General features: G+C 72.1%; 37 protein-coding genes and 4 tRNA genes (2 of these 41 cut by a window edge). 16 read left to right on the plus strand and 25 right to left on the minus strand.

Translation table 11 applies throughout. From position 1 onward, the window contains the following. Positions 1-449, plus strand: the 3' portion of a protein-coding gene (locus JJJ15_RS02370) for a zinc transporter (RefSeq protein ID WP_200511328.1). It extends 145 nt beyond the left edge of the window; 449 of the gene's 594 nt are visible here — the last part of the coding sequence; its start codon lies off the left edge, out of view; the stop codon is at positions 447-449. Between the two features lie 214 nt (positions 450-663). Here JJJ15_RS02370 and JJJ15_RS02375 read toward each other — a convergent pair whose 3' ends face one another. Further along, complete coding sequence (locus tag JJJ15_RS02375) at positions 664-1,572, minus strand: restriction endonuclease (protein ID WP_106109322.1); 909 nt, start codon at positions 1,570-1,572, stop codon at positions 664-666. A 446-nt stretch (positions 1,573-2,018) separates the two neighbouring features. Here JJJ15_RS02375 and JJJ15_RS02380 point away from each other — a divergent pair, with 446 nt between their 5' ends. Then, the gene (locus JJJ15_RS02380; protein WP_200511329.1) at positions 2,019-3,158 is read left to right on the plus strand and encodes a glycosyltransferase family 4 protein; all 1,140 of its coding nucleotides are present in this window, start codon (positions 2,019-2,021) and stop codon (positions 3,156-3,158) included. Beyond that, the gene (locus tag JJJ15_RS02385) at positions 3,155-4,120 is read left to right on the plus strand and encodes a GNAT family N-acetyltransferase (RefSeq protein ID WP_200511330.1); all 966 of its coding nucleotides are present in this window, start codon (positions 3,155-3,157) and stop codon (positions 4,118-4,120) included. Before JJJ15_RS02380 ends, JJJ15_RS02385 begins: the two co-directional genes overlap by 4 nt. A 381-nt stretch (positions 4,121-4,501) precedes the next feature. On the opposite strand, the gene nrdR is transcribed toward JJJ15_RS02385, so the two are convergent. Both nrdR and JJJ15_RS12820 read right to left on the minus strand, forming a co-directional pair. Next, the gene (nrdR, locus tag JJJ15_RS02390; RefSeq protein WP_200511331.1) at positions 4,502-5,005 is read right to left on the minus strand and encodes a transcriptional regulator NrdR; all 504 of its coding nucleotides are present in this window, start codon (positions 5,003-5,005) and stop codon (positions 4,502-4,504) included. A 311-nt stretch (positions 5,006-5,316) separates the two neighbouring features. Then, positions 5,317-6,099: a LysM peptidoglycan-binding domain-containing protein gene (locus JJJ15_RS12820; protein ID WP_246742115.1), complete on the minus strand. Its 783-nt coding sequence runs from the start codon at positions 6,097-6,099 to the stop codon at positions 5,317-5,319. 205 nt (positions 6,100-6,304) lie between these two features. Between JJJ15_RS12820 and lexA the strand changes: the two genes are divergently transcribed. Beyond that, positions 6,305-7,045 (plus strand): transcriptional repressor LexA, encoded by a 741-nt coding sequence (gene lexA, locus JJJ15_RS02400; protein ID WP_246742116.1) that lies wholly within the window; start codon positions 6,305-6,307, stop codon positions 7,043-7,045. A 330-nt stretch (positions 7,046-7,375) separates the two neighbouring features. On the opposite strand, the gene JJJ15_RS02405 is transcribed toward lexA, so the two are convergent. Further along, positions 7,376-8,374, minus strand: a complete 999-nt coding sequence (locus JJJ15_RS02405) for an L-lactate dehydrogenase (RefSeq protein WP_200511333.1) — start codon at positions 8,372-8,374, stop codon at positions 7,376-7,378. 247 nt (positions 8,375-8,621) lie between these two features. Here JJJ15_RS02405 and JJJ15_RS02410 point away from each other — a divergent pair, with 247 nt between their 5' ends. Next, positions 8,622-10,904, plus strand: a complete 2,283-nt coding sequence (locus JJJ15_RS02410) for a glycoside hydrolase family 3 protein (RefSeq protein WP_200511334.1) — start codon at positions 8,622-8,624, stop codon at positions 10,902-10,904. Positions 10,905-11,078: 174 nt separating this feature from the next. On the opposite strand, the gene JJJ15_RS02415 is transcribed toward JJJ15_RS02410, so the two are convergent. Next, a complete protein-coding gene (locus tag JJJ15_RS02415) occupies positions 11,079-13,076 on the minus strand; it encodes an ATP-dependent DNA helicase (RefSeq protein WP_246742117.1) in 1,998 nt (665 codons plus the stop codon). 7 nt (positions 13,077-13,083) lie between these two features. Further along, entirely contained in the window at positions 13,084-14,859 is a 1,776-nt protein-coding gene (gene hflX, locus JJJ15_RS02420) for a GTPase HflX (protein WP_246742118.1), read from the minus strand. Between the two features lie 1,395 nt (positions 14,860-16,254). Here hflX and JJJ15_RS02425 point away from each other — a divergent pair. Further along, complete coding sequence (locus tag JJJ15_RS02425; protein ID WP_200511335.1) at positions 16,255-16,644, plus strand: hypothetical protein; 390 nt, start codon at positions 16,255-16,257, stop codon at positions 16,642-16,644. A gap of 498 nt (positions 16,645-17,142) precedes the next feature. On the opposite strand, the gene dapB is transcribed toward JJJ15_RS02425, so the two are convergent. Both dapB and JJJ15_RS02435 read right to left on the minus strand, forming a co-directional pair. Continuing rightward, positions 17,143-17,895 carry a 4-hydroxy-tetrahydrodipicolinate reductase gene (gene dapB, locus JJJ15_RS02430; protein WP_106109329.1) on the minus strand — a complete coding sequence of 251 codons (753 nt, stop codon included), beginning with the start codon at positions 17,893-17,895 and terminating at the stop codon, positions 17,143-17,145. 170 nt (positions 17,896-18,065) lie between these two features. Further along, on the minus strand, positions 18,066-19,421 hold the full coding sequence (locus JJJ15_RS02435) for a pitrilysin family protein (RefSeq protein WP_200511336.1): 1,356 nt from the start codon (positions 19,419-19,421) through the stop codon (positions 18,066-18,068). Between the two features lie 278 nt (positions 19,422-19,699). Here JJJ15_RS02435 and JJJ15_RS02440 point away from each other — a divergent pair, with 278 nt between their 5' ends. Then, positions 19,700-20,029, plus strand: coding sequence for a hypothetical protein (locus JJJ15_RS02440; protein WP_200511337.1), 330 nt, complete (start codon positions 19,700-19,702; stop codon positions 20,027-20,029). 1,438 nt (positions 20,030-21,467) lie between these two features. Here JJJ15_RS02440 and JJJ15_RS02445 read toward each other — a convergent pair. The 3 genes from JJJ15_RS02445 to JJJ15_RS02455 all read right to left on the minus strand — a co-directional run bounded on the left by JJJ15_RS02445 (position 21,468) and on the right by JJJ15_RS02455 (position 25,767). After that, positions 21,468-23,834 (minus strand): polyribonucleotide nucleotidyltransferase, encoded by a 2,367-nt coding sequence (locus JJJ15_RS02445; RefSeq protein ID WP_200511338.1) that lies wholly within the window; start codon positions 23,832-23,834, stop codon positions 21,468-21,470. A gap of 296 nt (positions 23,835-24,130) precedes the next feature. Beyond that, positions 24,131-24,400, minus strand: a complete 270-nt coding sequence (gene rpsO / locus JJJ15_RS02450) for a 30S ribosomal protein S15 (protein WP_106109332.1) — start codon at positions 24,398-24,400, stop codon at positions 24,131-24,133. A gap of 344 nt (positions 24,401-24,744) precedes the next feature. Next, positions 24,745-25,767, minus strand: coding sequence for a bifunctional riboflavin kinase/FAD synthetase (locus JJJ15_RS02455; RefSeq protein WP_200511339.1), 1,023 nt, complete (start codon positions 25,765-25,767; stop codon positions 24,745-24,747). Between the two features lie 331 nt (positions 25,768-26,098). Here JJJ15_RS02455 and JJJ15_RS02460 point away from each other — a divergent pair, with 331 nt between their 5' ends. After that, entirely contained in the window at positions 26,099-26,719 is a 621-nt protein-coding gene (locus tag JJJ15_RS02460; RefSeq protein WP_200511340.1) for a TetR/AcrR family transcriptional regulator, read from the plus strand. Then, positions 26,716-28,035 carry an MFS transporter gene (locus tag JJJ15_RS02465; RefSeq protein ID WP_200511341.1) on the plus strand — a complete coding sequence of 440 codons (1,320 nt, stop codon included), beginning with the start codon at positions 26,716-26,718 and terminating at the stop codon, positions 28,033-28,035. The genes JJJ15_RS02460 and JJJ15_RS02465 overlap by 4 nt, the downstream gene beginning before the upstream one ends. A gap of 134 nt (positions 28,036-28,169) precedes the next feature. On the opposite strand, the gene truB is transcribed toward JJJ15_RS02465, so the two are convergent. Both truB and rbfA read right to left on the minus strand, forming a co-directional pair. Next, a complete protein-coding gene (gene truB / locus JJJ15_RS02470; RefSeq protein WP_200511342.1) occupies positions 28,170-29,255 on the minus strand; it encodes a tRNA pseudouridine(55) synthase TruB in 1,086 nt (361 codons plus the stop codon). 20 nt (positions 29,256-29,275) lie between these two features. Further along, complete coding sequence (rbfA, locus tag JJJ15_RS02475; protein WP_200511343.1) at positions 29,276-29,815, minus strand: 30S ribosome-binding factor RbfA; 540 nt, start codon at positions 29,813-29,815, stop codon at positions 29,276-29,278. A 427-nt stretch (positions 29,816-30,242) separates the two neighbouring features. Here rbfA and JJJ15_RS02480 point away from each other — a divergent pair, with 427 nt between their 5' ends. Next, entirely contained in the window at positions 30,243-31,553 is a 1,311-nt protein-coding gene (locus JJJ15_RS02480) for a CapA family protein (RefSeq protein ID WP_200511344.1), read from the plus strand. 1,461 nt (positions 31,554-33,014) lie between these two features. Here the strand turns inward: JJJ15_RS02480 and JJJ15_RS02485 are convergent. The 4 genes from JJJ15_RS02485 to JJJ15_RS02500 all read right to left on the minus strand — a co-directional run bounded on the left by JJJ15_RS02485 (position 33,015) and on the right by JJJ15_RS02500 (position 42,308). Beyond that, positions 33,015-35,771, minus strand: coding sequence for a DNA translocase FtsK (locus JJJ15_RS02485; protein WP_106109338.1), 2,757 nt, complete (start codon positions 35,769-35,771; stop codon positions 33,015-33,017). A 276-nt stretch (positions 35,772-36,047) separates the two neighbouring features. After that, positions 36,048-36,983: a PfkB family carbohydrate kinase gene (locus JJJ15_RS02490; protein ID WP_106109339.1), complete on the minus strand. Its 936-nt coding sequence runs from the start codon at positions 36,981-36,983 to the stop codon at positions 36,048-36,050. Positions 36,984-37,189: 206 nt separating this feature from the next. Further along, positions 37,190-40,597 carry a bifunctional lysylphosphatidylglycerol synthetase/lysine--tRNA ligase LysX gene (gene lysX / locus JJJ15_RS02495; protein WP_200511345.1) on the minus strand — a complete coding sequence of 1,136 codons (3,408 nt, stop codon included), beginning with the start codon at positions 40,595-40,597 and terminating at the stop codon, positions 37,190-37,192. Between the two features lie 76 nt (positions 40,598-40,673). Next, positions 40,674-42,308, minus strand: a complete 1,635-nt coding sequence (locus JJJ15_RS02500) for a ribonuclease J (RefSeq protein WP_106110675.1) — start codon at positions 42,306-42,308, stop codon at positions 40,674-40,676. A gap of 259 nt (positions 42,309-42,567) precedes the next feature. On the opposite strand from JJJ15_RS02500, the gene JJJ15_RS02505 reads away from it, so the two are divergent. Next, positions 42,568-43,335, plus strand: coding sequence for a polysaccharide deacetylase family protein (locus JJJ15_RS02505; protein ID WP_200511346.1), 768 nt, complete (start codon positions 42,568-42,570; stop codon positions 43,333-43,335). A gap of 60 nt (positions 43,336-43,395) precedes the next feature. On the opposite strand, the gene JJJ15_RS02510 is transcribed toward JJJ15_RS02505, so the two are convergent. The 5 genes from JJJ15_RS02510 to gltX form a co-directional block, all read right to left on the minus strand. Then, positions 43,396-43,471: transfer RNA gene (locus tag JJJ15_RS02510), tRNA-Glu, on the minus strand. 45 nt (positions 43,472-43,516) lie between these two features. After that, positions 43,517-43,589 (minus strand) — tRNA-Glu (locus tag JJJ15_RS02515). A 34-nt stretch (positions 43,590-43,623) separates the two neighbouring features. Then, a tRNA-Glu gene (locus JJJ15_RS02520) sits at positions 43,624-43,696 on the minus strand. A 53-nt stretch (positions 43,697-43,749) separates the two neighbouring features. Next, positions 43,750-43,821 (minus strand) — tRNA-Gln (locus JJJ15_RS02525). A gap of 262 nt (positions 43,822-44,083) precedes the next feature. Beyond that, positions 44,084-45,685: a glutamate--tRNA ligase gene (gene gltX / locus JJJ15_RS02530; protein ID WP_200511347.1), complete on the minus strand. Its 1,602-nt coding sequence runs from the start codon at positions 45,683-45,685 to the stop codon at positions 44,084-44,086. A 195-nt stretch (positions 45,686-45,880) separates the two neighbouring features. On the opposite strand from gltX, the gene JJJ15_RS13360 reads away from it, so the two are divergent. Beyond that, positions 45,881-46,579, plus strand: a complete 699-nt coding sequence (locus JJJ15_RS13360) for a hypothetical protein (RefSeq protein WP_200511348.1) — start codon at positions 45,881-45,883, stop codon at positions 46,577-46,579. 26 nt (positions 46,580-46,605) lie between these two features. Next, on the plus strand, positions 46,606-47,823 hold the full coding sequence (locus tag JJJ15_RS02540; protein ID WP_348641486.1) for an aminotransferase class I/II-fold pyridoxal phosphate-dependent enzyme: 1,218 nt from the start codon (positions 46,606-46,608) through the stop codon (positions 47,821-47,823). A 223-nt stretch (positions 47,824-48,046) separates the two neighbouring features. Here the strand turns inward: JJJ15_RS02540 and JJJ15_RS02545 are convergent, their stop codons facing one another. From JJJ15_RS02545 to JJJ15_RS02555, 3 genes are all read right to left on the minus strand, one after another. Then, positions 48,047-48,880, minus strand: a complete 834-nt coding sequence (locus tag JJJ15_RS02545; RefSeq protein ID WP_200511349.1) for a fumarylacetoacetate hydrolase family protein — start codon at positions 48,878-48,880, stop codon at positions 48,047-48,049. Positions 48,881-49,215: 335 nt separating this feature from the next. Beyond that, complete coding sequence (locus tag JJJ15_RS02550) at positions 49,216-50,751, minus strand: alanine/glycine:cation symporter family protein (protein ID WP_165271656.1); 1,536 nt, start codon at positions 50,749-50,751, stop codon at positions 49,216-49,218. A 236-nt stretch (positions 50,752-50,987) separates the two neighbouring features. Beyond that, positions 50,988-52,490: an alanine/glycine:cation symporter family protein gene (locus JJJ15_RS02555; protein WP_200511350.1), complete on the minus strand. Its 1,503-nt coding sequence runs from the start codon at positions 52,488-52,490 to the stop codon at positions 50,988-50,990. Between the two features lie 1,235 nt (positions 52,491-53,725). Here JJJ15_RS02555 and JJJ15_RS02560 point away from each other — a divergent pair. The 3 genes from JJJ15_RS02560 to JJJ15_RS02570 form a co-directional block, all read left to right on the plus strand. Next, a complete protein-coding gene (locus JJJ15_RS02560; protein ID WP_200511351.1) occupies positions 53,726-56,449 on the plus strand; it encodes a DEAD/DEAH box helicase in 2,724 nt (907 codons plus the stop codon). Between the two features lie 11 nt (positions 56,450-56,460). Further along, positions 56,461-56,991, plus strand: coding sequence for a methylated-DNA--[protein]-cysteine S-methyltransferase (locus JJJ15_RS02565; RefSeq protein WP_200511352.1), 531 nt, complete (start codon positions 56,461-56,463; stop codon positions 56,989-56,991). 135 nt (positions 56,992-57,126) lie between these two features. Further along, positions 57,127-57,671, plus strand: partial view of a Sir2 family NAD-dependent protein deacetylase gene (locus tag JJJ15_RS02570; RefSeq protein ID WP_106110678.1) — the 5' portion only. The gene runs 295 nt beyond the window's last position; the window shows 545 of its 840 coding nt (coding positions 1-545); the start codon lies at positions 57,127-57,129; its stop codon lies beyond the right edge, outside the window.

Raw genomic sequence — 57,671 nt, forward strand, 5'->3', positions numbered from 1 at the left:
TCTCGGCCAGGGACGTGGCCTCCCTGATGGTGGACGGGTCGGGCATCACCCGCCAGCCCCCTGGTACCACGGCCCGGGTGGACATGGACCTCATCGCCTACACCGACCCCTCCACCCGCTCCCTGTCCACCACCGTGGCCGGCACCCCGGTGGAGGTGGAGGCCACGCCCGCCTCCTACCACTGGGACTGGGGGGACGCCACCACCACGACCACCACCAGCCCCGGCGCCCCCTGGCCCCACCAGACCCTGACCCACCGCTACCACCACCCCCAGACCGGCGTCCACCTCACCCTGACCACCACCTGGACCGCCCGCTACCGCCCCCAGGACGGAACCTGGCACGACGTCCAAGGCACCGTCACAACCACCCAACAGTCTGACACCTTCAACCTAGTAGACACCACAACACACCTCACCGACCACGCAGAACACACACAAGGACACTAGACAACCCCCGCACCCACGCCCCGTACAACGAGCACCGGCCCCACACGCAACAAATACCGTTCTCACGACGAACAAGTACCGTTCTCACGAGAGGGACGAGGCAGCACACCAGCAGCCAGCCCCACCGCACCACCCGCACTCACCGATGCGCCGCCCACCACGACCGCAGAGCCTGACGAGCCGCACGAACCTGGTCCCAGCATCCCCGTACCCCTTACTCAAAGAAGCCTTCGTCAACCTCGACAATTCGGATTGTGTCCCGGACCTGGACCCCCACGCCGTAACGGATCATAAGGGAGGCGAGCCGGGCGCCGTCGATCAGGACAATCCGGCTGGCGACCCGCTCGGCGTACTCCCGGGCGCGAGCGCTAAAAGAGGCTGTGGTGATAAAGACCCCCTGGCTGGCCTGTGCGCCCTGGAGGGCCCCTGCAAATCCCTGGACATCGGGTCGGCTGACTGTGCCCCGCGGGTCATAGCATTTGGCCTGGACGTATATGCGACTGAGGCCCAGCGCGTCCTGGTCAATGATCCCGTCAATGCCATCGTCGCCGGATAGACGGGTACGGGTTACGGCCCCCTGGGTACCGCCGTAGCCCATGGCCACGAGCAGGTCGAGCACCGCCTGCTCAAAGAAGACAGGACCCTGCGTATGAAGACGCTCCAGCAGATCCTGGGCCACGGAATCATTCAGACGCCTGACGCCGTCGTAGACCTGCTCGGTGGGATCGACCAGGGTGTCTCCCAGAGTCGCACGCTGCTGCGTCGAAGAGCCCTTCCTGCCCGGATCCGGCCAGCTGTATCCGGGCAGGGCCTCCAGGTCGGACGTGGTCAAGGCCTCGGGGTGGTGCCGGAGCAGTGCCTGCCCGGTCTGTGTCATGACGTATCTGCCCCGGGCAGGGTGCTCGACCGCACCGGCGTGGGACAGGTAGGACAGCGCCCACCCCAGGCGGTTGGTCCACATAGGCTCACCGGAGGGAATCCGCACGGCGCACTGGTCCTCGGTAAGCCCCATGTCCTGCCGGGCGCGCTGGCGTAGCTCACGAACCGGCCAGACTCCGCCGTCAGACAGGACCCGCAAGGCCGGGACCAGAAACCCCTCCCACGTGGGGACGACGTTGCTCATTGAGACTCCCAGGGATAACGGCTATCAGACCCCATGATTCTAGACGGCACCTAGACCTAGGCCCCACCTCGTCTGACACGCACGCGGGACAGCTCGTCCCAGCCAGTTGACCAGCGCGGCACCGAAGGCCTGCTGGGACCCAGCCGCGCCCGGGAGACAGCTGGGTCCGGGACCGGCGGCCGCCCCCGCAGGCAATAAGTACCGTTCTCACGACGAACAAGTACCGTTCTCACGACGAATAAGTACCGTTCTCGCGAGAGGAACGAGGCAGCACACCAGCGGCCAACCCCGCCACACCCGCACCCACCGACGCACCGCATCCGGGGTGCACCCGCTGCCCGCACTCAGGCGCGGGCTCGGGTACCGACCCACCGCACCCCACCGGGGTACAGGCGCTCGGGCACACCGGGCACTACCGCGGCCGCGCTCCTCCGTAGACTCGGACCATGCGCACCACCCTGCTCGTCACCAATGACTTCCCCCCGGTCGTGGGCGGCATCCAGTCCTACCTGGACGACTACACGCGCCGCCTCCCCGGCCAGGATCTCGTGGTCCTGGCCTCCACCCCGCCGCAGGGCCCCCAGGCCGCCGCGGAGCACGACGCCACCCTGCCCTTCGAGGTGGTGCGCATGCCCACGCACATGCTCCTGCCCACCCCGGACGTACGCGACAGGATGCGCCAGACCATCAGGGAGCGGGGCGTGGAGACGGTGTGGTTCGGGGCCGCCGCCCCCCTGGGCCTGCTGGGCGGCGCCGCCAGGAGGGCCGGGGCCACCCGCGTCATCGCCACGACCCACGGCCACGAGGTGGGCTGGGGGCTGTGGCCGGGCCCCCGCCAGGCGCTGCGCCGGATCTTCGCCGACGCCGACGTCGTGACCTACATCTCCCAGTACACCCTGGAGCGGCTGGCCCCCCACATCCCCCCGGGCACCACGACCCTGCGCCTGCCCAGCGGCATCGACACCGACCGCTTCCACCCCGACCCGCACGCCCGGGCCCGCCTGCGCCGTCGTTACCGCATCGGGGACGCCCCCACGGTGGTGTGCGTCTCACGCCTGGTGGCCCGCAAGGGGCAGGACGCTCTCATCGCGGCCTGGCCCCGGGTGGTCGAGGCGGTGCCCGGTGCCCGGCTCGTCATTGTCGGCTGGGGCCCCTACGCCCGGGAGCTGGCGCTCATGAGACGCCGCTGCCCCGTACGCGACTCCATCGTGCTGACGGGCGCGGTACCCGGCGAGGAGCTGCCGGGGCACGTGGCCCTGGGGGACGTGTTCGCCATGCCCTGCCGCACCCGCAACCTGGGCATGGACGTGGAGGGCCTGGGGATCGTCTTCCTGGAGGCCTCCGCCACCGGCCTGCCCGTGGTCGCCGGGGACAGCGGCGGCGCCCCGGAGACCGTCGTCGAGGGGCAGACGGGTACCGTGGTGGACGGGCGCGACCCGGACGCGCTCGTGGACGCCCTGGTCACCCAGCTGCGTGACGCCGACCTGCGCCAGCGCATGGGCCGGGCGGGACGTGACCTCATGCTCCGGCAGTGGACCTGGCCGAGCCTGGTGGACAGCCTCGTCGAGGCCATTGACGCCCGGTGAGCACCCCGACGCCTGACGGGTGGCTGCCCACTACCGTGCAGGCGCTGCTGGACCAGGCTGGTGACGACGTCGCCCGTCTGGAGGTGGCGCTACTGGCCGCATGGCGGCCTACCACCCTCCTGGCCCACGCCGACCTCCCCGGCTGCGTCCTGCGCTGGCACCACCAGATGACCAAGCGGGCCAACTCGCTGCTGGTCCTGGGCCCGACCCTGCCCCGCAGCACCGCCCTGGCCACCTCGTGGTACGCCCGGCGCGCCCCCGCCCAGGCCCCGTTGGCCATGACGCGCTGCCCCCTGCCGCAGGGCCCGGACAGAGGCGCCGTGCTCATTATGACCTGCGACCTGGCCCAGTTCCCGGCCGCGGGTCAGGCTACCGGGGCACAGCGCCCTGACCAGCCCCAGGAGACGCCGTCCCCTGCTCCCTCCCCCACCCGGGCCCCGGCCCTCTGGGAGACGAGCCCCAGCACGACGAGCTCACCCTGTTCGTCGCCCGTGAGCCCGGCCCCCTGGGAGGCAGGCCCCAGGGGGCCGGGCCGGCAGGGACCAAGGCTGCACCTGGGCTCCCGGCTCCCCCGGGTGCTTTTGGAGCGTACGGCTGCCCGCGGCATGGGGACGCCTGACGACGTCGCCCGCGCCCGGGCCCTGCTGCTGTGCGCCCCGGGGCAGGTCTTCGCCACAGTAAGCCAGGGCGGCGAGGTCGTGGGCGTGGCCAGGCTGGCCGTGACCGGTGTCAATGACGTCGCGGTCCTCGACGGGGTGTGGGTCGCCCCTCGCAGCCGACGTCGTGGCACCGCCTCACACATGATCCGGCACCTGGCCCACCAGGCGCGGCACCTGGGGGCCCGGCACCTGGCGCTGGAGGTGGAGGCCGACAACCTGGGCGCCATAGCGTGCTATGAGCGGCTCGGCATGGGGCTCCACCACGCACACCGCTACACGCCCCTGGCCCCCTGGGGCACCTGACCTCTGACTCCGCGGGCCGGGTGGCGCCTGCCGAGACCGCGAGCGCGTCCGCGGTCACGGTCTCTGAGCCCGCGGACTGGGCTGGCGCACCACGCCGCCACGGCCCGGGCCGTCACCACTGCCTCGAGCACTTCCTCTCGGTGTACCGCGCCACCAGGGCCTGGATCCCGCACCGGCCCCGGGCCCCGCAGGGGGCCAGCGCTCCCGGGCGGCCCCGGAGCTGCGGCGCACGTACTACCCCCGGGCCCCGCAGGGGGTCAGCCCCCTCCACCGACGCGCACCCGCACCCAGTACACCCCGCGGCCGGGGGCCAGCATAACCGGCGTAATAGTGATGGGGGTGATGGAGTAGCACCGCAGCCGGTGGCTGGCTCTTAGGCGTCTACCGTCCGCGGGAGGAGGTGGACCGGGGCCTGGGGGCGGGGGCGGCGTGCGGGGAGGTGTGGACGTCGCGCAGCTCGGCAATCGCCCGCTCAAAGTCCTCCAGGGTGTTGAAGTTGGAGTAGACGGAGGCGAACCGCAGGTAGGCGACCTCGTCCAGGTCCCGCAGGGGCCCCAGGATGGCCAGGCCGATGTCGTGGGAGTCGACCAGGGCCTGGCCGTTGGCGCGAACCGTCTCCTCCACCTTGTGGGCCAGGACCGCGAGCTGGTCGTCGGTGACCGGGCGGCCCTGGCAGGCCCGGCGCACCCCCACAATGACCTTGTCCCGGCTAAAGGGCTCGACCACGCCCGAGCGCTTGCGCACCGAGAGGCTGGCGGTCTCGGTGGTGGTGAACCGGCGCCCGCAGCGGGGGCACTCACGCCGACGCCGGATGGACAGGCCGTCCTCCGAGGTACGGGAGTCCACCACACGGGAGCCGTCATAGCGGCAGAAGGGGCAGTGCACGGGGTCCCTCCGAGTAGATCACATACCTGAGAGAGAAATGTGAGGCGAGCCTATGCGGGGAGCGCCCGAAGAGCAAGGGTGAAACGCCGGAAGACGTCGAGTAAGAGCTCTCAAGGTACCTGAATGCCGTCCCGGAGGCACGGACCCAGCTACCCGGGCACCCGGCCCCGGGCACCCAGGACCCGGCCCCGGTGGTCACCCGCGCTATGAGCCTGCTGGAGCGGCCTCTGACCTCCCGGCCCCGGTCACCCAGGACCCGGCACCAGCGGCAGGTCACCCGGCCCCGGTCACCCAGGACCCCGGCCCCGGGCTCAGCCCCGGGGGACGATAAGGCGCTGCCCGGGCCGCAGCGTGGTGCCGGAGAGGTGGTTGAGCTCCACAATGAGCGCTGCCGTCTCCATGACGTCGCCGCGTCCGGTGGCCGCCGCAATGTCCCACAGGGTCTGTCCTGCGGACACGGTCACGGTGGTGGTCGCCCCCGTCTCCTGCCCACCCCCGGACGGACCGGAGGCGAGTACGGCCCCCGCCACCAGCAGGGCCAGCACCACCCCGGCCACCACGAGCCCTCTGAGACGCCCCCTGAGGCGACGCAGGAGCCCGGCCGCCGCGCAGCGGGTACCGCCCGGGCCCGGTGCGCCCGCCCCGCCTGCCGCGGGGTGGGCCACAGGCTCCCCGCCGGGCAGGGGATGGCCGGGCCCGGGACTCTTCGCCAGGTCGGTGACGGGCCCCTCCCCGCCGGGCAGGGGGCGGCCCGCACCGTCCCCGCCAGCCCCCTGGTACCCGGCACCCGGTGCGTCCCCGCGCCGACGGGCCCGTACCGCGGGGTGGGTAGGTGACAGCTCAGCGAGCTCGGCCAGCCGGGTGGGCGTGGGGGTGAGGGGCCCTCGTCCGCCCCGGGAGCCCCGTCGCGGGGCGCCCGAGGTCCGGGGCGTCACAGGACGGCGCCCGGCCCCGGTCCCCCGTATGGCAGGCAGTTCCCAGGGCGGCGGCTCGGAGGTGACCGCGCGCAGGCAGGCCCGCCCCGGGCTCCGGCCGGCGTCGGGCGCGGGGACCAGCCGCAGCGTGGGGGCCGGGGGAAGGGCGAGGGCGCTCACGAGAACCTCCTAGAACACATGTTCGACGAACACTTGTTCGACACCATAGCGCCTGGCGGACGACACGTCCAGCAGCACTCGAACACGTGTTTGAAGGTCGCGGTGCGGAGCCGTAGGCTGGAGGGGTACAGGCCACCACGAACCACCGAGACGACCAGCAGCCCTCAGGGACCCACCCCGGGAGCGGAGCATGGAGGGCACGGCGATGACCAGCAGCACCCTGGACCCCACGGATCCCCGCGTGGCGCGGGTCGTGGACGACCTCGACGCCCGCGCCTGTGCCGTCTACGAGTGCGTGCGCGACGCCGTCGTCGCCCGCGGCTACCCGCCCTCGCTGCGTGAGATCGGCGCGGAGGTGGGGCTGACCAGCCCCTCCTCGGTCAAGCACCAGCTGGACAAGCTCGAGCGGCTGGGCCTGGTCCACCGTGACCCCAAGCGTCCTCGCGCCCTGGAGGTCGTGGTCCCTGAGCCGGACGCCCGCCAGCCCGCCCCGCCCACCACCCGGCGCCCGCTCGCCCCGGTCGTGCCCCTGCCCTCCCTGCCCGGCGTCGGGCAGGACGAGGCCGTGGCGGTCCCCCTGGTGGGGCGGATCGCCGCGGGCAGCCCCATCCTGGCCATGCAGGAGGTGGAGGACGTCGTGGCCCTCCCCCGCCGCCTGACGGGGGACGGGGAGCTGTTCATGCTCCAGGTGCACGGAGACTCCATGATCGAGGCCGCCATCTGCGACGGGGACTGGGTGGTGGTCCGCTCCCAGCCCGACGCCGCCAGCGGGGAGGTCGTGGCCGCCCTGCTCCAGGACGTGGACGGCCACAGCGCCACGGTCAAGGTCCTCTCCCGGCGTGACGGCCACCAGTGGCTCCTGCCCCGTAACCCCGACTACGCCCCCATCCCGGGCGACGAGGCCACGATCATGGGCAAGGTCGTCACGGTCCTGCGGGCCCTGTAGCCCCCGACCCAGCGGCCCGGTGCCCTGACGCCGGGCCGGGCGGCTGCCGTGGGCTCCTGACGAACCTGGCAGCCGGCCCGCGAGTGCACGGCACCGGACCGCTCCCGGCGGATCGTGCTCGGGGCCAGGAGCGGCGGGGCCCGGGACAAGCACGGCGGGGCCGAGAGCGGTGGGGCCGGTGGCGCGGGGACCGTCCCGGGCCGGGCGGCCCAGGAGACACGGGTGGGGCCGGGGCCCTCGCACTTAAGGACCCCGGCCCCACCCCGGTGCGTCGCGGTGCACCCGCGCGGCAGCGCCTGCGCACCCGGCAGGCGGCGTGCCGGCCTGGCCTCAGTAGCCCAGGCCGCGGGCGACCTCGCGCAGACGCTCGGCCGAGGCGATCAGGCGGGTGCGCTCGTCGTCGGTCAGCGGCAGCTCCAGGCGGCGGCCGGCGCCCTTACGGCCGATAATGGTCGGGACGGCCATGCACACGTCGGAGATGCCGTGCCAGTCATCCAGCAGCGGGGAGACGGTCAGGACCCGCTGCTCGTCGTTGAGGACGGCACCGATGATCCGCTGGACCGCCAGGCCGACGGCGTAGTTGGTCACGCCCTTGCCCTCGATAATGCGGTAGGCGGAGCGCACGACGTCGTGGGCGATGCGCTCGCGCTTGGCCTCGTCGAACTCACCGCCGTCGAGGGTCTTGCCCCACTGGGTGATCGGCACGCCGCCGATCTCGGTGGAGGACCACAGCGGGACCTCGGAGTCGCCGTGCTCACCGGTGATGTAGCCGTGGATGTTCTGCACGGCCGTACCGGTCTCCAGGGAGATGAGGTAGCGCATGCGGGCGGTGTCCAGGACGGTGCCGGAGCCGAAGATCTGGTTCTCGGGCAGGCCGGTGATCTTCTTGGCGCAGTAGGTCACCACGTCCACCGGGTTGGCCACCGGCACGAAGATCGCGTTGGGGGCGACCTCGACCAGCTTGGGCAGGATCTTCTCCATAATGCCCACGGTGGCCCCGGCCAGCTCCAGACGGGACTGGCCCGGCTTCTGCTTGGCGCCGGCGGTAATGGCGATGACGTCGGCGTCGCGGCAGATCTCGGGGTCGGTGGAGCCGGACACGGAGCCGGCGGAGGTGAACTGGATACCCTGGGCGATGTCGAGGGCCTCGGCCTCGACCTTCTCCTTGGCGATGTCCTGGAGGACGACCTCGCGGGCGACACCCTTGGTGACGCAGGCGTAGGCCAGGGTGGAACCCACCGCTCCGGCGCCGATAATGGCGACCTTGGAGGGGCGGCCGGAGGCCTTGGCGGTGGGGTAGGAGCCTTGGGCGGTGTTGGTGTTGGACACGGGTTCTCCTTCACATACGGGTGGGGATGAGCGGACGCTGGCCGGTCCGCCTCCCAGACTAGTCGCTGAGGTACCCCTATATGGGGGACTTTCCGGCTACCGGGCGCGTCGTACTAGCCTTCTACCAGGTAGTTGCCCTGACCATCGGCTGTTTGAACGACTACCCTGGTACCTGTCAGCTCCTGGCGGCCACCCGGCCCCCGCGCCGAGAGGCCGCCACCAACCACCCCATGACACAGGAGTCACCATGCGCCGTCTCCCCCCTGTCCTGGCGCGACTGAGTATTATCGCCCTCCTGCTGGGCGTGCTCACCGGCGCGCCGGTTACCGCCGCCCCGGCACCGGGGGTCGAGACCGACCCAGCGGCCCGGGCCCAGGCCCTGCTGGCCACCATGAGCCAGGACGAGAAGATCGGCCAGGTCCTGTGGACCCACGTCTACGGCTCCTCGGCGCAGGACGAGACCTACGCCGACAAGAACGAGGACGTGTTCGGACCCGGCGTGCGCACCCCCGCCCAGGCCGTGAGCACCTTCCACCTCGGCGGGGTCCTGTACTTCAACTGGGCGCACAACGTCACCACCCCCACCGACCCCGGGCAGGTGGCCGCCCTGTCCGACGGCCTCCAGGAGGCGGCACGTACCAGCGGGCCCAAGATCCCCCTGGCCATCACCATCGACCAGGAGGGCGGGCTGGTGGCCCGGGTACGGACCTCGGGCACCGACGTGCCCGGGAACATGGCCCTGGGGGCCACCGGGTCCACCGAGCTCGCCCGCGCCCAGGGCCAGGCCCTGGGGTCCGAGCTCGCCGCCATGGGGATCAACGTCGACTTCGCCCCGGTCCTGGACGTCAACACCAACGCCGCCAACCCGGTCATCGGGGTCCGCTCACTGGGGGACGACCCCGAGGCGGTCGCCTCCCTGGGCGCCGCCCAGATCGAGGGGCTCCAGTCCGAGGGGGTCTCCGCCACCGCCAAGTACTTCCCTGGGCACGGTGACACCCAGACCGACTCCCACCTGGGCCTGCCCACGGTCAGCTACGACCGGGCCACCCTGGACACCCACCTGGCCCCCTTCCGGGCCGCGGTCAAGGGCGGGGTGGACATGATCATGACCGCCCACATCGTGGTGGAGGCCATTGACCCCGCCCACCCGGCCACCACGTCCAAGGCGGTCCTCACCGACCTGCTGCGCGAGGAGATGGGCTTCACCGGCCTGATCACCACCGACGCCATGGACATGGAGGGTGTCCAGCTCTCGGTCATGTCGGACCAGGAGAAGGAGGAGTACGCCAGGCTCAAGGCCGACCAGGACGCTAAGAAGGACGCTGCCGCCAAGGACCCCACCGCCGCCGACCAGTACACGGCCGCCTCGGCCGCCCTCAAGGCCTTCCTCGCCCCGGTGCGCGGTCGGGTGGCCGTGCAGTCCTTCCTTGCGGGCAGCGACGTGCTGCTCAACACCTACGACGTGCCCGCCGTGACCTCGGCCATGAAGGCGGCCCTGGCCGACGGGACGATCACCGCCGAGCGGCTGGACGCCTCCGTGACGCGCATCCTGGAGTGGAAGGCGCGGCGCGGGGTCCTGGACGCCTCCCCCACCTCCGCCCAGACCATCGCCTCCGTGGTGGGCTCGGCCGCGCACCAGGAGACGGCTGCCAGGATCGCCCAGCAGTCGGTGACCATGGTCCGCAACGACGCCGACTCCGTGCTGCCCCTGTCCCCCACGCGCACCCCCCGACTCCTGCTCACCGGCTCCTCCTGGGGGAACCCGGAGCTGCTGACGCAGCCGCTGACCGACCTGGGGTTCACCGTCAACCGGGTGGAGACCTCGGGCGACTCCCCCGACCCCACGGCCGCCGAGGTGGACGAGGCCCTGGCCCAGGCCGAGAACGCCGACGCCATCGTCCTGACGACCTACTCCATGGCCGCAGGCTCCACCCAGGCCGACCTGGTGGCGCGCATGGTCGCCACCGGCAAGCCGGTGACCATCCTGTCCACCCGCAACCCCTACGACGTCGCGGTGGCGGGCACGGTGGCCCCGGCCTCGGGCAGCACCGGCCAGTGCCTGCTGCCCGCGGGCTGCTCGGTCACCACCACCCCCTCCCCCACCAACGGCGTGGCGGTCCTCAACCTCTACTCCAACCGGCAGGTCTCCCTGACCGCCGCCGCGAAGGTCATCGCCGGCCAGGCCCCGGTAGGGGTCCTGCCGGTGAACGTGCCGACGGCGCAGGGCGGCGGCACCCTCCAGGCCCGGGGCTTCGGACTGACCTACCCCAGCCAGGGGCAGAACCCGGGCGGGGGCCAGCTGGTGCCCGGCGTCCAGCCGGGTATCCCCACCGTGCCCGACCCCGGCTCACCCGGGACGGGGACGCTGCCCACGGGGAGCACCGCCCCGGTGGTCTCCGAGCCGCAGGGCACCGGCTCCCGGCACGGCCTGTCGCGCACCGGGGCCGTGGTGTGGCCAGGCCTGGCCGCCGCGGTCCTGCTGGTGGGCGGGATCATGCTGGTCCGCGCACGACGACGTCGGCGCGCCTGACGGCTGAGGCAGCCACCCGCCCGGCCAGTACCACCGCACTGCCAGTGCCCCGGGGCCTACCAGCTGGCGCCCCGGGGCCTGGTGGTTAGTGCCCCGGGGCCTACCAGCTGGCGCCCCGGGGCCTACCAGCTGGCGCCCCGGTTCCTGGCAGCCAGTGGTCCCGGGGCCTGGCGGCTATGGGTTCCTGCGGCTGGCGGCCAGGCGCTCCAGGGCCCCCAGGACGGTGGCGCGGTCCCTGGTGGGCCACAGGGGCGGCATGGACCGGGCCAGGAAGGCCCCGTAGCGGGCGGTCCTCAGGCGCGGGTCGAGGACGGCCACGACGCCGCGGTCACCGGCCCGGCGTACGAGGCGGCCGGCCCCCTGGGCCAGGAGGAGGGCGGCGTGGGTGGCGGCCACGCTCATAAAGCCGTTGCCGCCCGCGGCGGTGACCGCCTCAATGCGTGCCTGGGCCACCGGGTCGTCGGGTCGGGGGAAGGGGATACGGTCGATAATGACCAGCCTGCAGGTGTGCCCGGGCACGTCCACCCCCTGCCACAGGCTCAGGCTGCCCACCAGGCAGGAGTCCTCCTCACGGGTGAAGGCCTCCACCAGGGTGGGCAGCTGGTCCTCCCCCTGGGCGTAGACGGTCAGGTCGGTGGCGCCACGCAGGACCTCAGCGGCCTCCTGGGCGGCGCGACGTGAGGAGAACAGGCCGAGCACGCCCCCGCCCGAGGCCTCGGTCAGGGCCAGGATCTCGTCCAGGGCGGCCTCGGAGATACCCGCCGCGGGCCGGGGCAGGTGGGTGGGCGTGTAGAGGATGCCCTGGCGTGAGTAGTCAAAGGGGGTGCCCACGTCCAGGCCCTCCCAGGGATCCTCGGACAGGGTCAGGCCCAGGGTGCGGGCCATGGGGTCGAAGCTGCCACCCAGGGCCAGGGTGGCGGAGGTCAGGACCGCGGCGGTGCCGCTCAGGAGGGTGTCGGCCACCGGGGCGGCCACGTCAATGGGCGCCAGGACCAGGCGGGGCGGGTCGGAGCCCATCCGGGGCCGCTCGACCCAGGCCACGTCACGGTGCCGGGCCACGGAGTCGCCGGTCATGCGCCCGAGGGCCTCAACCAGGTCGGCTACCGCGGTGCGGGCCAGGGCCAGCCCCCCGGCGTCCTCGCTCCCCCTGCCCGCCCCCCTGGCCTGCTCGCGCACGTCGGCGGCCAGGCGGCGGGCGGCGGCCTCCAGGAGGGTCAGGGCCTCACCCAGGGCCGGTGGCAGGCTGGCGGGCAGGCGGGCGTCGGGCAGGTCCGCGAGCGCCAGGGCGAGCCCCTGCCCGGCGGTCTCCAGCTCGGTGACCACGGCGTGGGCGTGCCTGCGCACCGTGGCAGCCACACGGGCCACGGCGGCGGCGGACAGGCTGACGGTGTCCTGGGAGCGGACCCGGTCGGCGAGCTCGTGGGCCTCGTCCACCACCAGGACCTGGTGGTCGGGCAGGAGGCCGCTGTTGCCGGCCACGGCCACGCCGAGCATGGCGTGGTTGGTCACCACGACGTCGGCCTGGGCCGCGGCGGCGCGGGCGGCCTGCGGGAAGCACTCGTCCCGCAGGGGGCAGGAGGGGCCCAGGCACTCGTCCCGTGAGACGCTGACCTGGTCCCAGGCCCGGTCGGACACGCCGGGGACCAGGTCGTCGCGGTCCCCGGTGGTGGTGGTCGCCGCCCACTGGCGCAGGCGGACCACCTGCTCGCCCAGGGTGGTGCTACCGGCCCCGCCCACGTGGGAGCGGGCGGCGTGGGCGGGGCCGAAGAGCGCGTCCTCGTCCTCCGGGGGGTAGCCGCCGGCCAGGCGGTGGCGGCAGACGTAGTTCCGCCAGCCCTTGAGCAGGGCCACGCTGGGCCGGGTCCCGGTGACCGCCTCGACGGCGTCGGCCGCCAGGGGCGCGTCCTTGGTCATGACCTGACGCTGGAGGGCGAGGGTGGCGGTGGAGACGAGCGTGCGTTCCCCGCCCTGTACGGCGTGGACCATGGCCGGCAGGAGGTAGCCCAGGGACTTGCCGGTCCCGGTGCCGGCCTGGACCAGGAGGTGCCCGCCGTCCTCGATGGTGGCGGCCACGCGCTCGACCATGGTGGCCTGGCCCTGGCGTGGTGAGCCGGACAGGCGTGAGACGGCCTCGGTCAGGGCCTGGCCGGCCAGGTCGGCGGTGGAGGCCATGGGGCCCTCAGGCCTGTCCGGGGGCGCCGGTACCACCGTCCTGGGTGGGCGTCGGGTCCGCCGGGTCAGCCGGGGCCGCCTGGTCCGCCGGGGCTGCCAGATCCATCGGGGGCGCCTGGTCGGCGACGCTGGCGGCCCGCAGCTCGGCGGCCAGGGCCGGGTCCACGCGGGCCACCAGGCGGGTGCCGTGGGGCACGTAGCTGACCGAGTCGACCTCCCCGTCGGCGTGGACCCGGGAGACCAGGTCCCCGCGGGAGTAGGGCACCACGAGGTCCACGGCCACGCCCGGACGCGGCAGGAGGTCCTCCACGCGCTGCCGGAGGGCGTCCAGGCCCTGCCCGGTGCGGGCGGAGACCGTCAGGGCCCCGGGCAGGCGGGTGCGCAGGGTCGCCAGGGTGACGGCGTCGGCCAGGTCGGCCTTGTTGAGCACCACGAGCTCGGGGACGTCCAGGGCGCCGGGGATACCGGCCAGGACGGTGTGGACGGCGGCGACCTGGCCCAGGGGGTCGGGGTGGGCGGCGTCCACGACGTGGAGGAGCAGGTCGGCGCCGGCGACCTCCTCCAGGGTGGAGCGGAAGGCCTCAATGAGCTCGTGGGGCAGGTTGCGTACGAATCCGACGGTGTCGGTCAGGGTGTAGACGCGCCCGTCGGCGGTCTGGGTACGCCTGACCGTGGGGTCCAGGGTGGCGAACAGGGCGTCCTGGACCATGGTCTGCGCCCCGGTGAGGCGGTTCATGAGGGAGGACTTGCCGGCGTTGGTGTAGCCGGCAATGGCCACCGAGGGGATGGCCCCGCGCCGCCGTGAGCCGCGCCTGGTCTCCCGGGAGGGGGCCATGGCCCTGATCTCACGGCGGAGCTTGGCCATGCGCTGGCGGATGCGACGCCGGTCGAGCTCGATCTTGGTCTCGCCCGGGCCGCGGGAGCCAATGCCCTGACCCCCGGCCACGCGCCCGCCGGCCTGGCGGGACATGGACTCCCCCCAGCCGCGCAGGCGAGGCAGGAGGTACTCCAGCTGGGCCAGCTCCACCTGGGCCTTGCCCTCACGGGACTTGGCGTGCTGGGCGAAGATGTCGAGGATCACGGCGGTGCGGTCCACGACCTTGACGCCCACCACGTCCTCCAGGGCGCGGCGCTGGGAGGGGGCGAGCTCGCCGTCGACAATGACCGTGTCCGCCCCGACGGCCGCGACCACCTCGGCAAGCTCCTTGGCCTTGCCCGAGCCCAGGTAGGTGGCGGCGTCGGGGTGGTCGCGCCTCTGGGTGAGGGCGTCCAGGACCTCGCTGCCGGCGGTGGAGGCCAGGGCGGCCAGCTCACGCAGGGAGGTCTGGGCGTCGGTGGCGCCCTGGGCCGCGGGGCCCGGCTCCGCGGGTGCGGCGGGCAGGTCCAGTCCCACCAGGACCACCCTCTCCAGGCGGATCTGGCGGTACTCGACCTCGCTGACGTCCTCCAGCTCGGTGCTCAGGGAGGCGGTGCGGCGGGTTGCGGCGCGAGCCTCGCGCTCCAGGGCGCCGGCGTCGTGGGCCTCGTGGGCCTCGTGGTCGGCGGCGGTGGAGGCCAGGGCGGCGGCGGAGCGTGACAGGACGCCCGGGATGACGTCCTCGGTGCCGGGCCGCGGGGCGTCGTGCAGGGCGTTAGGCTCCGGAACAGCGGTCTGTGGGGCGGCGTCTCCGGCGTCGGGCTGCGGGGCGCCGGTGGGGGCGCCGGTCCTGGGGGTGCGGCCCGGGGTCCTGGGGACGCCGGTCCTGGGCGCGGGCGTGGCGGCGTGGTCGTGGTGGGAGGTCATAGATAAGGTCCTTTGCGTATGCGTGCAGTGGTCCGGAGCACGGCTCGACGGACCGGCCCGGCGGGGCCGGGGCTTTGAGTGGGGACGGGGGACGGCGCCGGGCGTCGTCGCCTCAGCGCATACGAGTGAGCCACATGGGCAGTATGGTAGCGCCACAGCGCGCTCTGGGCCAGTACGCTCGGGCTTCCGCCGCGACCAGCGTGCCAGGTAGCACCACGGCGCGCTCCGGGCCAGTACGCTCGCCCACCGGGCACTGGCGGTGTGCCGGGCACAGTGGGCGGGGCTGCTGGCCTCTGGCAGTTGGCCGCAGGCCGCAGGCAAGGGCGCGAGCTGCGAGCCGCCACGAGCCGCGGGTCGTGAGCTGCAGGCAAGGCTATAGGCCGCCGCGAGCCACCAGAGCTGCGGGCAAGGGCGCGGGCTGTCGCCATGAACGCTACTTTAGAGAGGTGAACGCTATCTGGAGGGAGTGAACGCCATATAGGGGAGGTGAACGCGCGCCTATACGACGTTCATCTTCCTGACATAGCGTTCACCCTCCCAAAGTGGCGTTCACCTCCCCGAAATGGCGTTCTCAGCCCCGAGGTGGCGTTCACTTGCGCAGGCCCCGCGGACAACGCCCGTGCCATCGAACGGGTAGCCGCTGTCCCCAGTACGTCAGGCAAGGACTGGACCACCCGGCCCGCCAGCACCCCGGCGGCGCACTACCCCCTAGTACGTCAGGCAGGACGCCGACGTCGGTACGGATACCGGCGGCACCGTCACTGTCCCCCAGTACGCCAGGCGGAACGGGGCGCGTCCGGCCGTGAGACGCAGATCTGGGGGCTGTCCCCCAGTACGTCGAGTAGGACGGCGCCGGCCTTCACCGGTGCGGTGGTCTGGGCCGTTATCCCCGGTACGTCAGGCGGGACGGCACCCGCGTCGCCGCCGACGCCCGCCCGGCCCACTGTCCCCCCACATCGAGCAGGACCGTAGACCACGCGCGGCGCCGCCTCACCGCGGCCGGATGCCACCAGTACGTCGGGCAGGACGAAGGCCCACCGGGCAGAGTCCGAGATGGCCCTCGCCAGCGGCAGAGTGGCGCGCCAGCCCATCAGCTCGCGGGCCTTACCAGGTACTTCTGCCTGAAAGGCTCTGGTGCCAGCGCTGGCCCAGCGGCTCGCGGGCCTTACCGGTCAGCGCGTAGCCCCCGACGACGTCGCCGGGGCGTCACGGCCCGACCCGCAGCTCCACGCTGGCGCCCAGGGTCTCCACGGCGAGCACAAACAGCCCCCTGACCGCCTCGCCGGTCCCGGTGCCGACGACGGACGCGGGCCGGGCCGTCGGGCACGCACCAAATTAGTGTGATTTACATAACACGCACCTCTCTGCTGCCTTCACATCACTATTGTTACTGTTATGCGCCTCTACCGGTACATTGACGTCCAGGCCATCCTGGTGGATATGGGGCTGAACCGCCGGGTCCTCATCGACCTGCTCCTGGCTGCCGCTGGCTTCGTCGTGGGGGTGGCCTTCCTGGTCTGGATCCACGGCCCGCTCAGCCTGGACATGGCCATCACCGCGGGGGTCGTGGGTGCGGGCTGGCTGTTCGGGATCCGCCTGGTGTGGCGCTACCTACCCAGCTTATTCTTCTTCGGCAGCATCAGTTTCATCTTACTCGCCCCTATCGTCTACTGCGTCCTCAAGCTGTGGCTGGGCATGCTCATCGGGATACCGGCCCTGGTCTGGCGCGGGGGCTGCGACATTCTGATCGTGGTCCGCGCCCGCCGCGCCCGCCGCGCCACCTGAGGCCGCCCAGCCCGCCCTGAGCCCACCCCTGGAGCGCGGTACTCACAGACCGGCTTAACAGGAGGGCCTGCGGGCCTCCCCTCTGTACACAACGTTCCCGTACACCGGCCGACCAGAAGAGGCCCCGCCCCCGACCCAGGTTCTGGCGACCAGGTGCTGTCCCGTCCGCGCTGCAAGCAACCCCGTCAGGCGCCAAGAGGTGGGTGACGGCCCCTGGGTACACCAGGCAGGTGGCACCCCACGGCCGCCCGGGGCGGCTTGCACGACCCTGGCGGCGTCACGTCCCCGCTGGGGCAGGGACGCCACGTGATCGTCCACGGGGCCCTGGCCGACTCACGCCCCGCCAGGGTGGGGACACCCTGGGTAGCACCCTGTTACGACGGGCGGCTCGTGCCCACGCAAGGCGACCACCCGACTACCAGGGGCGAGGGCAACGCTTCCACGGGCGGCCCGGTGGCGTCCTGGTCGAGCCGCTTAGGCTTGCGTAGTGCCCCGGGCTCACAGGTCCAGGAGCGCCTCCAGGCCCACGGTCAGGCCGGGCCGGGAGCCGACCTGGCGCACGGCCAGGAGCACCCCGGGCATAAAGGAGGAGCGGTCGAAGGAGTCGGTGCGGATGGTCAGCTGCTCACCGGGGTTGCCCAGCACGACCTCCTCGTGGGCGGTCAGACCCCGCAGGCGCACGGCATGGACGTGGACGCCGTCAATGACCGCGCCCCGGGCGCCGTGCGGGTCCGCGGCCGTGGCGTCGGGCATGGCACCCAGGCCAGCGGCGGCCCTGGCGGCGGCAATGCCCTGGGCGGTGGCGACGGCGGTACCCGAGGGGGCGTCCACCTTGGCGGGGTGGTGGAGCTCAATGACCTCGGCGGACTCGAAGTAGCGGGCGGCCCTGGCGGCGAAGCCCATGGCCAGGACCGCGGAGAGGGCGAAGTTGGGGGCGATGAGCACGCACCGGCCCGCCGCCTCGGGGCGCCCCAGGTGCTCACGCACGCGCCCGTAGGACGCATCGGTCCAGCCGGTGGTGCCCACCACCACGTCGACCCCGGCGTCAATGAGGGCGTGGACGTTGGCCTCGGCGGTGGCGGGGACGGTGAAGTCCACGGCGACGTCCGCGCCGCCCAGGTGCGCGGCGTCGAGCGGGTCGCCCACGTCCAGGCGGGCCACGAGCTCCAGGTCCCCGGCCGCCTCCACGGCCTGGCAGACGGTGGATCCCATGCGCCCGGCGGCGCCCACGACAGCAACACGAGTAGTCATGGGCCCAGGCTAGCGGCCCGGGGCAGGGTGCCCCGGGAGCCCGCCCCGTGTCGGGGCAGACGGGGCGGGGCCGTCGGGAGCCCGGCGCCTCCCTCTAGCTCACCGTGCCGGGTCCCCGGCCGCCAGGGACGCCGGGGGCACCGGCTGGTGGCCAGGCGGCAGGCGGGTCCTCAGGGCCTGGGGCCCACCAGTACCCGGGCCCGCTCCTGGCCCGCCAGGTGGGCGGCGAGGTCCTGCACCTCCTGGGCGGTGACGGCGTCGAGCAGGCGCAGGCTCTGCGCCATGGAGCGCAGCCGACCGGTGGTGACCTCGGAGCGACCGAGCCTGCCCATACGGGCCAGGGAGTCCTCCCCGCCCAGGACCATGGAGCCGCGCAGCTGGGCCCGGGCCCGGGCCATCTCGCGCTCGCTGACCCCGTCCGCGGCGAGTCGCTCGAACTCCCCCACCATGACGGCCGTCACCTCCCTGACGTCTCCCGGGGCGCAGCCGGCGTACAGGCCGAAGGCCCCGGCCCCCGCGTAGGAGACGTCGAAGGCGTAGGTGGTGTAGGCAAGGCCCCGCCTCTCGCGCACCTCCTGGAACAGGCGTGAGGACATGCCCCCGCCCAGGATGGTGGTCAGCACGCTCATGGCCCAGCGCCTCTCGTCGCGCACGGCAATGCCCTGACAGGTCAGGTAGAGGTGAGACTGCTCACAGTCGCGTTCAATGGTGACGTCACTGACCGTCAGTGCCGTGAGGGGCTCGGTCTCGAACCGGCGCGGGCGGGGCGCGACGGCGCCGGTGGTGTCCCAGCCGGCCCGCTCCAACCCGGCCCTCACCTGCTCGCAGATCTCCTCGTGGTCCACCGCGCCAGCCGCCGCCACGACCAGGGTGTCCGCGGCGTAGGTGCGACGGTAGTGGTCCCAGACGGCGTCGCGGGGCACGGCGGTGACGGTGGCCGGGGTGCCCCCGATGGGGCGGCCCAGCGGGGTGCCCTCCCCGAAGGCGGCGCGTGCGAAGGCCTCGTGGGCCACGTCGGCGGGGTCGTCGGCGGCGTCGGCGAGCTCGGAGACGATGACGCCGCGCTCGGTCTCCACCTCCGCCGGGTCCAGGAGGGAGGAGGTGACCATGTCCGTCAGGACCTCCAGGGCGGTGGAGGCGTCCTTGCCCTGGACGCGGGCGTAGTAGGAGGTGTGCTCCTTGGAGGTGGCGGCGTTGGACTCCCCGCCGATCATGTCGAAGGCCTCAGCGATGCCCCGGGCGTCACGGGTGGCGGTGCCCTTGAACAGCAGGTGCTCCAGGAAGTGGGTGGAGCCCTCCTGGCCGGGGATCTCGTCGCGGCTGCCCACCCCAAACCAGGCGCCCAGGGCGGCAGAGCGCAGCCCGGGCACAGCCTCGGTAATGACCCGCACCCCGCCGGGCAGGACGCAGCGTCGCGTCAGCGCGCCGTCGTCGGTCAGGGTGAGGTCGGTACCCGGGGTGCCCGCGGCACCGGCGGCCAGCTCGACCTCGGTGTAGCTCGTCTCGTCCGTGCTGTGGATGGTCACCACGCGAGCCTAGATCGGCACGCCGCCGGGCGCGAAACGCCGTCGACGTGACGCTCGTGACCGGGCGCGGCCCGCCCGATCGACGCCTTGGATGGTCCCGTACGTCACCTCGGCTTGTTCGTGCCCTATACCATAAAAATTGTTCCACCGCAAGAACCTTAGCATACAAAAACTAGTACTTGACGCTGCACATAAATGTATGGCAACCTTTGCAAGTGCTCTCGGGATTTAACTTTAATAACTACCCAATGCATCGCAATCGAAAAGGAGAATCCTAAATGAAAAGCCACCAAGCCGTAGACTTAAAATGGATTATTGACGAACGATGGAAAGAAATCCGCACCACAGGCCGGAATGTTGATAGTGGGAAAATCTCAATCGGAGAAGCATGTCAGACAATTATCGAAAACGTAGGTGTTATCTGTGAAATAACTGATTTACATCCGAGGTTGTGGCATAGTATCGGCGATTGGGGACTTCGTGGCTTCTGCATTAGCAAAAACTCAAAAGAGCAGGCAGAGTGGACAGATTTCCTTAACCGTCTCGATAAGATCATGCCTGAAAGAGTCAAAGAAATGACTCAAAAAGACATCGAGAACCTTCCTTAAACGTTTATACGAACTTTTTGTAGCGACAACCGAAACGAGCTCATAACTATGAACAGCAGCAATGCGGCCGAAATTCGTAAACTCAAAAGCAAGCTTGCCGACATGCGGTGTATTCGCGATGGCTTCGTCAGAGATGTCGAGAATGCAAAGTCTGAAAAAAACGCGAAGAGGCAAAATTTCGGCTGACGAAACTGAACAACGAGATTCGAGGGCTGGAATATAAGCTTAGATTCGATTTTGGCGAATACGTCTGAAGACATTATTCGTCCACGATAGAGGACTTACGTCGAGAGCATTGTCGGGGTATAAGCGTTTATTTGCTGAGGCTTGCTTGGGTTACCACAACCCAAGCAAACCCAAAAATTACCTGATACGTTATACGGCAGAACTCTCCTCTATGTTTTATGGGGCCAGAGATCGGGTGCGTAGGGAGGCGTGCCTGACCTGGTGCACCCGATGAATGCCGGGCCGGTCCTCCCGGGGTCTTCCTGGACCCCCTTGGACGTGTGCCAGTCTGCGTCTGCCCGGACGACGACTACGTTACTCTCCCCGGGCGCCCCCAGGGGCCAGGCCCGTGAAAGCCTCGATAACAGTGATGCCATCCCGGCCGGTCCAGGACCGCGGGGCTCCACCTCACCGTTCCCCCGGCCCCGGAAAGCAGATACAGCCCTGGGACCTCCTCCCGTAGCCAGGACGCAGTCTCGTCCTCCCCGGCCAGGAGCAGGACCATCCCCGACCTCGCCCTCATAAGAACACACGATGCCCTCTGCCTGTTCCCTTACGAGGCTCTTCCTCTTCTCATCGGTAACAGCGACCCGGCCAACACCCCCTTGACTCCCACGGACAGAACAACACAACACACCACCTTCACCCACGCCAGCACCACCAACGAGGACACCCTACCCTCCTACAATCTTTGTCCTAATTCAAACTATATACTCTTCCTTGGATACTCCTGCGACCAGACCTGTCAGGGCCCCGGCAATAGTGGTCTGTCCTAGCTGCTCCGAGGGCCGTGGAAACCTGTCATCTCTGTCTCCTGACCCTGACAAGAAGGTCCCGTCACACGCGACAGGAAACGGCAGGGATGTCCTCGGCCCGTACCCCACTCCGAGCCGGTCCCCACCCCAGTCGGACAAGCCCGGCACACCCCCGTGAGCCTCAGAGCAGATCATCCCAGAAGAAGGCCGGGACGATGTCTACCCCTCTTTCTACCCGGCCTCAAGGCACCTGGGTTACCGCATACTCGGTGCAGAGCGTATACGATCCTCTTCCTCTGTCACCCGCGCGCCCACGCACGCACCGCAGCCCTTATTCCTTTGTCCCTGTCCCACCCACCACACCGGGACTGTTGCCACATGAGACTGCAGGGGCCCGCCCCACCTGGTGGCGGGACTGGCCCCTGCTGCTAGTTAGCGGCCCGGTGGCGCTCAGCGCCTCACTCGGTCTCCTCCTCCAGGGTGCGGGTGCGACGGCGGCGGGGGCGGCGCTCACGACGCTCCTCACCCTCACCGCGATCACGGCGGGGGCGGCGCTCACGGCGCTCCTCGTCACCACGCCCGTCCCGGGCCCGCCGGGCCCCGTTCTCGGCCTCGGCGGCCAGCTGCTCCTCGTTCAGCACGGCGTGCAGGCTCAGCTTGCCGCGCTGGTCGATCTCAGCCAGCTCGACCTCGACCTTGTCCCCCACGCTCAGGACGTCCTCGACGTTCTCCACGCGCTTGCCGCCCACCAGGCGGCGGATCTGGGAGATGTGGAGCAGCCCGTCCTTGCCGGGGGTCAGGGACACGAACGCGCCGAAGGTCGTGGTCTTGACCACGGTACCCACGAAGCGCTCGCCGATCTCGGGCATCTGCGGGTTGGCGATGGCGTTGACGGCGTCGCGGGCGGCCTCGGCGCTGGGGCCGTCGGTGGCGCCGATGTAGACGGTGCCGTCGTCCTCCACCGTCAGATCCGCGCCGGTGTCCTCCTGGATCTGGTTGATCATCTTGCCCTTGGGGCCAATGACCTCGCCGATCTTGTCCACGGGGATGCGCACCGTCAGGACCCGGGGGGCCGTGGGGGCCATCTCGTCGGGGGTGTCAATGGCCTGGGCCATGACGTCCAGGATGAACAGGCGGGCGTCACGGGCCTGGCCCAGCGCCCCGGCCAGGATGTCGCTGGGCAGGCCGTCGAGCTTGGTGTCCAGCTGGAGGGCCGTGATGAAGTCGCGCGTGCCGGCGACCTTGAAGTCCATGTCGCCGAAGGCGTCCTCGGAGCCCAGGATGTCGGTCAGGGTGGCCCAGCGGGTCTGGCCGTCGATCTCCTCGTGCATGAGGCCCATGGCGATGCCAGCCACCGGGGCGCGCAGCGGCACGCCCGCGTTGAGCAGGGACAGCGTGGAGGCGCACACCGAGCCCATGGAGGTCGAGCCGTTGGAGCCCAGGGCCTCGGAGACCTGGCGGATGGCGTAGGGGAACTCCTCGCGGCCGGGCAGCACCGGCACCAGGGCCCGCTCGGCCAGGGCCCCGTGGCCGATCTCGCGGCGCTTGGGGGCGCCCACGCGACCGGTCTCGCCGGTGGAGAAGGGCGGGAAGACGTACTGGTGCATGTAGCGCTTGTGGGTGATCGGCGAGAGGTCGTCGATCTGCTGCTCCATGCGCAGCATATTGAGGGTGGTGACCCCCAGGATCTGGGTCTCGCCGCGCTCGAAGATGGCTGAGCCGTGCACACGGGGCAGGACCTCGACCTCCGCGCCCAGGGTGCGGATGTCCTTCAGGCCGCGCCCGTCCATGCGCACGCCCTGGGTCAGGGTGCGGTGGCGCACCAGCTTCTTGGTCACGGACCTGAAGGCCGCCTTGAGGGCCTTGACGTCCTCCTCCGTGCCGAAGCGCTCGGCCAGGTCCGCCAGGACGGAGTCGCGCACGGCCTCAATGGCCTCGTCGCGCTCGTGCTTGCCCTCGGTGGCGATGGCGCCAGCCAGGTCGTGGGCGGTGGCGGCCTGCTCGACGGCGTCGTACTGCTCGTCGGAGTAGTCCAGGAAGAGCGGGAACTCGGCGGTGGGCCGGGAGGTGTGCGCGGCGACCTCTGTCTGGGCCTGGACGAGGGCCTTAATGTGCGGCTTGGCGGCCTCCAGGCCCTGGGCCACGACGGCCTCGGTGGGGGCGACGGCGCCCTCGGCGATAAGACCCCAGGCCCTCTCGGTGGCCCCAGCCTCCACCATCATAATGGCCACGTCCCCGCTCTCCAGGACCCGGCCGGCCACGACCATCTGGAAGGTGGCGCGCTCGAGCTCGGAGTAGCGGGGGAAGGCGACCCAGTGCCCGTCGATGAGGGCGATGCGGGTGCCGGCCACCGGCCCGGCGAAGGGCAGGCCAGCGATCTGGGTGGACATGGAGGCGGCGTTAATGGCCAGGGCGTCGTAGGCGTCGTCGGGGTGGATGGCCAGGACAGTCTCGACCACCTGCACCTCGTTGCGCAGGCCCTTGACGAAGGAGGGGCGCAGGGGGCGGTCAATGAGCCGGCAGGCCAGGACGGCGGAGGTGCCGGCGCGGCCCTCGCGGCGGAAGAAGGAGCCGGGGATGCGCCCGGCGGCGTACTGGCGCTCCTCGACGTCGACGGTCAGCGGGAAGAAGTCGAACTGGTCCTTGGGGTGCTTGCCCACCGTGGTGGCCGACAGGATGGCCGTCTCCCCGTCGAGGTAGGCCATGGCGCTTCCGGCGGCCTGCTTGGCCAGGCGCCCGGTCTCGAAGCGGACCACGCGCCTGCCGAAGGAGCCGTTGTCGATCACTGCCTCGGCGGCGGTGACCTCGGGGTCATCAATGAACATCGTTGATGCGTCTCTTTCTGTGATCTCTGTAGACGCACCCGATCCTATCGCGAACAGCGCCGTGAGGGGATCCGCGTGCCCCGGCGGCGGCGTGACGTCGCCCGCCACCGGGGCCGGACCGCCCTCCTGTCGCGGCGCCCCGGGGGCCACTTGCGGGGCCGGATCTGTTCTCAGACCGTCCTCCTCGCATCGGACTCCCGGCCCCGCGCCTGCTTTCGAGGGCGAGGCCCGTGGGCCAGGCCTCGGAACGCCCTGCTGAGCCCCGGCCCCGTCTCCTTGCGGGGCCGGGACCGCGCTCAGCGGCGGATGCCCAGGCGGGCGATAATGCTGCGGTAGCGCTCGATGTCCTCCTTCATGAGGTAGTCCAGGAGACGACGGCGCTTACCGATCAGGAGGTAGAGGCCACGACGGGAGTGGTGGTCGTGGGTGTGGCTCTTGAAGTGCTCGGTGAGGTTGGCGATGCGCTCGGTGAGGACCGCGATCTGGACCTCGGGGGAGCCCGTGTCACCCTCGTGGGTGGCGAACTCGGCGATAATCTGCTGCTTGCGCTCGGGGGTAACCGACATGGGTGGCTCCTCGTTTCTCGTTGCACGGAGCGCCGGGGCTGGTTCACCCGGGCATGACGTGTCCGCGGCCGATCGACGGCGCGCCAACCCTACCAGCGTCCCGCGCCCTGCCGCACCTGCTGGCTGCCGGGCGCAGCTGGCCCGGGGCCAGTAGCAGGCGGGCCGGCGGTAGGCGCGCTAGCGGCAGGTGGGTCGGGGGTCGAGCGTCCCGGCCTCCCACCGCCGACGGCGTCCAGGCCCCCTGTTCTCACGGCAAACAAGTACCGTTCTCACGACGAACAAGTACCGTTCTCGCGAGCAATAAGTACCGTTCTCACGGGGAGGTGCGGGGGCGGGTCCTGGGCTCAGTGGGCGGTGACGTCCTCGGGGCGGATCGGCTCGGGCACGGGCACGCCCAGGATCCCGGCGGTACGCTCAATGTCGGCGCGTATCTGGGCCAGCAGCGGCTCCAGGCCGTCGAAGGCGCGCATGGGGCGCAGCCGCTCCACCAGGTCCACACCGATCTCCTCCCCGTAGAGGTTGAGGTCGGCACGCCCTAGGACGTGCGCCTCCACCGTGCGCACCGGGACGTCGTCGAAGGTGGGGTTGGTGCCGACGGACACGGCGGCCGGCAGGCGCTCCTGGTGACCGGTCCCGTCGTCGCGCACCAGCCAGCCCGCGTACACGCCGTCGGGCGGGACCACCCCGGCGGTGGCCGCCTCCAGGTTGGCCGTGGGGAAGCCCAGGCGGCGCCCCCGCTCCAGGCCGTGGACCACGGTGCCGCGCAGGCGGTGGGGCCGCCCCAGGATCTCGGCGGCCTGGCGCACGTCGCCGTCCTCCAGGCACCGACGGATCCAGGTGGAGGACCAGCGGCGGCCCTGCCCGGAGCGGACCTTGGGCAGGATCTCGACCTCAATGCCCTCGGCCCGCCCGATCTGCCGGAGCGCGGCGGCGTCCCCGGTGTTGCCGCGCCCGAAGCGCACGTCGTCTCCCACGACGACGGCCCGTGCCCCCAGGAGCCCCACCAGCCACGTGCGGACGAACTCCTGCGGGGTCTGTGCGGCAAAGCCCAGGTCGTAGGCGATGACCAGGACGGCGTCCAGCCCGGCGTCCCCCAGCGAGACCAGGCGGTCGGTCAGGGAGGTCACCAGCGGCAGGTCACGGTCGGGCTGGTGGACCTGACGGGGGTGGGGGTCGAAGGTCACAGCGACGGCCAGCGGGCGGACGCCCCCGTCCCCCGCCTGGCGGGCACGCCGTACCACCCGGGCCAGGACCGCCTGGTGCCCTCGGTGCACCCCGTCGAAGACACCGATGGTGACCACACTGCCCGGCCCCCCGGCCGCCCCCAGACTCGCGGGCACCTGCTCGGCGCCGTACCAGACCTCCACCGCGGACAATCCTGTTCTCGATCCACCCGGCGGGCTCCCGCCGGTCCTGCGGGTCAACCCTGCCACGCACCCCCCGTACCGCGCGAGCCGAACCGACTCCCAGGCGCGGGAGGTGGCCCAGGCCCTCGCACCCCCCGTACCGCGCGAGCCGAACCCCGCGCCCCGTCCCGGCCGGGGCGAGGCTTGTGGGGCACCTCGCACAGAAGCCGACCCCCACGCCGCACCCGTCCCTTGCGCACCGGGCCGGGAGGGCCTACCCTGTTTCTCGACCGATGGTCGGTCGGTAATTGTTCCACCGGCCCCCACCCAGACGAGACCCACGCGAGAGACCATGACACGCACGTCCAAACCAGCAGCCCAACGACGGGACGAGATCCTCGACGTCGCCCAGAACCTCTTCATTACCAAAGGGGTCCAGGCGACGTCGGTAGAGGACATCCTCAAGGAGGTGGGCATTGCCAAGGGGACCCTGTACTACCACTTCTCCTCCAAGGAGGAGATCCTGCGCTCCCTCATCTCCCGCACCACCACCCGGGCCGCCCAGCAGGCCCGGGCCGCCGCCCAGGAGCCGGGGCCTGCCGTGCCCAGGCTGCTGGCCGTCCTGGCCGCCGGCCGCGTGGCGGAGCCCGAGCTGGAGCTGGCCCAGGAACTCCACGCCAGCGGCAACGCCGAGTTCCACATCCTGTCCATCGTGGAGATGGTCCGCGCCCTGACCCCGGCCCTGACCGGCATCGTCGAGCAGGGCGTGACCGAGGGGGTCTTTGACACCGACCACCCGCGCGAGGTCGTCGAGATCCTCCTCGTGAGCGCCGGGATGCTCCTGGACGACGGCGTCTTCACCGGCGAGCAGGACGAGCTGGCCCGCCGCGCCGCCGGGGTCGCCTACGCCGCCGAGACCCTGCTGGGCTGCCGCCCCGGCACGCTCGCACCCGCCCTGGGGGGTCTGTCATGAGGTACCTCTCCCTGCTGCTGGTAGGTGCGCTGGTCAACTCCGTGGGCAGCGGCCTGACCGCCTTCGGCCTGGGCGTCTTCGCCTACAACACCTACGGCACGGCCTCGGCGGTGGCCCTGGTCCAGCTGTGCGCCTTCGCCCCGATCGTCCTGCTGGCCCCGCTCGCCGGCGCCCTGGCCGACCGCTTCGACCGCCGGCTCATGATGCTCCTGGGGGACGGCTGCTCTGTGATCGGCCTGGGCGTGGTCATGGTGGCCCTGGGCTCGCCGACGCCCCGGCTCGCCTACGTCCTGGCGGGCGTGACGGCCTCCTCCTGCTTCGCGGCCCTGACCGAGCCCGCCCTGCGCGCCTCGGTGAGCGACCTGGTGGGCGAGGAGGACTACGTGCGCAGCGCCGGGATGCTCCAGGCCGCCTCCTCCGCCCGCTACCTGCTGTCCCCGCTGCTGGCGGGCCTCCTGCTGCCCGTCGTGGGCCTGCGGGGACTGCTGGTCCTGGACGCCTCCACCTGCCTGGTGACGGCGGCCTGCTCGGGGGCCGTCATGCGCTCCGTCGGACGACGCCGCACCGGCCAGTGGGAGGGTGCCGGGCTGTCCCACCACCTCCTGGGCGGCTGGCGGGCGCTGTCGGTCCGCCCCGGCCTGCGCTCCCTGGTGGGCCTCATGACCGTTATGACCCTGACCATCGGCATGCTGCAGGTGCTGCTCAAGCCCATCATGCTGCCCCACGTCGGCACGGCCGCCATGGGACGCCTGGAGACCGTGGCCGCCGTCGGGATCCTGGCCGGCGCCGGCCTGGTCACCGCCCTGGGACGGCTGCGCCCCACCACCCTGCTGAGCCTGGGGGCAGCCGGTACGGGCGTGTCCATGGTGCTCCTGGGGCTGCACGTGTGGCCCTGGTGGGTGGCCCTGACCGGGTTCGCCGTGTTCACCTTCCTGGGCCTGTGCAACGCCGGGGCCGAGACCCTGGTTCGCCTGAGCATCGACAAGGACCACCAGGCCCGGGCCTGGGGCACGATCAGCCTGGTCACCCAGCTGGGCTACCTGCTGGCCTACCTTGCCGCCGGTCCCCTGGCCGACCGCCTCCTGGCCCCCCTCATGGAGCCCGGCGGCGCCCTGGCCCCCAGCCTGGGGACGCTCATGGGCACCGGGACGGGCCGTGGCGCCGCCCTGCTGGTGGTCCTGGCCGGCGTGCTCACCACCGGGCTGGCGGTCCTCACCCACGCCCGACGCCAGATCCTGGGCGGGGCCGCCGTCGAGGCGCAGGAGCCCTTGGAGGCGCCTGCCGTCTCAGCCGCCCTCCAGCACCACTCGGTGTGAGCCCCGGACGCCGGGCGACGCCGGGTCGGAACCAGTCCCCGGCCCATGCCCCGCTGGCAGCGGGGGCGGTACGGTCTGAGGAGCCGGCGTCGAACCCCGGCCCGTACCCCGCTGGCAGCGGGGGTCGGGGTCGGTCACGCGGGGGCCAGGACCAGTACCGGGCGGGCCCACCGCCCCTGGGGGGCCAGCAGCGCCACCAGGGTGCCGTCAGGGGCGAAGCCGGCGGTCACTGCCCCGCCCCCGGCCCGCGGGACCACGGGGTGCGGCGGGGACTGCGCCCCCTGGAGGACCTGCGCGTCCAGGCGCTGGCCGTGACTAAGGGCACGGGCCTGGTCCCCGGTGAGGGCCACGGCCGCAAAGCAGCGGCGCGCCGCCTCACCAAGCCCCAGCAGCCGCAGGCCGCGCGGGGCGGCGGAGGCGGCGTCGGCCTCCACCTGGGCGCCCAGTGCCCCCAGGTCGGCGGCCTGACCGGCCTCAAAGGGGCCGACCCGGGTGCGGCGCAGCGCCGTCAGGTGCCCCCCGCAGCCCAGGGCCGCCCCCAGGTCCCGGGCCAGGGCCCGCACGTAGGTCCCCGAGGAGCAGGTGACCAGCAGGTCGACGTCCACCACGGCGGTCCCGTCCTCCGCCCGGGCAGGACGCGGGTGGGAGCACAGGCCCAGCTCGTAGACGGTCACCGGGCGCGCCTCCAGGATCACGTCCTGCCCGCCCCGCACCCGGGCGTAGGAGCGCACGCCGTTGACCTTGACGGCGGACACGGCGCTGGGGACCTGCATGATCTCACCGGTCAGGTCCGCCAGCGCGGCCGCCAGGCGGGAGTCGAGGTCGGCCTGCCCCCTGGGCCGGGTACGCGGGTCCGCGCAGCCACGGGAGGCGGTGACCTCCCCCTGGGCGTCCTCGGTCAGGGTCTCCTGGCCCAGGCGCACGGTGGCCTCGTAGGTCTTGTCAGCCCCCACCAGGTAGGTCAGGAACCTGGTGGCACGCCCCACCCCCAGCACCAGCACGCCGGTGGCCATGGGATCCAGGGTCCCGGCGTGCCCGACCCTGCGGGTGGCGGCCAGGCGGCGGACGGCGGCCACCACGTCGTGGCTGGTCACCCCCGCCGGCTTGTCCACCACCAGGAGACCGTCCCCGGCGGTCACGGCCCCCCGAGGCACCCGCGGACGGCGGTGGGTGACGGCCGCGGCGGGACCGGTTCCAGCCGGACCGGACTCAGCTGACACGGGCCCGACCTGGGCGGGGCTCACAGCTCCCCGGGGTACTCGGGATCCTGGGCACCGGCGTCCTGGGTGCCCCCTGCCAGCCCCCGGGACACGACACCGTCACCCGGACGCCCGGGGGTGTCCCCGGTCTGATCAGCGTCCTCGTCATCGTGCCGGTAGGGGTCGGCGTCGCCGGCATAGGTGGCACCCTGGGCGTTGCGGGCGATCTCCTCGTCCCTGGCCCGGGCCTGGGCCAGGGCGTCCTCAAGGGTCTTGGCCGTGGTGGGCAGGGCGTCGAGCTGGAAGGTAATGGTGGGAGTCAGGCGGATACCCAGCACCTTGCCGACCTCGGAGCGAATGAGCCCGGTGGCCGACCTCAGGGCGGCGGCACTCGCGGAGCGCTCGCGGTCGGTGCCGTAGACGGTGTAGAACACGGTGGCCTGCTGGAGGTCACCGGTGACCCTCACGTCGGTCACGGTGACCATGCCGAGGCGGGGATCCTTGACACGTCCCTGGAGCAGGCGGGCGACCGTCTCGTGGATACGGTCAGCAACCTTGCGGGCGCGGGCGGCGTCGGCCATGGTGGGCTCCTCTCTGCGGGCTGGCAGGCGCCAGCGGCTCCTGATTGTGTCAGATCACGGTGCGGGGCGTGTCCGGGCAGACCGCTCCCGTCGCGCACGGCTACGTTGGATAGACGCCGCCCCGACCCCGATCAGTAGCCTGCTCCCACCGCGCACGGGGGCCACGTGCTCGACCTCGACCACGTGCACCCCGCCCACGACCGCTCCCACCGTGCACGGGGCCACCAGCCCCCGCTCCCTCAGACGCCGCCTGACCGCTACCGCTCCCGCCGTGCGCAAGAGCCATCCCGCGTGCCCGCTAGGCCACCAAAACGTCGGTGGACCACTCCCACCGCGCACGGGGCCACCCGCCGGGACCGGCCCGGGCCGGAAGCAGTACCATGCCACGAGTACCAGCTACGCATCACATGTGACCTATGCTTCACCTATGCGCTCCCCGTACCACCGCCCTGGCCGTGTCCTGGCCGCAGGCCGACGTCGTACGGTACTGCTCCTGGCCGCGACGCTTCTCGCGCTGACCCTGACCGTCTACGGGAGCGGGGCACAGCAGGCCGAACCGCCCGCTGCGTCCTCCCCACCCCCCGCCGGAGTCCTCGCTGCCACATCCCCCTCAGCCCCCGCCGAACCGGCCTCCGACCCCTCTCCCAGCCAGGCTCCCTCGCCCGACGTCCACCTGACCATCGGCTACGCCGGTGACGTCCTGCCCCACATGCCGGTCATGGACGACACCCCCGGCGGGCAGGGGGACATTAGCGGCATGATCGCCGGTGAGCAGCCCTGGGTCGCCGGGGTGGACCTGGCCCTGTGCGGTATGGAGGTCCCTATCGCCCCTGACGGGGTGGCCAGCGGCTACCCCATGTTCGGAACCCTGCCGCCGGTGGTCCAGGCCCTTAAGGGCAGCGGCTGGGACGGCTGCGCGACGGCGTCCAACCACGCCTACGACCAGGGCCTGGCCGGGGTGGTGGCCACCGCGGACACGCTGGTGGCCAACGGCATGGGGTTCGCCGGGACTAACCGCTCGCAGGTCGAGGCGGCCACCCCCTACCAGCTCTACCGGCTGGAGCGCGAGGGGCGCACGGTGACCGTCGCCCAGCTGTCCTCCACCTACAGCCTCAACGGCCTGGTGGACGAGACCGGCTGGGCGGTGCAGATCAACAGTGTGGAGTGGGCGGCCGCCCAGGCCCGGGCGGCCCGGGACGCTGGCGCCGACGTCGTCGTCCTGCACTCCCAGATCGGTGAGGAGTACACCCGCGACCCGGTCCAGTCCCAGACCGACTACGCCAACGCGATCGCGGCCACCGGCGAGATCGACGTGCTCTTCAGCGCCCACCCGCACGTGCCGCAGACCAACGAGCTCCTGCCCGGGGGCCCTGGCGGGCGCGGTATGTGGGTGTCGTACTCGGCGGGCAACTACCTGTCCAACCAGTCCGAGGCGCAGGGCACGGTCATGGCCTGTATCGGGGTCTTCGTGTGGGTTGACGTCACGGTGACCGCCCAGGGGCAGGTGAGCGTGGACGCACTCCACTGGCACCCCTTTACCGTTGACCTCGACGGCGGGCACCGCGTCCTGGACCTGGCCGCCCTGGCGCGCGGTGAGGTCCCCGCCGGTACGACGCTGTCCGCCGAGGAGATCGCCTACCGCTGGCAAACCGTGACGGAGATCATGAACCCGCAGACCTACTCCGACACGGTACCGGCACCCACGGGGTCCGAACCGACGGTGGTACCGCGCTCCTAGCCCGCCCTGTTTCCAGCCTTGTCCCGCCCCCGTCCTGTCTCGCCTTGTCCCGCTCGCCTCTCTGTGTCCGCGAGAACGGTACTTATTCGTCGTGAGAACGGTACTTATTGCTCGTGAGAACGGTACTTGTTCGTCGTGAGAACGGTACTTATTGCTCGTGAGAACGGGGGGTGCTTGCAGTGGTCCTGTCTGGGCTGGTTGGTGGGTGCGGGTCGGGGTGGGTGCGCCGGGTACCGGGTGACCTCTTGGTGTGCTCGTCTTCTGGGTGTGCTGTCCGCGCGGTGCCGGAGACCGCGTGGGCCCGGCTGCCCGGTGCCAGCGCCCACAGACGGCCGCAGCTGGTGGCGGTGGGCGGGCTCGTCCCGGGAGACGCCGGGCCCCGCCTGCTCTGCCGGTGCGCCCGCGCGTCGGGCTGGGCTGAGGCGCCCTGGCGGACGGCCCCAGGGCAACCCAGGGGGCGTGCCCGCGCGTCGGGCTGGGTTGAGGTGAACGCGCTCTGGGTCAGGTAGACGCCATCTCACGGGTATGAACGCGCTTCCGTCCTGGTAAACGCTAGTTAGAACGGCGTTCATCCGCCTCAGAGCGCGTTCACCTACACAAAAGCACGTTCATCTGCCTCAAGACACATTCACCCAGCCCAGAGCGCGTTCACCTGAGAGCGCGTGGCCCCACCACAGCCGGGCCCCACCACTGCCACCGTCCCCGACCGTGCCCGCCATCCGCGGCCACCACGCTGGTTGCGCACCACACTCACGTCAGGCTCGATGCCAGCACCTATGCCACCCGCATGCGACGGCCTTGGCCCACCACAGCCGGGCCCCGCCTGCTCTGCCGGTGCGCCCGCGCGTCGGGCTGGGTTGAGGCGCCCCGGCGGACGGCCCCAGGGCAACCCAGGGGGCGTGCCCGTGCGTCGGACCGAGTGGAGGTGAACGCGCTCTGGGGCAGGTAGACGCCATCTCACGGGTATGAACGCGCTTCCGTGCCAGTGAACGCCAGCTAGAACGGCGTCCACCCGACCAAGAGCGCGTTCACCTGAGAGCGCGTGGCCCCACCACAGCGGCCAGCCCCCGTCCACGACGCAGGCTGCCTGCCAGGCGGCGTCGTCCCCCAGGGGCCAGCAGCACGTCAGCGTGGGTCACGAAGGTCTCCGGGAAGGTGACGCAGACACGCCAACCCACACCCAGCCGAAGACCCCCCCTCAACTCAACCGCCACAACGTCCACAACGAGACACACACCAGATACCAGGCCGGGGACCCCCAACCCAGCCGCCCAGGAAAGCGCAACCAGGACGCATCGCCCACGGACACGGTCCCAACAGCGAGCACCGCCCGTTCTCACGGCAAACAAGTACCGTTCTCGCGACGAACAAGTACCGTTCTCGCGAGCAATAAGTACCGTTCTCACGGAAGGGCGGACGCCGGACCCGGCCCGGCGCCGTCCCCTCCGCACCCGGGCGCCCCTACTGCTTCTCGCCCGTGTCAGACAGGTGGGCGCCGTCCCCCTCCGCGCCCGGACCGCCCGCGCCCGCGCCCAGACCGCTCTCGTCCCCGCCAGGCGTCCCGGTCCCGCCCGCGGTCCCGGAGGCGTCCGGACCCGGCACCGTCCCCTCCCCCTTGATCCAGGCCAGGGTCTCCTCCAGCTGCTCGGGGGACACCAGCACGTCACGGGCCTTGGAGCCCTCCGAGGGCCCCACCACCTCACGGGACTCCAGGAGGTCCATGAGGCGCCCGGCCTTGGCGAACCCCACCCGCAGCTTGCGCTGGAGCATGGAGGTGGAGCCGAACTGGCTGGTGATAATCAGCTCGGCGGCCTGCAGCAGCAGGTCCATGTCGTCGCCGATCTCCTCGTCGATCTGCTTCCTGGCCTCCGGGACGACGACGTCCTCGCGGTACTCGGGAGTCAGCTGGGACTTGACCTGCTCCACCACCGAGCGGATCTCGGACTCGGTGACCCAGGAGCCCTGGACCCGCACCGGGGCGGAGGCGCCCGGCCCCAGGTAGAGGGCGTCGCCCTGGCCGGTGAGGGTCTCGGCCCCGTTCTGGTCCAGGATGACCCGGGAGTCCAGCTGGGAGGCGGTGGCGAAGGCCAGGCGGGAGGGCACGTTGGACTTGATCAGCCCGGTGACCACCTGGGCCACGGGCCGCTGGGTGGCCAGGACCAGGTGGATGCCGGCTGCCCGCGCCAGCTGGGTAATGCGCTGGATGGAGGCCTCCACGTCCTTGGGGGCGGTCATCATGAGGTCGGCGAGCTCGTCGACCACCACCAGCAGGTAGGGGTAGGGGGTGATGACCCGCTGGCTGCCGGGCAGGGGCTGGACGTCTCCGGCACGTACCGCCTTGTTGAAGTCGTCAATGTGCTTGTACCCGAAGGAGGCCAGGTCGTCGTAGCGCGCGTCCATCTCCCGCACCACCCACTCCAGGGCCTCGGCGGCCTTCTTGGGGCTGGTGATAATGGGGGTGATGAGGTGGGGGATGCCCTCGTAGACGGTCAGCTCCACGCGCTTGGGGTCCACCAGCACCATGCGGACCTCCTCGGGGGTGGCGCGCATCATAATGGAGGTGATCATGGAGTTGACGAACGAGGACTTACCCGACCCGGTCTGGCCGGCCACCAGCATGTGGGGGGTCTTGGCCAGGTTGGTGACCACGTAGTCGCCCTCGACGTCCTTGCCCAGGCCCACCACCAGCGGGTGGGTCTGCTTGCGGGCGGCCTGGGAGCGCAGGACGTCGCCGAGCTTGACCATCTCACGGTCGGAGTTGGGGATCTCGATGCCGATGGCGCTCTTGCCCGGGATGGGTGTGAGCAGGCGGATCTCGTCACTGGCCACCGCGTAGGCGATGTTCTTCTCCAGGCCGGTGATGCGTGAGACGTTGACGCCCCGCCCCCGGTGAACCTCGTAGCGGGTGACCTGGGGCCCGCGCGTGTAGCCGGTGACGGTGGCGTCCACGTTGAACTCCACGAAGACGTTCTGCAGGGCGTCCACGATGGCGTCATTGGCCTCGGTGCGCGTGGCGTGCGCGGGGCCGGGCTCCAGCAGGTCCTGGGCGGGCAGCCGGTAGGTGGAGCCGTCAGGCAGGGACATGGGGTGCATGGCGGCGTCGAGCTCCTGGCCCAGGTCCGCGCCGTCCTCGGCCACGACGGCGGTCGCCTCGGTGGGCGCCTGGGCCGCGGCGGCCGCGCGCACGGCCTGCTCGACGGCGTCGTCGGGGGTGGGACGACCACGCCCGGCGGGCTGCCTGGGGCGCACGGGCGCCGCGGCGGAGGCGGACGGGACCCGCCCCGGGGCGTCGGCGGGGCTGGTGGACCGCGCGGTCGGCATGACCGAGGTGACGGCGTCGCTGGGGGTCCTGCCCAGGACGGCGGTGGCCTCCAGGGGCGTCCCGGGCTCGACCCGCCTGCGCAGGCCGTTGCCGCGTCGGCGGGGCTGCTCGGAGTCCGTCTCCAGGGCGGAGCGGAAGGCCTCGTCACCGTCGTAGGAGTCCAGCAGGCGGGTGGCCTGGTCGTCCTGGTCCTGGCCGGAGCGGCCCGACAGGCCCGAGCGCAGGCGCCCCAGGGCACGGGCGGCCAGGCCCTCGGCGGGCTCGCCGGAGTCGTCGGCCTCGGCGCGCCTGGCGGCGGCGACCTCCAGCAGGTCGGGGATGGTCTTGCCGGAGACCACCAGCGCGGAGAAGGCAATGAGCAGGACGAACAGGATCATGGCGCCCACGGAGTTGAACAGGGTGGCCAGGGGGTAGCCCACCACCCACCCCAGGAGCCCGCCGGCCCTCTCCAGGACGCCTACCCCCTGGCTGATCGAGGGGTTGCCCACGCCGACCTGGATCATGCCGGTGACCCCGGTGAGCAGACCCAGGCAGCCTACGGAGATACGGGCGTGGACGGCACCGAGCTGGCGCGCGCGCAGCATGGCCACGCCCAGGGCGATGAGCAGCAGCGGGATCACCAGCCCCAGGATCCCCACCGGTCCGGCGGCGATGTGGTGCAGCAGACCCCCGGCCAGGCCGGAGATCCCGAACCACTCGCGCAGGCCCATGACGATCCCCAGGGCGATGAGCAGGAAGGCCCCGCCGGTGCGCCGGTACCCCGTCGAGGCAGTGGGCTCGGGGGCAGGGGGCCGCTGGGAGGGGCCCGCCTTTCGGGGGGCGCGCGAGGTGGTGCCACGAGGCCCGCGGGCGCCGGTACCACGGGGGGAAGACGCGGAGGAGCGAGAACTGACCATGATGCCCTGACGTTATCCGCCCGCCCCGGCAAACCGCCCCAGCCACGCCGCCACGTTACCTCAATGAGATCCTGGTGGACGCCCTGGGCCGGGCCCTGGCCCGACCCGGGCCCTACCCAGAACCGGGCCCGGTCATTAGGCCGCCCCGGGCAGGTGCTCGGCACCGCGCACCCGGGCGCCGCGACGGCGTCTGGGGGCCCGCACCGCCGCGAGGAGGCTCGGCACCGCGCACCCGGGCCCCGCAGTGCGGTCATTAGGCCGACCCGGGCCCGGGGCTCACCGCGGGGGCTCAGCGCTCAGGACGGCGTCAATGTCCTTGCGCCTGGGGGAGCGGGCCGGTCCGGAGCGGGCCGCGGCCAGGGCGGCGGCGACGTTGGCGCGCCGGGCCGCGGCGACCACGTCCAGGCCGTCCATGAGGCCGGAGACGAGCACCCCGGTGTGGGTGTCACCCGCCCCGGTGGTGTCCACCACCTCACGCGCGAACCCGGGGACCTCAATGTGCTCGTCCCCGCCCGCGGGCCACAGGTCGCAGCCGTGCACCCCGGTGCGCCGCACAATGAGGGCCTGGGGGCAGGCGGCCCGCACCGCCATGGGACTGCCCAGGCGCCCAATGAGCTGGGTCATCTCCAGGTGGTTACCGGTCAGGAGGCTGGTGCGACGCAGCAGGGGCAGGAGGATGTCGTCGGGGATCTCGGGCTGGACGGGCCCCAGGTCCAGCACCAGGCTCACGCCGGAGGGCAGCTCCAGGAGCCAGGGCACCAGCACCGGGCGGCTGGAGGGGTGGGCGATGTCGTAGCCGGTGGCGTAGACCCAGTCCCCGGCCAGCAGGCCGAGCCGCTCCAGGTCCTCGGCCTGGGGCTCGGCCTCGACCCCCTCGGTGGTAATGAAGGTGCGTCTCCCGGAGGGCTCAATGAGGGTGGTGCAGCTGCCGATGTCCCCCACCAGCTCCTCCACCAGGAGCTCGACGCCGTCCAGGACCATCCACTCACGCACCTGGCTGGAGTTGGGCCCGGTGCCGATGGTGGCCGCGAGCGCGGCGGGCAGGCCCTGGCGGGCCACGGCCGAGACCACCGTGTACCCGCCCCCCACGGCCGGGCCGGAGGAGACCGCGGTCACGGCCCCCCCGGGGGCGGGGATGTGGCTGAGCCGCAGCGGGAGGTCGATGAGGACGGAACCGGTCGAGATAAAGCACGCGGGGCGTCGAGGCGTCATGGTGAGCGCACCGTCCTTGTTGCTAGTGGCGGACGCCGTCGCGTCCCGGCGCAGTAGCGGCACCGGTCCGCGACGTCGCCCCCGGGCGGCCTGGCCGTGGTCACGTCGTCCATGCTACCTGCCGGGTACCTTCGCGCCCTAATGCTGACGCGGCGTCACAATCCTCGGGCCGCCGTCCCCGCCGCCCGGGACCGGGGCCCGCGGGGTCAGGACACCGGCCGGGCGTAGGGGAAGGCAATGACCTCGCGGATGGAGGCGGCCCCGGTAATGAGCATGGCCACACGGTCCACCCCCAGGCCCAGGCCGCCGGTGGGCACCAGCCCGAGCTCCAGGGAGCGCAGGAAGTCCTCGTCCAGGCTCATGGCCTCGGGGTCGCCGGCGGCGGCGCGCAGGGACTGGGCGGTAAAGCGCTCGCGCTGCTCCAGGGGGTCGGTGAGCTCGGAGTAGGCGGTGCCCAGCTCGGCGCCCCAGGCCACCAGGTCCCAGCGCTCGGCCAGGCGCGGGTCCCGGCGGTGGTGGCGGGTCAGGGGCGAGGTCTCCACCGGGAAGTCGGTGTAGAAGGTGGGCACCAGGGTGCGGGCCTCGACCAGCTCGTCGTACAGGACACCGACCAGGTCCCCGGCACCGGCGCCCGCGGGGGCGTCCAGGTCCAGGTCGGACACGATCCGGGCCAGCTCGGGGACCGGGGTGTCCACGCCGACCGGCTGGCCCAGGGCCGCCGAGACCGCCTCGTGGACGCTCACCACCGGCCAGTCCCCGGAGATGTCCACCCCCACGTAGTCCACCCCGTGGCGGCGGGTGACGACCTGGGCCCCCTGCGTGCCGGGGCTGCCGGCCGGGCGCAGTGCGATGGGGGCGCCGTGGACGGCGGTGGCGGCCTGCTGGATGAGCTCCTGGGCCAGGCGGCGCATGGTGTGGTAGTCCCCGTGGGCCACGTAGGCCTCCAGGGAGGTGAACTCGGGGTTGTGGGTGGAGTCCACGCCCTCGTTGCGGAAGTTGCGGCCGACCTCGAAGACCGCCTCCATGCCCGCCACCGCCAGGCGCTTGAGGTAGAGCTCGGGGGCGATGCGCAGGAACACCTCGGCGTCGTAGGCGTTGAGGTGGGTGACGAAGGGGCGGGCGTTGGCCCCGCCGTGGACGGCCTGGAGGATGGGGGTCTCCACCTCCGTGTAGCCGGCCTGCCCCAGGGTGGCGCGCAGGGAGGCCACCACGGCGGAGCGCTGGCTCAGCAGGGCCAGGGCCTCGGGGTCGCCCAGGAGCTGGGCGGTGCGGGAGGCCGACGCCGGCACCGGGCTGCGGCGGTGGCCCTGGCCGTCGGGCCGGGGGCGGGGCAGCCCGCACAGGGCCTTGGACAGGATGGTCCAGCTGGTCACGGCCAGGCTCGGCTCCCCGGTACGGGTCAGGACCGCGGTGCCCTCGGCCACCAGGATGTCGCCGCGGCCCATGTCCCTGCGCCAGGTGGGCAGGTCCACCACGGAGGCGTCCAGGAGGAGCTGGAGGCTGTCGTCGCCACGGACCAGGTCGACGAAGACCACGCCGCCGTGGTCGCGCTCCAGGCCCACGCGCCCCTCCACCCGCAGGCGGGGGCCGTCCCCGGCGTGGGCGGCCGGGGTGCCGACCTGCTGCGCCCAGGCGGACACCTGGGCGCGGGCCTGGGCGGGGTGGAGGCCGGGGGCGACCCCCACCGGGTAGGCGTCCACGCCGCGCCGGGTCAGGTCCTCCAGGGCCGCGCGGCGCTGGCGCTCCTCGTAGGGCAGGCGCCGGGCGGGCATGAGGGCCCTGACGTGCTCGGCGACCTGCTCGGCCACGGCGCGCACGTAGTCCTCCTCCGTCAGGTCGGTGCTGACGGGGGTGTTGCGCAGGGACCACCAGCGGGGTACCGGGACGAACCCCTCCAGGACCCCGGCGGCCAGGGCGACCTGGACGAACTGGGTGGCGTCCATAAAGCACATGTACCGGGGGCTCCAGGTGGGACCGTACTTGGCGTTGGACTCGTAGAGCTGCTCGAGCTGCCAGAAGCGGGAGGCCAGGCGCATGACCTTGGCCAGGGCGCGGGCGGTCAGGGAGGCGTCCACCGCGAGCCCGTCCACGAAGATGGAGCGGAACATGGCGAAGTTCAGGGAGACGACGTCAATGCCCATGCCCGGGCCCTCGGTGAGCAGAGCGGTGACCATGGCCTCGTTGACCCCGTTGGTGGCCGTGGGGCTGCGGCGCATGACGTCCAGGGAGGCGCCGCGCATGCCCCAGGGGCTGAACCCCAGGAGCGCCTCGGGGTTGCCGTCCACGTCCTTGACCGTGACCACCACCTCGCGCTCGTCGACGTCGGCCAGGGTGCGGTCCAGGGCCATGGAGAAGCCGCGCTCCTCCCCGCTGCGCCAGTCGTCGGCGGCGCGGCGCAGCTGCTCGCGCTCCTCGTGGATAATGTCACCCAGGCGGCGGACCTCCACGGTGGCGCCCGAGGAGCGCACCCGGCGGACCGCCTTGGCCACGGCGGGGTGGGCGCGCAGGTCGAAGTCGGCGGCCTTGACAATGGCCTCGTCACCCATGCGCCGGGCGCTCAGGCCCGCCTCCTTGTAGGCCCGGGCCCCCTCCTCCCCCGCTGAGATGACCGCCGGGATCCAGCCGTAGTCGCGGCACTCCTCCAGCCAGGCCAGGATGGCCCCCTCCCAGGAGGAGCGGCGCCCCAGCGGGTCGCCCGCCGCCAGGGCCACCCCCATGGTGACCCCGAAGGAGACCGCCGCCCTGCCGTCGGGGGAGAAGGAGGTCAGGCGGTCGGCGCGGGTGGCGAAGTAGCCCAGGGAGTCCCCGCCGTCCTCCAGCAGCAGGGCCCGCACCCGCAGGTCCGAGCCGGGCACGGGGGGCCGCCGGGCCGAGCGCAGGAAGACCCCCACCGCCGCCAGGGCCACGCAGGCGGCCAGGAAGGACAGCAGGAAGGAGGCCCACCTGGGGCCGTTGAAGGGGACGTGGCCGAAGGCCTTGGCCAGGTCGGTGCCCATGATCCTGGAGAGCACCCACCACACGCGCTCGTCGAAGTCCAGGTGCAGGCGACGTATGGGGGCCAGCAGCCCCAGGCCCACCACCGTGACCGAGGCGAAGCCCACCACGAGGACCGCCAGGGCCTGTATCCAGGCGCCGGGCACCAGGCGCCCCGGGAAGGCGGAGCGGGACAGCAGGAGGACGATGAGGACCAGGACGGAGCCGGGGAGCATAATCCCCAGCTCGTTCCAGTCCGCGGGCCTGAACTCGTGGTCACGCAGGAGTATGTAGGACGGGACGGCCAGGCCCACGATATTGACGACCTGGAGTATGACCGCCAGCCACCAGGCCATGTACTTGCGCCGCAGCGCCGTGGCCGCCCACACGTAGAGGAAGACGGTGATGAACAGGGAGGCGCCGACGGGCACCCCCAGCCACCCGAAGGGCTCGAGCAGGGCGTCGTAGCCCTCCCACCGCCGCAGCCCCGCCCAGCCGATGAGGCACAGGAAGGCGTCCAGCTGGAGGACCTTGGCCATGACGTTGGGGACCACGTCCACCCAGGTACGGGTCAGGGGCCCCATACGCCGTCGGGCCGGGCGCGTGGGTGAGCTGGGTGCAGGTGTCGGGGTCGTACTCACGACAGGGCATTCTTCCCTGGTCAGGGGCTGGGCGCATCATTCGCAGGGAGGAGAAGCGCGCCCTGGACCGGTGGGCTCAGGCCTCGATGACCACGGGCACAATCATGGGACGGCGCCTCAGGCGCCGTCCCACCCAGCGCCCCAGGGTACGGCGCATGACCTGGGCCAGGGAGTGGGAGTCGGCCTTGCCCCCCTTGAGGGCCTGCGCCAGGGCGTTGGTGACGTCGGGGAGGACCTCGTCGAACACGGAGTCGTCCTCGGCCATGCCCCGGGCCTGGATGTGGGGGCCGGCCAGGATGGTGCCGGTCTTGGTCTCCACCACGGCGTAGACGGAGACGAAGCCCTCCTCGGCCAGGATACGGCGGTCCTTGAGCTCGGTCTCGTCGATCTCCCCCACGCTGGAGCCGTCCACGTAGACGTAGCCCACGCTGACCTGCCCGGAGATGCGGGCGGTGTGGGCGGCCAGGTCCACGGTGACCCCGTCCTCGCACAGCATGACCCGCTCGGGGGCGATGCCGGTCTTGACGGCCAGGGCGCCGTTGGCCACCAGGTGGCGGATCTCCCCGTGGACGGGCATGACGTTGGCGGGCTGGACGATGTTGTAGACGTGCAGGAGCTCCTCGCTCGAGGCGTGGCCGGAGACGTGGACCTTGGCGTTGCCCTGGTGGACCACCCGCGCCCCCAGGCGCATGAGCTGGTTGATGACCCGGTAGACGGAGTTCTCGTTGCCGGGGATGAGGGAGGAGGCGAAGACGACGGTGTCCCCCGGCTCCACGGTCACGCTGCGGTGCTCGCCGTGGGCCATGCGGCTCAGGGCCGCCATGGGCTCCCCCTGGCTCCCGGTGACCATGAGGACCCGCTCGTCGGGGGGCAGGGAGGTGACCTCGCGGGCGTCGATGAGGACGCCGTCGGGCACCTTGAGGTAGCCGCGCTCGGCGGCGATGCCCATATTGCGCACCATGGAGCGCCCAATGAGGGCCACCCGGCGCCCGTGGAGGGCGGCGGCGTCGAGGACCTGCTGGACCCGGTGGACGTGGCTGGAGAAGGAGGCCACCACGATCTGGCCGCCGGACTCGGCGAAGACGTTGTCCAGCACCGGGCCGATCTGCCCCTCGTGGCCGATCATGCCGGGGACCTCGGCGTTGGTGGAGTCCACGCAGAACAGGTCCACCCCCTCCTGCCCGAACCGGGCGAAGGAGCGCAGGTCGGTAATGCGCCCGTCAATGGGCAGGGAGTCCATCTTGAAGTCGCCGGTGACCAGGACGTTTCCGGCACGGGTGCGGATCATGGCGGCCATGGCGTCGGGGATGGAGTGGTTGACGGCCACGAACTCGACGTCGAAGGGGCCGTAGACCACCCGCTCGTACTCCACGACCTGGCGCAGCACGGGGCGGATACGGTGCTCCTTGAGCTTGGCGTCCACGAAGGCCAGGGTCAGCTCGCTGCCCACCAGGGGGATGTCGGGGCGCAGGCGCAGCAGGTAGGGCACGCCGCCGATGTGGTCCTCGTGCCCGTGGGTCAGCACCAGGGCCACGACGTCGTCGAGCCGGTCCCGGATGGGCTCGAAGTCGGGCAGGATGAGGTCGACGCCGGGCTGGTTCTCCTCGGGGAACAGGACGCCGCAGTCCACGATGAGGAGCTTGCCGTCCACCTCGAAGACGGTCATATTGCGGCCGACCTCGCCCAGGCCACCCAGGGGGGTGACGCGCATGGCGCCGTCGGCAAGGGGGCTGGGGGGCTTGAGCGTCTCGAACGTCGTCACGGGGCTGAGTCTAGCGGGGCCGGGGAGCGCGGGCCGCCAGCTGCCTACCGGGACCGGGACGGCGACCCGGGCGTGCGGGCCGTGGGCGAGCGGCGTCCGCCCAGGCGGGGGCCGACGCGGTCCGGGGGTGTGGGTGGTGTGGCCACTGACGCGGCGTCCGCCCAGGCGGGGGCCGACGGCAGTCTGCCGGGGGCTACCCTAGAGGCCCATGAGGTCTTTCAGCCGCCGTCAGGTCCTTCGCACCAGCGCCGTCGGGGCGGCCGGTGCGGCTGCGGGCGGGGCGGCCGGGGTGGTGGGAGGCCGGGTGCTGGCGCAGCGCCGCTCCCCCACGGACCGTGTGGCCCCGCGCCCGGTGGCACCGGGGTACCTGGGGGCGCGCACCGTGTTCCAGGCCTCACCGGGCTCGGGCGCGGTAGCCCTGACCTTTGACGACGGCCCCGGGGAGTTCACGCCCCTGGTGCTGGACCTGCTGGGCGAGGCCGGGATCCCGGCGACCTTCTTCCTGCTGGGCACCAGCGCCTCCGCCCACCCGGACCTGGTGGCTCGTGAGGCGGGCGCGGGGCACGAGGTGGCCGTCCACGGCTGGGACCACCAGGACGTGTACTCCAAGGAGTACGACCAGCTCGGTGACGAGATCGACCGCACGATGTCGGCCATCACCTCCGCGGGCGCCCCCGCGCCCCGTCTGTGGCGGCCCCCCTACGGGCGCGTGGACGCCCCGGCGCTCATGGTGGCGGCGAGTCGGGGGCTGGACGTGGTCCTGTGGGGCCACCACACCCCGGACGTGGCCACCGCCCAGGGCCTGGTGGGCAGCGTGGGGGCGGGTGGGATCATCCTCAGCCACGACGCGCGCAGCCAGCCCACCGAGGCGCTCGTGCGGGCGGTGGTGGCCGCCGCGGCGGCCGTCAAGGACCAGGGGCTGGCCCTGGCGACGGTCTCGGAGCTGCTGAGGCTGGACGCGGCCGCGTCGTCCTAGGCACCCGGTGGCTGGCGGGCTGGCCTGGTGGGCGCGGCAGGGTGCTGCGCGTGAGGTACGTGGTACCCCCAGCCGGATTTGAACCGGCGCTGCCGCCGTGAGAGGGCGGTGTCCTGGGCCGCTAGACGATGGGGGCGTAGATCCTGCGGATCCTTATAAGGTCCGGGACGTCCCGGCTCCGTACCCCCAGCCGGATTTGAACCGGCGCTGCCGCCGTGAGAGGGCGGTGTCCTGGGCCGCTAGACGATGGGGGCCCACGGGCTCAGCGGGTACGACCCGCCTGGCCAGTACCCCCAGCCGGATTTGAACCGGCGCTGCCGCCGTGAGAGGGCGGTGTCCTGGGCCGCTAGACGATGGGGGCGCGGAGCTTTCCTCCTGCGGAGGGAAGTCCCTGATTAAGGAGTTCCCTCCTCGCTGGGGTACCAGGACTCGAACCTAGAATGGATGAACCAGAATCACCAGTGTTGCCAATTACACCATACCCCATGGGCTGTGTCCCGGAACGAGGACCGTCCGGAGCAGCGGGAAGTACTCTACGCAGGCACCCGCGCCCCTGACAAATCCCTGGTGCGTGAGTACAGCCACAGTCGTGCCGCGCCCGCCCGCGCCGCCGGGCGCCGCCAGCGGTCAGGACCCCGTGGTCAAAGCCCGGCAGTCAGGACCCGGTAGTCAGGGACCGGCGCAGGCTCAGCCCGGGCGGACACGCACTCCTGACCCAGCGCGCCCGCCACCACCTCACCGTGCAGGCTCAGCCCAGGCGGGCGCGCAGGGAGCGCAGGCGGGCCAGGGAGCTGACGGCCCCCAGGATCTCCATGGACTCGAACAGCGGCGGGGAGACCTGGCGGCCGGTGACGGCCACGCGCAGGGGCCCGAAGGCCAGGCGCGGCTTTATGCCCAGGCCCTCCACAATGGCGGCGCGCAGGACCTCCTCCAGCCGCGCCGTCGTCCACTCCCGGTCCCCCAGGGGCTCCAGGGCGCTGAGCGCGGCGTCCAGGACCGCCGGGGCGGAGTCCCTGAGCCTGGCCACGGCCTTCTCCTCGAGCTGGAGGGCGTCGTCGGGCACGAGCAGGAAGCCGAGCATGTCGCGCCCCTGGCCCAGGAGCTGGACGCGGGTCTGGACCAGGGGGGCGGCGGCGGTGAGGATCTCCTGCTCCCGGGCGGTCAGGGCCCCGAAGGTGGTGGCGCTCACCAGGGGGCGGGGCACCCAGTGCGGGTCAGCCGGGTCGGGGTAGACGTCGGCGAGGTAGGGCACCAGGCGGTCGCGGAAGTCCTGCGGCTCAAGGAGCCGGATGTGCTCGGCGTTAATGGCCTCGCACTTGACGGGGTCGAAGCGGGCCGGGTTGGGGTTGACGTCGGTCACCTCAAAGGCCTCGACCATGTCCGCGGGGCTGAAGACGTCCTGGTCCCTGGACAGGGACCAGCCCAGCAGGGCCAGGTAGTTGATCAGCCCCTCGGGGAGCATGCCGCGGTGGCGGTGGATGAGCAGGTTGGACTGCGGGTCGCGCTTGGACAGCTTCCTGTTGCCCTCCCCCATGACGTAGGGCAGGTGGCCGAACCGCGGCACCGCGCTGGCGCGGCCGATCTGCGTCAGCGCCCGGTACAGGGCGATCTGGCGCGGCGTGGAGGACAGCAGGTCCTCCCCGCGCAGCACGTGGGTGATCCCCATGGCGGCGTCGTCCACGGGGTTGACCAGCGTGTAGAGGGGGTCCCCGCCTGCGCGCACGACGACGTAGTCGGGGACCGAGCCGGCCCTGAAGGTGATGGGGCCGCGCACCAGGTCGGTGAAGGTGATGTCCTCGTCCGGCATGCGCATGCGCAGGACGGGGCGGCGGCCCTCGGCCCGGTAGGCGGCCTTCTGGGCCTCGGTCAGGTCCCGGTCGTAGCCGTCGTAGCCGAGCTTGGGGTCCTCGCCCCGGGCCCGGTGACGGGCCTCGACCTCCTCGGGGGTGGAGAAGGACTCGTACAGGTACCCGGCCTGGAGCAGCTCGGCGGCGACCTGCCGGTAGAGGTCCATGCGCTGGGACTGGCGGTAGGGCTCGTGGGGGCCGCCGACGCCCACGCCCTCGTCCCAGTCCAGGCCCAGCCAGGTCAGGGAGTCGATAATGGCCTTAAAGGACTCCTCGGAGTCGCGGGCGGCGTCGGTGTCCTCGATGCGGAAGACGAAGGTGCCCCTGGTGTGGCGGGCCCAGGCCCAGTTGAACAGGCAGGTACGCACCATGCCCACGTGGGGGGTGCCGGTTGGTGAGGGGCAGAAGCGCACGCGCACGGGCGAGGACCCGGGTGCCGGGAGGGGCGTGCGGGCCGGGGCGTCGGGGCGGGAGACGGCGGTGTTGTCAGGAGTGTCAGGCATGATGGGCCCAGCGTAGCGCCAGGGACCGCCTGCACCATTGCCAGCCGACGTGGCAGCGCTTACCATGGCCTACCGTAGGCCTGGCTGTGGTCCAGATCTCGACCGCTCCCCCGCCTGCTCCGTCCTCCACCGGGCGTCCCCGCCCCTGCGTGACGCCGACCTCGACCACCTGCCAGTCCGACCCCGGAGGTAGCCATGTCCCCGACCCCACGCCCGTCCCCCGGTCCCCGCCCGTCCCGACCCGCCCGCAGGCTCGCCCTGGCCGCCGGCCTCAGCCTGGCGCTGGCGCTGCCCACCCTGACCGCCTGCGGCAGCCAGGAGCCCTCGGCCGCCTCCCCCTCCCCTGCCCCCGCGCCGGCCTCCTCCAGCCCGGCCGCCGGCACCCGGTCCCCGGGGGAGGTCGACGGCGCCCCGTACTGGAGCGTCCCCACGGACGTGCCCGGGTGGAGCGTCAGGACCATGGACCAGGACGGCAAGAACCAGCTGGGCAACGCCGTCGGGTGCCTGTTCACCACCTCCCAGGACACCTACCAGACCAGCGGCCGTACCGACCGCGAGGAGACCGACCTCCAGGCTGAGAAGACCACCCACTCCTACGAGGGCTCCCAGGTCACCAACGTCTCCTTCAGCCCCGCGCAGGACGACCTCACCGCCGTTAAGGACGGGGCGGGCAACGCCATTGAGACCAGGCACCTGGAGTGGACCTACACCGGCGCCGACCAGCAGGACTACCGGGGCACCATGTACCTGCGGGTCTTCACCACCACGCACGTGCCGGTGCTCATGCGGGTCATGTACGCCTGCCCCGCCGGCGCCTACTCCGCCACGGAGCTGGAGACGCTCATGAAGGGCACCGCCCTGAACGACCCCGGTCCGGCGGACATGGACGGCTGAGGCCCCGCGGTGCCTAGACTGCGGGGGTGACCGCCTCCGACACCCACGCCCTGACCGCCTCCTGGGACGCCCTGACCCCGGAGGTCATGCGCGCACGCGGCAGCCTGAAGTGGGTGCGCTACCCCGAGGCGATCGGGGCGTGGGTGGCGGAGATGGACCTGGGGACCGCCCCCGCCGTCACCGAGGTCCTCCAGCGCGCCGTCCGGGACGGCTCCCTGGGCTACACCCCCGACCACCTGGCCCGGGCCGCCCGCCAGGAGGTGGCCCGCTACCAGCAGCAGGCCTTCGGCTGGGAGGTGGCCGAGCCGGACGTCTCCCTAGCCCCTGACGTGCTGTCGGTCCTCATGACGCTCATTACCCGGCACACCCGGCCGGGCTCGCCCGTCATCGTGCCCACGCCCGCCTACATGCCCTTCCTGTCCATCCCCGGGGTCGTGGGCCGCGACTGCCTCCAGGTGCGTGCGCTACGGGGCCGTGACGCCTGCGGGCACCCCACCTGGGAGCTGGACCTGGAGGGTATTGAGGCCGCCATGGCCAGCGGCGGGGGCCTGCTGGTCCTGTGCAACCCGTGGAACCCGGTGGGCCGCGTCCTGTCCCTTTCCGAGCTCGACGCCGTCGCCGCGCTCTCGGCCCGCTACGGGGTGCCGGTCTTCGCCGACGAGATCCACGCCATGCTGGTGATCGACCCGGGTGCCACCCACACCCCCTACGCCTGCCGTCCCGGGGCGGACCCGGCCCTGACCTTCACGGCCACCTCGGTCTCCAAGGCCTTCAACGTCCCCGGCCTGCGCTGCGCCCAGCTCATTGCCACCGGGCCGGGCCGGGCGGCCTGGGACGCCGACGGACCCAGCCGGTGGCTCTCCCACGAGGCGACCCTCCTGGGCGTCCAGGCCGCCGTCGCCGCCCTGCGCCGGGGGCTGGGCTGGCTTCAGGCCGTGCGCGCCTACCTGTGGGGCACCGCCGGGCAGGTGGCGCACGACCTGGAGCAGGTGCCGGGCCTGGAGCTGACGGTGCCCAGCGGCTCCTACCTGGCCTGGCTGGACTGCTCGGGGCTGGAGGGCGCCGCCCTGGAGGCGGCCGGATCGCCGGCACGCTACCTCCTGGGCGCGGGCGTGGCCATGAACGACGGCGCCGCCTTCGGGGCGGGGTACGAGCGCTTCTGCCGCCTCAACCTGGCCATGGGCCGGGGCGTGGCCGCGCAGGCCACCGCCCGTATCGCCCAGGCGGTGGCGGACCTGGGCTGAGCTGGCCCCGGCCCCGGGCCGCTGGGAGCAGAGTGGCCACCAGGGCCACGGACCTCAGCCCACCCAGGACCACTGGACCAGGGCCCGCGAGGGTCCGGGACCGCCTCAGCGCGGGCGGCACCATCGACCTCGACCCGGTCCGGGGCCGCCTTCTACGCCTCCGGCAGGTGGCGGACCCGGCCCTGGGCCACTGGGAGTAGCGCCCGCGAGGGCCCGGGCCGCCCTAGCGCCGCACCACGGGGTTGGAGAAGGCGCCGACCCCCTCCACGCAGACCTCCACCCGCTGCCCGGGGCGGATCTGCCCCGCGCCCGCGGGGGTGCCGGTCAGGATGACGTCCCCGGGCAGGAGGGTGAAGACGCTGGAGATGTAGGCAATGAGCTCGGGCACGCCCCGGACCATGTCGCTGGTGCTCCCCTGCTGGACCAGCGTCCCGTCCAGGCGGGTGCGCACCACGGCGTCAGCGGGGTCGAAGGCGCCGGCCGCCCCCCGCTCGGGGATCTCGATCCAGGGGCCCAGGGGGCAGGCGGTGTCGAAGGCCTTGGCCCGCACCCACTGGATCTCACCGGGCTGGCGGTCACGGGCGGAGACGTCGTTGGCCACCGTGTAGCCCAGGACGACGGAGGCCGCCCGCTCGGCGGGGACGTCCTTGGCCAGGGTCCGTACGACGACGGCGAGCTCGGCCTCGTAGTAGACCTCATCGCTCCAGGGAGGCAGGACGATCGGGACGTCGGGGCCGATGACCGAGGTGTTGGGCTTGAGGAAGAGGGTGGGGGGCTCGTCCCGGCCCGACGCCGTCGCACCCGTCCCCCTGGCGTGGGCGGCGTAGTTCTCGCCCACGCCCACCACCTTGGAGCGGGGGATGACCGGGGACAGGAGCCGGGCCTCCTTCAGCGGCACGACCTCGCCGGTGGCCTTGGGCACGGAGAAGAGGGGGTCACCCTTGAGCACCAGGAGGTAGCCCTCCGACTCCCCGGTGGGGGCCGCCTCGTCCGCGGGCAGGCCCTGGACGATGCCGTAGCGGGGCTCGTCCCCCGTGGTGAAACGTGCGATCTTCATGGCCGTCACCCTAGCCCCGTCAGGCTCCGTCCCCGGGTCCTGACACGGTGCGACGCGCGCCTCTCGCGGTGAGGCGGGACCACGCCACGGGGTACCGGCACCCGCGGACCCGCTGGCGCTCGCGGACCCGCTGGCGCTCGCGGACCCGCTGGCGCTCGCGGACCCACCGGTGCCCCGCCACCGGCGCCTCCCACAGCTCCGGACCCACGCCACGCCGCCGCGGCCCCACCGGCGCGTCCGTGGGATCACTGGCGCGCCCCGGGATCAGGATCACTGGCACACCCTGCCACTGGCGCCAGCAGTCGTGGACAGGGCCGGTCGGGGCGGCCGGAGGGCTACCTGACGACCTCGGCGCCCTCGGCGACCACCTCGCGGACTGCCGGGGCCCCGGCGTGGGCGGCGCCGTCGAGGCTCCACACGTCCCCGGGGAGCTCACCGGGCATGCAGGGGTTGGCGGTGGACACGAACACGATCTCGTCCTGCAGGCCGGCGCGCACGGCCCGGTTCTGGGCCTCCCAGTCGCGCAGTGCCCCCAGGGCCCACTTACCCAGCAGGGTGATGGCCACGATATTGATGATCGCCATGAGGCCCATGGCAATGTCGGAGAGGTTCCACACGAAGTTCAGCGAGGCCATGGAGCCCACGGCCGTGGCCACCAGGATCATAAAGCGCAGCCAGGTGTGGTCCTTGTTGCTGCCGCGCAGGAAGTCCACGTTGATCTCGGCGTAGGTGAAGTTGCCCAGCAGCGAGGAGTAGGCGAAGACGAAGACGATCAGCACCATGAGGGTGGAGGCCCACGGGCCCAGGACGCTGGCCACCGAGTCGGAGGTCAGTGACGAGGCGGCGGCCTTGGCGGCCGCGGCGGCCTCGGGGCTGGACAGGGCCCGCACCGGGTCGTAGACCCCGGAGAGCAGCACAATGAGGGCGGTGGCGGTGCACACGATGATCGTGTCCACGAACACGCCCATGGACTGGATAAAGCCCTGGTTGACCGGGTGGGAGGTGGTGGCGGTGGCGGCGACGTTGGGCACCGACCCCTCACCGGCCTCGTTGGAGAACAGCCCCCGCTTGACGCCGTTGAGCACGGCTGCGTAGAGGCCGCCGCCAATACCGTAGAAGGCGGACTTGAGACCGAAGGCGCCCTGGAAGATCTGCGCCAGGGCCTCGGGGATGCGCTCGACCTGCACGGCCAGCACGGCCAGGGCCAGCAGCGCGTACGCCAGCGCCATGAGCGGGGCCACCCACTCGGCTATGCGCGCCACCCGGCGGATGCCCTTGAAGATAATGGGGGCGGTCAGGACCAGCAGGCCCACGGCGGTGACCCACTTGGGCATCTTGTAGGTGTCGTAGAGGATGGAGGAGATGGCGTTGGCCTGGGTGGCCTCGTAGGCGAAGCCGAAGACGAAGGTGATGACGACGGCGAAGATCCCGGCCCAGGTCCGGGAGCCCAGGCCGCGGGAGATGTAGTAGGCGGGCCCGCCCCGGAAGGAGCCGTCACCGGCGGGGACCTTGTAGAGCTGGGCCAGGGTGGACTCCACGAACCCGGTGGCCATGCCCAGCAGCGCCACGACCCACATCCAGAACACGGCCCCGGGCCCGCCCATGGTGATGGCAATGGCCACGCCGATAATGTTGCCTGTGCCCACGCGCGAGGCAATGCCCACGGCGAAGGCCTGGAAGGACGATATGCCCTCCCGGGACCCGCCGCGCGAGCCCAGGATGGTCACGAGCATGTTACGCAGGTGGCGCACCTGGACGCCGCGGGTGCGTACGGTGAAGTAGACGCCGGCGGCTATGAGCAGCCAGGCCAGCAGCCCGCCGTAGAACCTGTCGCCGACGTCGCCCAGCAGGGCGGTGGCACGGGTGAGCAGGTCGTCGTTGGCAGCGGGCGCAATGAGGGGTGACGTCAGGGATCCGGGGTGCACATGGCCTCCTGGGTGCGATAGGACCAGGTCGCAGGCCCAGGACCGCGCCGGGCACGGACCCGGGGCCGGGGCGCGCGAACCGGTCCGGGGCCGTACGACGCCGGTAGGGACTAACCCACCGTAGGCGCCCGGATGTTTCGCTCGCGTAAAGGTCCTGTGGGCTGTCGGTCGTGCGAGGCGGCTCAGTCCTGCGTCCCGCGCGCCAGGGGGTCGGCGGTCAGGCGGACGGCGTCGTCGGCCTCCCAGATCCCGGGCACCACGTCCCCGGGCAGGTAGGGGTTGCCGTGCCCCACGAAGACCGGCTCCACGCCGACGGCGCTCTGGGCCTCGAAGTCCTTCAGGGCGCCCACGGCCCACGGCGTCAGGCGCACGATGACGACCAGGTTGACAATACCCAGCAGCCCCAGGGCGATGTCGCTCAGGGCCCAGACCACGGGCAGGGAGAGCATGCAGCCGCCGAAGCTCGCCGCCGTCAGGACCACCCCCAGGACCTGCTCACCGCGGCGCTCGCCGCCCAGGAAGTTGACGTTGACCTGGGCGTAGGAGTAGCAGCCCAGGACGGTGGAGAAGACCAGGACGAAGATGAGGACCACCATGGGCCAGGTGGTCCAGCCCCCCAGGTGCTCCACGACGGCCTGCTGGGTGAGCACCGCGCCCCGGGCCCGCTTGTCACCGGGGTGGTAGGTGCCGGTGGCCAGGAGGATGAGCAGGCCGGTGGCGGTACACACCAGCATGGTGTCGATGAAGACGCCGAAGGACTGGATGAGCCCCTGGCGCACCGGGTGGCGGGTGGTGGCGGTGCCGGCCGCGTTGGGGACGGTGCCCAGGCCCGCCTCGTTGGAGAACAGGCCGCGGCGCAGGCCGTTGAGGACGGCGGCCACCACGCCCCCGGCGACGCCGTACAGGGCCTGGTCGGCGCCGAAGGCCCCGCGGACGACCTGGCTGAGGACGGTGGGGACCTGGCCGAGGTGGGTCAGCAGGACGAGGAGGGCCACCAGCACGTAGACCACGGCCATGACCGGGGCCATCCACTCCGTGACCCGGGCCACGGACCTCAGCCCGCCCAGGACCACCGGAGCGGTGAGCATGACCAGGAAGACCCCCACCATCCAGGGCCGCACCGAGGACACGGTGGCGCCCACGACCTCGGCCAGGGTGTTGGTCTGGACCATGACCACGGTCACCCCCACGGCCACGATGAACAGGAGCGCGAAGACCCGGCCCCAGGCGCGCGAGCCGAGCCCGTTCTTCATGTAGTAGGCCGGTCCCCCGCGGTAGGTGAAGTCACGGCCGCGCTCCTTGAAGATCTGCGCCAGGGTGGACTCCACGAAGCTGGTGGCCATGCCGATGAGGGCCACGACCCACATCCAGAACAGCGCCCCGGGGCCGCCGGCCACCACCGCCAGGGCGACGCCGGCCACGTTGCCGATGCCCACGCGCGCGGCCAGACCGATGGCGAAGGCCTGGAAGGAGGAGATACCGCCGTCGGCCCCCCGGCGCGAGAGGGTCAGGGAGGTGAGCATGGTGCCCAGGTGGCGGATCTGGACGCCGCGGGTGCGCACGGTCAGGTAGAGGCCCACCGCAATGAGGAGCGCCGCCAGGACGTAGGTGTAGAAGACGTCGTCGACCTGGTTGAGCGCGTCCCCGATCTCCTTGAGCCCGGTGGGGGTCGTTTCTGTGCTCATCTGCTCTCAATCTCCGCTGCTGCCGGTCCGTGCGCCCTCCCGGCGGTGGTCAGGGGCTGGTACATAGTCGCACGGACCGGGGCGCCCTGCTCACCTGACCGTATTCTGGGCACCGGATGGGCCCGGGCGGGGTCGCCGCGTCACTGCCGGCCCCGGGCACCGACCGGGCGCACCCTGGTGCCGTCAGGTGGCCGCCTCAGGGGCCTGGCCCGACTCGGGCGCAGCCGGGTGCTCACTGAGCACACCGGTCCAGCCGTGCGGGTGAGTGCCAGCCTGTGCCTCTGGCACGCCACCGGCCCGGGTGGGGAGGAGCTGGCGCGCGGATGGCCCTGGTCGCAACAGGTGGCCTGCCCCGCTCCGGGGGGAGGGCGGCAGGGGCGAATGGACAAAGCCGAGGTGGCCTGTCTCGCCCCGGGAGGAGGCTATACGCGGCGCTTATGCGCGGCCCTGGCAGTGCTGGGTGGACGGTTCTGTCGCAATCTGAGGATCAGAGCCGACCCCACCCCGTTCTCACCTTTGTGCATCCAATGTCCACGCAGGTCAGGGGCCTGGGACTTGGCGCGGCCAAAGGTGGCCCTCGTTCTGATCCTCAGATTGCGACACGCGCACGAAACCGGGTCGGCAGACAGACGGCAGACCGCCCAGAGGGCGGCGTGCGGGGACGTCCTGCGCAGGGCGGGACATTTTGTGCGCAGGGTGACGTCTTGCGCAGAAGGTAACGAATCCAGGTCACCTTCTGCGCAATCGGTTACCCTCTGCGCAAAATGTTCCCCTGGACGCCGCACCGGCCCACTCCACCAGGAGACAGGAGGACCGCCGCATCCCCGGACAGCCGCCGCGACGCGGCCTGCCGCCACCGGACCAGTTGACGGCCCGTCCGAGACCGCCCGGACCCAGCAACGGAAGGCTCCGGTCACCGCACCCCGGCACACGACACGGACAGAGCAAGCTCGCAACCAGATCCCGCCCGCGCTACACAGGGAGGCGCCGGCGGCGGCGGTCCCGTCCAATCCAGTCCGCACTACACAGGGAGACATCGCCCTGTGGGCGCAGGATGTGGCCCTTGCGCTTATCCCGCCCGCGCCACAGCGGCAGGGAACCGCTCTGGCAGGTACGCAGAGCGCACCCGCCGCGGTAGGCCGGAGGGCCCGGCCCCAGCCGCAAGAGCATGAACCGGTGAGACCACCAGGACGAGCTGGCGGGGAGCCCGAGCCCGGTCGTGAGAGCATGAGGCCATGGCTCCCTCCGGCTCCGCGGCCCACGTCCCGGCCCTCAACGCGCTCCTGGACTCCCTCATCCCCGCCTCGGACCCCGAGCGCGTCCCCGCCCCGGAGGACGTCTACCTGGCCTTTAGCACCTGGGCCGAGGAGACCGGCCGGCCCCTCTACCCCCACCAGGACGAGGCCCTGGGCCACATCCTGGAGGGCCGCCACGTCATTGCCGCCACCCCCACCGGGTCGGGCAAGTCCATGATCGCCCTGGCCGCCCACACCGCCTCCCTGGCCCGCGGGGAGCGCTCCTACTACACGGCCCCCCTCAAGGCCCTGGTGAGCGAGAAGTTCTTTGAGCTGGTACGCCTGTTCGGGGCCAGCAACGTGGGCATGGTCACCGGGGACACCTCCATTAACGCCCTCGCCCCCATTATCTGCTGCACCGCGGAGATCCTGGCCAACCAGTCCCTGCGCGAGGGCGAGGGGCTGGACGTGGACACCGTGGTCATGGACGAGTTCCACTACTACGCCGACCCCCAGCGGGGGTGGGCCTGGCAGGTGCCCTACCTCGAGCTCCCCCAGGCCCAGATGGTGCTGATGTCGGCCACCCTGGGGGACGTCAGCTGGTTCGTCAAGGACCTTCAGGCGCGCACCGGACGCGAGGTCGCCGTCGTGGACGACGCCGTGCGCCCGGTGCCCCTGGAGATGGAGTACTCGGTGGAGGCTATCGGCGACCTCCTGACCCGCCTGGTGGCCCAGGACAAGGCCCCCGTCTACGTGGTCCACTTCTCCCAGAAGGAGGCGGTGGAGCGGGCCACCTCCCTGCTCAGCGTGGACCTGGGGCTGGCCTCACGCAAGCGGGCGATCGTGGCGGCCCTGGGGGGCTTCCGCTTCGGCGCCGGGTTCGGGGCCACGCTCTCGCGGCTGCTGCGCGCAGGCATCGGGGTGCACCACGCCGGCATGCTGCCGCGCTACCGGCGCCTGGTGGAGAGGCTGGCACGCGAGGGCCTGCTGGCGGTCATCTGCGGCACGGACACCCTGGGGGTGGGCATTAACGTGCCCATCCGCACCGTGGTCCTCACCTCCCTGGTCAAGTTCGACGGCGCCCGGGAGCGCCACCTGACGGCCCGGGAGTTCCACCAGATCGCCGGGCGGGCCGGGCGCGCGGGCTTCGACACCCGCGGCTACGTCGTCGTCCAGGCCCCCGAGCACGTCATTGAGAACGCGCGGGCCCTGGCCAGGGCGGGTGACGACGAGCGCAAGCGCCGCAGGATCGTGCGCAAGAAGGCCCCCGAGGGGCGGGTGAACTGGACCGACAAGACCTACCTGCGCCTGCGTGACGCCACCCCCGAGACCCTGACCAGCCAGTTCCAGGTCACCACCACCATGGTCCTCAACCTCATGGAGCGGCCCGGCAACCCGGTGGAGGCCATGGCGGCCCTCCTGGCCCGTGTCCCGTCCACCCAGGTGCAGCGCCGCCACCACGTGCGTCGTGCCCTGGACATCTACCGCTCGCTGCGCACCGCCGGGGTCCTGGAGCACGTGAGCAGCGCGGTGGCCGCCGCAGACGGGCGCCCTCGCCTGCGCCTGGCCGTGGACCTGCCCGGGGACTTCGCCCTCAACCAGCCCCTGGCCCCCTTCGCCCTGGCCGCCATGGACCTGCTGGGCGTGGACTCCCCCGAGCACACCCTGGACGTGGTCAGCGTGGTCGAGGCCACGCTGGACGATCCGCGCCCGCTGCTGTACGCCCAGCAGCGGGCCGCCCGCGGCGAGGCGGTGGCCGCCATGAAGGCCCAGGGCATGGACTACGACGAGCGCATGGAGGCCCTGGAGGAGGTCACCTGGCCCCGGCCGCTGGCCGAGCTGCTGGCCCCGGCCCTGGAGATGTACCGGCAGGCCAACCCCTGGGTGGCGGAGTTCGAGCTGGCACCCAAGTCCGTGGTGCGCGAGATGGTGGAGAACGCCATGACCTTCTCCGACCTGGTCTCCCGCTACGAGCTGGGACGCAGCGAGGGCGTGGTGCTGCGCTACCTCACCGACGCCTACCGGGCACTGCGCCAGGTGGTGCCCGAGGAGCACCGCACGCCGGAGGTGGTCGAGCTCATTGACTGGCTGGGGGCACTGGTGCGTGCCGTGGACTCCTCCCTGCTGGACGAGTGGGAGGCCCTGGGCGCCGCCCAGGACGGGCGGGCCGAGGAGGGGGCCGCGCTGCTGGGCGGGGACCGGCCGGGGGGAGACCGGCCCGGGGCTGACGACTCAACGGGGGCGGAGCGGGCCTTCGGGGCCGACGCCACCGGCCACGTGGCCTTCACCCGCAACCGGCACGCCTTCCGGGTGGCCGTGCGCAGGGCCATGTTCCGCCACGTCGAGCTCATGGACCTCGACGATGTGGCGGGCCTGGCGCGCCTGGACGCTGGCTCGGGCTGGGACCAGGCGCGCTGGGACGAGGTCCTGGGACGCTACTGGGAGGAGTACGACTGGATCGGCACCGACCAGGCGGCCCGGAGCGCGGCGCTGGCGCCCCTGGAGGAGGACCCGGACGAGACGGCCCTGGCCGCCGCCGGGGTCAGTGAGCGGCTGCGTGAGGCCCTGGAGGCCTCCGGGCGCCCGGTGTGGCTGGCCACGCAGATTATCGAGGACCCCGAGGGCGACCACGACTGGCGCCTGACCTTCCTGGTGGACCTGGTCGCCTCGGACAAGGAGGACGAGGCGGTCCTGCGGCTGCTGGGCGTGGGCCCGCAGAGGTGAGGGGGCCCGTTATGGAGATCCCGACCACCTGGGGCACCGTCTACACCTCGCCCTGGGGCGACATCACCCTGGCCGCCCGGGACCAGGGGCCTCAGGGCGTCCTCGTCGGCGCCTGGTTCAAGGGGCAGGCCCACGCCCTGTCCACCCTACGGGGCCCACTCGTCCCCGCACCGGACCACCCGATCCTACTCGACGCCGTCACCTGGCTGGAACGCTACGTGGCCGGTGAGCGCCCCCGCCCCGCGCAGCTGCCGCTGCTGGCAGAGGGGACCGCCTTCCGCCAGCTGGTGTGGAGCATGCTTGAGAAGATCCCCTACGGCACCACCCTGACCTACCGGGAGCTGGCCCGGCAGGCGGCCGCCCGGCTGGGGCGGCCGACCATGTCCGCCCAGGCCGTGGGCGGGGCGGTGGGTCACAACCCCCTGTCGGTCATTGTCCCCTGCCACCGGGTGGTCGCCTCCGACGGTTCCCTGACCGGCTACGCCGGCGGGGTATGGCGCAAGGCCGCGCTCCTGGCCCACGAGGGCGTCATCCTCCCCTAGCGCCCTCGCCCCCGTCCTGCACCTACTGCGTCAGTCCTCCCGCCCGCGCGTCGTGGGTGGTGTCCTGGGAGCATAGAGGGTGAGAGGGGCGCGAAACCTCCTGCCCGCGCGTCGTGGGTGGTGTACACCTGGGGTATGAGCACCCACACCGAGCCGGACCCCGCCACGAGGCGCCTTGCCGAGGTCGTGCGCGGGGCGCGCACCCTGGTGGTGACCGGGGCGGGCGTCTCCACCGACGCCGGGATCCCCGACTACCGGGGCGTGGGCACCACCCCCGTGGCCCCGGTGGACTACGAGCAGTTCGTGACCGACCCCGTCTGGTACCGCTGGGTCTGGGCCCGCAACCACGCCACGTGGCGGCTCCTGGAGCCCCTGACCCCCACCCCCGCGCACCGCGCCCTGGCCCGCCTGGAGGACGTCGGCCTGGTCACCGGCGTGTCCACCCAGAACGTGGACCGCCTCCACTCCCGCGCCGGGCAGCGCACCGTCTACGAGCTCCACGGCGCCTACGACCGTGTCGTGTGCCTGTCCTGCGGCGCCCTGACCCCGCGCGCCGCCCTGGACAGGCGTCTGAGCCAGCTCAACCCTGACTACCCCCGTGAGACCGACCCCGCCCAGGTCGCCATCACCCCTCAGGCCGACCGGGCCGCCGCCGAGGGGTGCGGCTTCCGGGCCGTCAA

Origin of the sequence: Actinomyces sp. HMT897 (genome assembly GCF_016626125.1) — a bacterium.
GTDB lineage: Bacteria > Actinomycetota > Actinomycetes > Actinomycetales > Actinomycetaceae > Actinomyces.

What these genes read in the sequence shown, in the direction of transcription:
- JJJ15_RS02480 (WP_200511344.1), top strand. Translation starts at nt 30,243, where the DNA reads ATGCGCTCCCCGTACCACCGCCCTGGCCGTGTCCTGGCCGCAGGCCGA.
- JJJ15_RS02545 (WP_200511349.1), bottom strand. Translation starts at nt 48,880, where the DNA reads ATGAAGATCGCACGTTTCACCACGGGGGACGAGCCCCGCTACGGCATC.
- hflX (WP_246742118.1), bottom strand. Translation starts at nt 14,859, where the DNA reads ATGACCTCCCACCACGACCACGCCGCCACGCCCGCGCCCAGGACCGGC.
- JJJ15_RS02410 (WP_200511334.1), top strand. Translation starts at nt 8,622, where the DNA reads ATGCGCCGTCTCCCCCCTGTCCTGGCGCGACTGAGTATTATCGCCCTC.
- JJJ15_RS02490 (WP_106109339.1), bottom strand. Translation starts at nt 36,983, where the DNA reads ATGACGCCTCGACGCCCCGCGTGCTTTATCTCGACCGGTTCCGTCCTC.
- JJJ15_RS02560 (WP_200511351.1), top strand. Translation starts at nt 53,726, where the DNA reads ATGGCTCCCTCCGGCTCCGCGGCCCACGTCCCGGCCCTCAACGCGCTC.
- JJJ15_RS13360 (WP_200511348.1), top strand. Translation starts at nt 45,881, where the DNA reads ATGTCCCCGACCCCACGCCCGTCCCCCGGTCCCCGCCCGTCCCGACCC.
- JJJ15_RS02555 (WP_200511350.1), bottom strand. Translation starts at nt 52,490, where the DNA reads ATGAGCACAGAAACGACCCCCACCGGGCTCAAGGAGATCGGGGACGCG.
- JJJ15_RS02505 (WP_200511346.1), top strand. Translation starts at nt 42,568, where the DNA reads ATGAGGTCTTTCAGCCGCCGTCAGGTCCTTCGCACCAGCGCCGTCGGG.
- JJJ15_RS02460 (WP_200511340.1), top strand. Translation starts at nt 26,099, where the DNA reads ATGACACGCACGTCCAAACCAGCAGCCCAACGACGGGACGAGATCCTC.
- JJJ15_RS02465 (WP_200511341.1), top strand. Translation starts at nt 26,716, where the DNA reads ATGAGGTACCTCTCCCTGCTGCTGGTAGGTGCGCTGGTCAACTCCGTG.
- rpsO (WP_106109332.1), bottom strand. Translation starts at nt 24,400, where the DNA reads ATGTCGGTTACCCCCGAGCGCAAGCAGCAGATTATCGCCGAGTTCGCC.
- gltX (WP_200511347.1), bottom strand. Translation starts at nt 45,685, where the DNA reads ATGCCTGACACTCCTGACAACACCGCCGTCTCCCGCCCCGACGCCCCG.
- JJJ15_RS02500 (WP_106110675.1), bottom strand. Translation starts at nt 42,308, where the DNA reads ATGCGCGTCACCCCCCTGGGTGGCCTGGGCGAGGTCGGCCGCAATATG.
- JJJ15_RS02485 (WP_106109338.1), bottom strand. Translation starts at nt 35,771, where the DNA reads ATGGTCAGTTCTCGCTCCTCCGCGTCTTCCCCCCGTGGTACCGGCGCC.
- JJJ15_RS02440 (WP_200511337.1), top strand. Translation starts at nt 19,700, where the DNA reads ATGAAAAGCCACCAAGCCGTAGACTTAAAATGGATTATTGACGAACGA.
- rbfA (WP_200511343.1), bottom strand. Translation starts at nt 29,815, where the DNA reads ATGGCCGACGCCGCCCGCGCCCGCAAGGTTGCTGACCGTATCCACGAG.
- JJJ15_RS02445 (WP_200511338.1), bottom strand. Translation starts at nt 23,834, where the DNA reads ATGTTCATTGATGACCCCGAGGTCACCGCCGCCGAGGCAGTGATCGAC.
- JJJ15_RS02415 (WP_246742117.1), bottom strand. Translation starts at nt 13,076, where the DNA reads ATGGCCTCCACCGCCGACCTGGCCGGCCAGGCCCTGACCGAGGCCGTC.
- JJJ15_RS02565 (WP_200511352.1), top strand. Translation starts at nt 56,461, where the DNA reads ATGGAGATCCCGACCACCTGGGGCACCGTCTACACCTCGCCCTGGGGC.
- JJJ15_RS02380 (WP_200511329.1), top strand. Translation starts at nt 2,019, where the DNA reads ATGCGCACCACCCTGCTCGTCACCAATGACTTCCCCCCGGTCGTGGGC.
- dapB (WP_106109329.1), bottom strand. Translation starts at nt 17,895, where the DNA reads ATGACTACTCGTGTTGCTGTCGTGGGCGCCGCCGGGCGCATGGGATCC.
- lexA (WP_246742116.1), top strand. Translation starts at nt 6,305, where the DNA reads ATGACCAGCAGCACCCTGGACCCCACGGATCCCCGCGTGGCGCGGGTC.
- JJJ15_RS02375 (WP_106109322.1), bottom strand. Translation starts at nt 1,572, where the DNA reads ATGAGCAACGTCGTCCCCACGTGGGAGGGGTTTCTGGTCCCGGCCTTG.
- JJJ15_RS02425 (WP_200511335.1), top strand. Translation starts at nt 16,255, where the DNA reads ATGCGCCTCTACCGGTACATTGACGTCCAGGCCATCCTGGTGGATATG.